Origin of the sequence: Enterococcus sp. AZ194, from assembly GCF_051713825.1 — a bacterium.
Taxonomy (GTDB): Bacteria; Bacillota; Bacilli; order Lactobacillales; family Enterococcaceae; genus Enterococcus_K.
In genome coordinates this window covers 3,544,115-3,601,785 of sequence record NZ_JBIOQR010000001.1, presented here as the reverse complement: position 1 = coordinate 3,601,785, position 57,671 = coordinate 3,544,115, and the positions used below count along the sequence as shown (strand labels likewise).

At 37.9% G+C, this 57,671-nt stretch carries 46 protein-coding genes (2 of these 46 running past the window's edge); 44 read left to right on the top strand and 2 right to left on the bottom strand.

The genetic code is table 11. The features are described from left to right. A protein-coding gene (locus tag IGI37_RS16755) for an FUSC family protein (RefSeq protein ID WP_438763214.1) crosses the window boundary here: on the bottom strand, positions 1-980 show its 5' portion. It extends 79 nt beyond the left edge of the window; only the first 980 of its 1,059 coding nucleotides appear in the window; it begins with the start codon at positions 978-980; its stop codon lies beyond the left edge, outside the window. A gap of 322 nt (positions 981-1,302) precedes the next feature. Between IGI37_RS16755 and infC the strand changes: the two genes are divergently transcribed. The 29 genes from infC (at position 1,303) to IGI37_RS16610 (ending at position 40,898) form a co-directional block, all read left to right on the top strand. Continuing rightward, positions 1,303-1,824 carry a translation initiation factor IF-3 gene (gene infC / locus IGI37_RS16750; protein WP_438763212.1) on the top strand — a complete coding sequence of 174 codons (522 nt, stop codon included), beginning with the start codon at positions 1,303-1,305 and terminating at the stop codon, positions 1,822-1,824. Between the two features lie 76 nt (positions 1,825-1,900). Continuing rightward, positions 1,901-2,101 carry a 50S ribosomal protein L35 gene (gene rpmI / locus IGI37_RS16745; protein ID WP_010769978.1) on the top strand — a complete coding sequence of 67 codons (201 nt, stop codon included), beginning with the start codon at positions 1,901-1,903 and terminating at the stop codon, positions 2,099-2,101. A gap of 61 nt (positions 2,102-2,162) precedes the next feature. Beyond that, positions 2,163-2,522, top strand: a complete 360-nt coding sequence (gene rplT, locus IGI37_RS16740) for a 50S ribosomal protein L20 (RefSeq protein ID WP_438763210.1) — start codon at positions 2,163-2,165, stop codon at positions 2,520-2,522. Positions 2,523-2,845: 323 nt separating this feature from the next. Next, positions 2,846-7,795, top strand: a complete 4,950-nt coding sequence (locus IGI37_RS16735) for a hypothetical protein (RefSeq protein WP_438763209.1) — start codon at positions 2,846-2,848, stop codon at positions 7,793-7,795. Between the two features lie 342 nt (positions 7,796-8,137). Then, positions 8,138-8,911 carry a WxL domain-containing protein gene (locus tag IGI37_RS16730; RefSeq protein WP_438763208.1) on the top strand — a complete coding sequence of 258 codons (774 nt, stop codon included), beginning with the start codon at positions 8,138-8,140 and terminating at the stop codon, positions 8,909-8,911. A 106-nt stretch (positions 8,912-9,017) separates the two neighbouring features. Further along, positions 9,018-10,337 (top strand): DUF916 and DUF3324 domain-containing protein, encoded by a 1,320-nt coding sequence (locus tag IGI37_RS16725; RefSeq protein WP_438763207.1) that lies wholly within the window; start codon positions 9,018-9,020, stop codon positions 10,335-10,337. A 427-nt stretch (positions 10,338-10,764) separates the two neighbouring features. Next, positions 10,765-11,349, top strand: coding sequence for a class A sortase (locus IGI37_RS16720; protein WP_438763675.1), 585 nt, complete (start codon positions 10,765-10,767; stop codon positions 11,347-11,349). A 768-nt stretch (positions 11,350-12,117) separates the two neighbouring features. Continuing rightward, positions 12,118-12,462 carry an LPXTG cell wall anchor domain-containing protein gene (locus tag IGI37_RS16715; protein WP_438763206.1) on the top strand — a complete coding sequence of 115 codons (345 nt, stop codon included), beginning with the start codon at positions 12,118-12,120 and terminating at the stop codon, positions 12,460-12,462. Beyond that, positions 12,443-13,240: a WxL domain-containing protein gene (locus tag IGI37_RS16710; protein ID WP_438763205.1), complete on the top strand. Its 798-nt coding sequence runs from the start codon at positions 12,443-12,445 to the stop codon at positions 13,238-13,240. Before IGI37_RS16715 ends, IGI37_RS16710 begins: the two co-directional genes overlap by 20 nt. Before the next feature lie 32 nt (positions 13,241-13,272). Further along, the gene (locus IGI37_RS16705) at positions 13,273-14,160 is read left to right on the top strand and encodes a WxL domain-containing protein (protein ID WP_438763204.1); all 888 of its coding nucleotides are present in this window, start codon (positions 13,273-13,275) and stop codon (positions 14,158-14,160) included. A 126-nt stretch (positions 14,161-14,286) separates the two neighbouring features. Further along, a complete protein-coding gene (locus IGI37_RS16700) occupies positions 14,287-15,456 on the top strand; it encodes a DUF916 and DUF3324 domain-containing protein (protein WP_438763203.1) in 1,170 nt (389 codons plus the stop codon). A gap of 38 nt (positions 15,457-15,494) precedes the next feature. Then, complete coding sequence (locus tag IGI37_RS16695; RefSeq protein WP_438763202.1) at positions 15,495-16,157, top strand: hypothetical protein; 663 nt, start codon at positions 15,495-15,497, stop codon at positions 16,155-16,157. 402 nt (positions 16,158-16,559) lie between these two features. Further along, the gene (gene lepB, locus IGI37_RS16690) at positions 16,560-17,498 is read left to right on the top strand and encodes a signal peptidase I (protein ID WP_438763201.1); all 939 of its coding nucleotides are present in this window, start codon (positions 16,560-16,562) and stop codon (positions 17,496-17,498) included. Positions 17,499-17,613: 115 nt separating this feature from the next. Further along, the gene (locus tag IGI37_RS16685; RefSeq protein WP_438763674.1) at positions 17,614-17,949 is read left to right on the top strand and encodes a DUF7006 family protein; all 336 of its coding nucleotides are present in this window, start codon (positions 17,614-17,616) and stop codon (positions 17,947-17,949) included. A gap of 611 nt (positions 17,950-18,560) precedes the next feature. Continuing rightward, the gene (locus tag IGI37_RS16680) at positions 18,561-19,652 is read left to right on the top strand and encodes a tyrosine-type recombinase/integrase (RefSeq protein ID WP_438763200.1); all 1,092 of its coding nucleotides are present in this window, start codon (positions 18,561-18,563) and stop codon (positions 19,650-19,652) included. Between the two features lie 515 nt (positions 19,653-20,167). Continuing rightward, on the top strand, positions 20,168-21,880 hold the full coding sequence (locus tag IGI37_RS16675; RefSeq protein WP_438763199.1) for a SpaH/EbpB family LPXTG-anchored major pilin: 1,713 nt from the start codon (positions 20,168-20,170) through the stop codon (positions 21,878-21,880). Positions 21,881-21,909: 29 nt separating this feature from the next. Next, entirely contained in the window at positions 21,910-26,790 is a 4,881-nt protein-coding gene (locus IGI37_RS16670; protein ID WP_438763197.1) for a SpaA isopeptide-forming pilin-related protein, read from the top strand. A 1-nt stretch (position 26,791) separates the two neighbouring features. After that, the gene (locus IGI37_RS16665) at positions 26,792-27,445 is read left to right on the top strand and encodes a pilin N-terminal domain-containing protein (RefSeq protein WP_438763196.1); all 654 of its coding nucleotides are present in this window, start codon (positions 26,792-26,794) and stop codon (positions 27,443-27,445) included. A gap of 193 nt (positions 27,446-27,638) precedes the next feature. Next, positions 27,639-29,390, top strand: coding sequence for a class C sortase (locus IGI37_RS16660; RefSeq protein WP_438763194.1), 1,752 nt, complete (start codon positions 27,639-27,641; stop codon positions 29,388-29,390). 256 nt (positions 29,391-29,646) lie between these two features. After that, the gene (gene lepB, locus IGI37_RS16655; protein ID WP_438763193.1) at positions 29,647-30,252 is read left to right on the top strand and encodes a signal peptidase I; all 606 of its coding nucleotides are present in this window, start codon (positions 29,647-29,649) and stop codon (positions 30,250-30,252) included. A 19-nt stretch (positions 30,253-30,271) separates the two neighbouring features. Then, the gene (locus IGI37_RS16650) at positions 30,272-31,006 is read left to right on the top strand and encodes a hypothetical protein (protein WP_438763192.1); all 735 of its coding nucleotides are present in this window, start codon (positions 30,272-30,274) and stop codon (positions 31,004-31,006) included. A gap of 52 nt (positions 31,007-31,058) precedes the next feature. Continuing rightward, positions 31,059-31,610 carry a TetR/AcrR family transcriptional regulator gene (locus IGI37_RS16645; protein WP_438763191.1) on the top strand — a complete coding sequence of 184 codons (552 nt, stop codon included), beginning with the start codon at positions 31,059-31,061 and terminating at the stop codon, positions 31,608-31,610. Continuing rightward, on the top strand, positions 31,607-33,637 hold the full coding sequence (locus IGI37_RS16640; protein WP_438763189.1) for an immunoglobulin-like domain-containing protein: 2,031 nt from the start codon (positions 31,607-31,609) through the stop codon (positions 33,635-33,637). Before IGI37_RS16645 ends, IGI37_RS16640 begins: the two co-directional genes overlap by 4 nt. Positions 33,638-34,302: 665 nt before the next feature. Beyond that, positions 34,303-35,577: a nucleotide sugar dehydrogenase gene (locus IGI37_RS16635; protein ID WP_438763187.1), complete on the top strand. Its 1,275-nt coding sequence runs from the start codon at positions 34,303-34,305 to the stop codon at positions 35,575-35,577. Positions 35,578-36,176: 599 nt separating this feature from the next. After that, complete coding sequence (locus tag IGI37_RS16630) at positions 36,177-37,121, top strand: ABC transporter permease (protein WP_438763186.1); 945 nt, start codon at positions 36,177-36,179, stop codon at positions 37,119-37,121. Positions 37,122-37,134: 13 nt separating this feature from the next. Beyond that, positions 37,135-38,055, top strand: a complete 921-nt coding sequence (locus IGI37_RS16625) for a carbohydrate ABC transporter permease (RefSeq protein ID WP_438763185.1) — start codon at positions 37,135-37,137, stop codon at positions 38,053-38,055. A gap of 11 nt (positions 38,056-38,066) precedes the next feature. After that, complete coding sequence (locus IGI37_RS16620) at positions 38,067-39,608, top strand: sugar ABC transporter substrate-binding protein (RefSeq protein ID WP_438763184.1); 1,542 nt, start codon at positions 38,067-38,069, stop codon at positions 39,606-39,608. Positions 39,609-39,627: 19 nt separating this feature from the next. Next, on the top strand, positions 39,628-40,242 hold the full coding sequence (locus IGI37_RS16615; protein WP_438763183.1) for a DUF624 domain-containing protein: 615 nt from the start codon (positions 39,628-39,630) through the stop codon (positions 40,240-40,242). A 20-nt stretch (positions 40,243-40,262) separates the two neighbouring features. Then, on the top strand, positions 40,263-40,898 hold the full coding sequence (locus IGI37_RS16610) for an SGNH/GDSL hydrolase family protein (protein WP_438763181.1): 636 nt from the start codon (positions 40,263-40,265) through the stop codon (positions 40,896-40,898). A 100-nt stretch (positions 40,899-40,998) separates the two neighbouring features. Here the strand turns inward: IGI37_RS16610 and IGI37_RS16605 are convergent, their stop codons facing one another. Beyond that, entirely contained in the window at positions 40,999-42,105 is a 1,107-nt protein-coding gene (locus IGI37_RS16605) for a GntR family transcriptional regulator (RefSeq protein WP_438763180.1), read from the bottom strand. 192 nt (positions 42,106-42,297) lie between these two features. Here IGI37_RS16605 and IGI37_RS16600 point away from each other — a divergent pair, with 192 nt between their 5' ends. The 15 genes from IGI37_RS16600 to cutC form a co-directional block, all read left to right on the top strand. Then, complete coding sequence (locus IGI37_RS16600) at positions 42,298-43,617, top strand: ABC transporter substrate-binding protein (RefSeq protein WP_438763179.1); 1,320 nt, start codon at positions 42,298-42,300, stop codon at positions 43,615-43,617. Next, positions 43,610-44,494, top strand: a complete 885-nt coding sequence (locus IGI37_RS16595; protein WP_438763178.1) for a carbohydrate ABC transporter permease — start codon at positions 43,610-43,612, stop codon at positions 44,492-44,494. Before IGI37_RS16600 ends, IGI37_RS16595 begins: the two co-directional genes overlap by 8 nt. Next, a complete protein-coding gene (locus IGI37_RS16590; protein ID WP_438763177.1) occupies positions 44,481-45,317 on the top strand; it encodes a carbohydrate ABC transporter permease in 837 nt (278 codons plus the stop codon). The genes IGI37_RS16595 and IGI37_RS16590 overlap by 14 nt, the downstream gene beginning before the upstream one ends. A gap of 41 nt (positions 45,318-45,358) precedes the next feature. Further along, entirely contained in the window at positions 45,359-48,451 is a 3,093-nt protein-coding gene (locus IGI37_RS16585; RefSeq protein ID WP_438763176.1) for an alpha-mannosidase, read from the top strand. A 12-nt stretch (positions 48,452-48,463) separates the two neighbouring features. Next, the gene (locus IGI37_RS16580) at positions 48,464-49,180 is read left to right on the top strand and encodes an alpha/beta hydrolase (RefSeq protein ID WP_438763175.1); all 717 of its coding nucleotides are present in this window, start codon (positions 48,464-48,466) and stop codon (positions 49,178-49,180) included. After that, on the top strand, positions 49,180-50,136 hold the full coding sequence (locus tag IGI37_RS16575; protein WP_438763174.1) for a DUF1861 family protein: 957 nt from the start codon (positions 49,180-49,182) through the stop codon (positions 50,134-50,136). The genes IGI37_RS16580 and IGI37_RS16575 overlap by 1 nt, the downstream gene beginning before the upstream one ends. Positions 50,137-50,207: 71 nt before the next feature. Further along, positions 50,208-51,857, top strand: a complete 1,650-nt coding sequence (locus tag IGI37_RS16570; protein ID WP_438763173.1) for a phospho-sugar mutase — start codon at positions 50,208-50,210, stop codon at positions 51,855-51,857. Positions 51,858-52,156: 299 nt separating this feature from the next. Continuing rightward, positions 52,157-53,023, top strand: a complete 867-nt coding sequence (locus IGI37_RS16565; protein WP_438763172.1) for a MerR family transcriptional regulator — start codon at positions 52,157-52,159, stop codon at positions 53,021-53,023. Positions 53,024-53,678: 655 nt separating this feature from the next. Beyond that, positions 53,679-53,954, top strand: coding sequence for a BMC domain-containing protein (locus tag IGI37_RS16560; protein WP_010769770.1), 276 nt, complete (start codon positions 53,679-53,681; stop codon positions 53,952-53,954). Positions 53,955-53,993: 39 nt separating this feature from the next. After that, positions 53,994-54,998 (top strand): DMT family transporter, encoded by a 1,005-nt coding sequence (locus IGI37_RS16555; RefSeq protein WP_438763171.1) that lies wholly within the window; start codon positions 53,994-53,996, stop codon positions 54,996-54,998. A 1-nt stretch (position 54,999) separates the two neighbouring features. Continuing rightward, positions 55,000-55,284, top strand: a complete 285-nt coding sequence (locus IGI37_RS16550) for a hypothetical protein (RefSeq protein ID WP_438763170.1) — start codon at positions 55,000-55,002, stop codon at positions 55,282-55,284. Between the two features lie 12 nt (positions 55,285-55,296). Next, entirely contained in the window at positions 55,297-55,593 is a 297-nt protein-coding gene (locus IGI37_RS16545; RefSeq protein ID WP_438763169.1) for a BMC domain-containing protein, read from the top strand. A gap of 17 nt (positions 55,594-55,610) precedes the next feature. Then, on the top strand, positions 55,611-55,934 hold the full coding sequence (locus tag IGI37_RS16540) for a BMC domain-containing protein (RefSeq protein ID WP_438763168.1): 324 nt from the start codon (positions 55,611-55,613) through the stop codon (positions 55,932-55,934). Beyond that, on the top strand, positions 55,935-57,380 hold the full coding sequence (locus IGI37_RS16535) for an aldehyde dehydrogenase family protein (RefSeq protein WP_438763167.1): 1,446 nt from the start codon (positions 55,935-55,937) through the stop codon (positions 57,378-57,380). Positions 57,381-57,404: 24 nt separating this feature from the next. Next, positions 57,405-57,671, top strand: partial view of a choline trimethylamine-lyase gene (gene cutC / locus IGI37_RS16530; protein ID WP_438763166.1) — the 5' end (the start) only. It continues 2,265 nt past the right edge of the window; 267 of the gene's 2,532 nt are visible here — the first part of the coding sequence; it begins with the start codon at positions 57,405-57,407; the stop codon falls past the right edge of the window.

The following is a 57,671-nucleotide window of genomic DNA, read 5'->3' as shown; positions in this document are numbered from 1 at the left end:
CAAGCAGAAAGCACACCCAAAAGACTACCTAAAACAATGCCTAGAAAACGATATTGAATCAGCGAAAAAATATATTGTTGGCGTGCTAAGGTAGAAAGCATGAGGGTCATCGGTGTTGTGAAAAAGTTAGCAACACCATAGTTACGACGGACAAAAAATTCGACAGTTAAATAGAGTAAGGTAATCACGATAATGGATTGAAGAGTTGATAATGGTAAATTTAAAAGAAAGGCAGCAATAAGTAGGCCAATGGTTGTTCCAAAAATTCGTTGGATATTACGATGCATCATAGCACGAAGATTATCGCCTTGCAGGATGGCAGCGCAGGAAATGACTAGCCAATAAGGATTCATAAGATGTAAGGATTGGCTAAGGTAAACGGCGAAGAATAAGATTCCTCCATAAAATAAGGCATCCACAATCGCAGCAGGATCTGTGTATAAACGTTCCTGAAGGGAAAGCTTGGGTACTGGAACGGGGGCTGTTTTTTCTGTTCGCTGAACGACACATGCTACAATAATAGATAGGAATACGCCAATGAAAAAGCAGAGGCTCATTTTAACGGTAGACTGTAAAGGAATATTTGTACTAGAGCCCATACCCGTTACTAAAACAATAAAAAAAACGCCTGGTTTGGCAATTTTTAGTAGACGGAAAAGGAGTCTGCCCAAAAAGGCGACGGCTCCTACAAGAATAGGTGCGGTCCAAGAAATATGCGTAGAGAGCATCCCTAGAAAATTTCCGATTAGCAAGCAGCTACCGACTATACTCATTCGGGTAACCAATTGTTTTGCGGGAATATTTTGATAATAAAGGAAAGTAAAAATACCTAACGAGCCAAAACTACCAATAGTTAAGTCATGTAAGGTATAGCCAATTAATAATATCGCCAGCATACAGACACCAGCTCCTAATAGTCGAAACGGATTGTCTTGTGGTTTATGAAAAGTAGTTAGTTCTTTAAGAAATGATTGATTCATTTTTTTACGCCTCCTAGAAATAACCTTAGCACAAATAGAAATGGAAAAACAATGGAAAGTTAATAGGATTTTCAGAAAATGACAAAATTTCTCGAAAATAGGTTGACTTGCAAGAGAAATGACAGTATACTGATAGAGTTGAGAAATAAAAGTAGAGGCCGCCGCTTCTCGCCTTAGTCGATTTTGTCACTGGGCTAGATAGTTTCACTTACAAGTACAGTTAAGTCGTGTAAGTTGAAAATGTGCGGGTTCAGATAAGGAACTCGTTTTTTTATTGCCTAAAAAGGGAAACTTTTCTTTCTCTCAATAAACCTGGAGGTGAATGACCATAGCAAAGGATATGATGGTTAACGACGGCATACGTGCACGCGAATTACGATTAATCGGTTCAGACGGCGAGCAATTAGGTGTGAAAACAAAAGCAGAGGCTCTTCAAATTGCAGAACAAGCTAATCTAGACCTTGTTTTAGTAGCACCAGGAGCAAAACCGCCCGTTGCGCGAATCATGGATCACGGAAAATTCCGTTTTGAACAACAGAAAAAAGAACGTGAAGCGCGTAAAAAGCAAAAAGTGATCAATGTGAAAGAAGTTCGTTTAAGTCCAACAATCGATATCAATGACTTTAACACCAAACTTCGTAATGCCCGCAAGTTCTTAGAAAAGGGAGACAAAGTGAAAGCTTCTATCCGTTTCAAAGGCCGTGCCATTACCCATAAAGAGATTGGTCAGAAAGTTCTTGATCGCTTAGCTGAAGAAACAGCTGACATTTCAACTGTCGAACAAAAAGCGAAAATGGACGGACGCAGCATGTTTCTAACGCTGGCACCGAAAACTGAAAAGTAAGTTTTTATTGACTCACTGATTGTTAGAATAGGCAGTCATAGTCGGATAATGAAAGATTTTGAGGAGGAAATAAGTCATGCCAAAACAAAAAACACACCGCGGATCAGCAAAACGTTTCAAACGTACTGGTAAAGGCGGATTGAAAAGATTCCGTGCGTTTACAAGTCACCGTTTCCACGGTAAAACTAAGAAACAACGCCGTCAATTGCGTAAAGCAAGTATGGTATCATCTGGCGATTACAAACGTATCCGTCAACAATTAGCAAAAATGAAATAAGCCATACAAAACGGCTTTACCAAATTAAAATTCAAAGAAGATTTATTAGGAGGAATTAAACATGGCACGTGTTAAAGGTGGAACAGTAACTCGTAAGCGTCGTAAAAAAGTGCTTAAATTAGCAAAAGGTTACTACGGTTCAAAACATACCCTATTTAAAACAGCAAAAGAACAAGTAATGAATTCATATAACTATGCATACCGCGATCGTCGTCAGAAAAAACGCGACTTCCGCAAATTATGGATTGCGCGTATCAACGCAGCAGCTCGTATGAATGGCTTAAGCTACTCAAAATTAATGCACGGTTTGAAATTGGCAGAAATTGATATTAACCGTAAAATGCTAGCTGACTTAGCTGTAAATGATGCTGCGGCATTCACAGCGCTAGCTGACCAAGCAAAAGCTGCATTAGCTAAATAATTTATTTGAACCTGAAAAGAGGACGAACATAACCCATAAAGTTATGCTCATCCTCTTTTTTATTTGGTAAGAAACGTTCATCGTTCATTTGTAAATAGAGTAGAAAAAACTTAAAAACCATTTTTTTAAAAGTTTTTGCTGTTAAAAATAAGTTCTGATTCAATCAGTTTTTTTCTCTTTTTCTCTAAAAAAATTCAAGAAAACAGGAAAAAATTTAAAAATACCGCTTGTTATAATACACCTGTTATAATATACTTATTCGAGTAGATGAGGTCGTAGGGGACGATTTTTATTTATACAACTGTCCAAAAGGAGGGGAATAAGTGAAAAAATTTACAACATTATCATTAAGCTTGGTTACAGTGCTAAGTCCGTTTTTGATGTCTGTACAAGCAGTAGCTGAAACGAATTCATCAGATGAAATTAGTAAGTCATCTGTAATGGAGACCGGAGAGGGCCTATCATCGAACCAATCATCTACACAGAATTATAACTCTTCGGAATCAAGCGCAACTACTAATGAAGATGAGGGGAAGTCTTCACAAGAAACTGTTCCAGAAAGTAAGAAAGAAAAGAAAAAATTCAAAGTTACTTTCAAAACAGACACGAAACATAATTTCTCATCAGACACTACGGAGATAGAAGTCGAGAAGGAGTCTGATAGTACACTTTCTGCTGAGGAGATTCCGGCAACCGAAAACTTAGACGGTTTTGTTGGCTGGAGAATCAATGGCGCTTTGTATACAACTGAGGTATTACGTACTTTAGAGATTACGAGTGACACAGAGATTCAAGCAGAGTTTGAAACAGTTAAGGCGACATCTACAAAAATTAAATCGAATACCTCGATTAAAGACATCATTGCTCCGGTACGAGATAAAACGCAAGTAATTATTGTACCGGACCCTACTTCAGGAAATGCCTATAAAGAATATGCGGCAAGTGAGGCAGGGATTAAATCTGCAATAAATGACCTTTATCAAAAAGGGTCAGGTGAAGATTATGTTTTGTACATAGGAAAAAATACAACCGTGTCTGCTGATACGGTGGCTAAGACAAAACCAGCGACTGTTACAGCAGCTAACGCAACATTTTATTCGTTGCAAGGAAAGGTTGGAACTTTAACAATTACGGGGAACTCAGAGGATCCAATCAATATTGCAACAGAAGTGCCGGTTAATAGCAGTACATTAACGGTAGGCGGTCTGTCAACAGCCATTCATTTTGGGACAAATATTCAATTCAGAAATATTAAATATTCTGGCAAAGAAATGTTTATGAATGGTAATAGCTTGACGCTGAATGGCGGGGCTTCTGGAAATGGATTATCAATATATGGGGGAACGGATGAAGGGAACGTTACAGGTAATCCAACTATTACTGTAGAAACGACAGGAACGGGGACCTGGAACTTCTACGGAGGAAATAAGACGGGTGGGACCTTAACAGGGAACACATCAGTTGTAATTAAGAATGTTACGAAAACAATTGATACCGTATCAGGTGGTGCAGAGTCTGGCACCATCAAAGGCAATACGTCTGTTCGAATTGAAAATGCAGGGGCAACCATTTCTAATATTTATGGGGGCGGTAAAGGAACGGCAAGCAAGCCTGCCAATGTAACAGGAGATGTGGTAACAGAAGTTGTCAGTACAGTAAAATCAGCACCCAATAATCTAAAAGTTTATTATGGAGGTGTTGTGTACGGGAATATTGATGGTTCTGTAACGAATAACATTCTAGGCTATGGTTCATGGTCAGGGACAACAAACTACTATTATGGAGGGTCAAAGGTCGGAAATATTGGCTCGTCGAAGACAACTCCAGGAATTACAACTACTATTGATACAAGTCAATTTACTTCTGGAAGGGCATATTTTGTAGGTGCAAATGAAACTTCAGGTGTTATTAAGGGGCGTATCAATAATGTAATAAAAGCGGGGGGGACCAATCAAGGCTCATTTAATAGAATCGATGGTGCAGCGGGTAACTCTATAAAGAAAGAACCTTTAGTCCCAGGTGGCTTAAATCCTTCTGTGGCAGATATGAAAAAGTATGACGCAATGACTAATGAAGAACGTAGAGCTTATGCAAGAGAAACAGCCTCATTTTCAGTATATGGAGATATTTCAACCAAAATACTTGAAGGGTCAGTTAGTTATGCTTTAGGGGATAACGTATCCTATACAAGAGCTGCTGGATTTGCTGGTTATATTGAGGGAAATACGTCTGTTGAAGTTGGTGTTGTGGGATCTGCTGACGGGGTTGGTGGAGAAGGATTTGTTTATGGCCAAAAGGGCGATACTTATCGAACAACCCCCCTATCCTATTCAAACTCGACACCAAAAGCGTCACGTCCAACGTATTTTCATAGCGGTGAAATAGGATTTTTCGATATTGTCGGTGGTGGCGGTAGTACAGACGTTATTCATGGAACTGAGATGTATATCTACGGTGATACTAGTGCTGTCTTAAATAATGTATTGGCTCGCTGGACTTATGGAGGAAGCTTTGCTGGGGTTATCGAAGGAAATACGTCGATGACTATGAATGGTGGAATGGTAGACACCTTAGAAGGTGGCGGTTATTCCATGAGAAGAATTTATGGAAATTCCCGTGCGACTATCAATAATGGACAAGTCGATTGGTTCTTAACTGGTGGCGGTTGGGACGATGAGAAAATCGTTGGGAATGCCGGTGTAACTGTCTATGATGGGGTTATAAATGCTTCTGTTGGTGGCTCGTATGGTCTAGGGATTGTATCCAAAAATATAGTTACTGGAGATACGAAAAATTATATCTATGGTGGCGATTTTTCTGGAACTAATAGTGCAACTTTTGCAGCAACGAAAGAAGCACTTGCCTCAGGTCCAACATTCCAAGATAGTATTTATGGAGCAATAATTGAAGGGAATACCGAATTGACCATCGACTTAAGGAATTATGATGGTGAATTTAGATTGCCAACGGGTACTAGTATCAGTGCTGGGGTCCCTTATGGTAATAATAGGAGTGAAGTAGGAAAAGATTCATCTAAAACGATAACGCTGAATATTTATACGAAACCGGGCTCAGATGCTTTAGATGGAGCATCAATCTACGGGGATGGTGCAGTAAATGCTAGTCAAACAAAAAGTGGCTCGATTACTATGAATATTCAAGCTTCTGGTTCTAAGATTGGGCATCTTTATGCGACGAACTACAAAAATGTCCTTAATAATCAGATTTTGCGGGATGTTAAGATGAATATCCAAGGATTGTCTAGTATCCAAGGTCTATCTGGTGGAAATCCTACAGATAATTTCACGGATAGTATTGTTGCTAATAGTAGTAATAAATCAATAATTACTGTCGGTGCAAATGTTGATGGCACGAACCAATACCAAAAAGAGGATATAAAAGTCAATGGTGTTGGTATTGTTAACTTTACGTCGTTGGACATTACTAATGGGATGATGTTAACAGCTGAGAATGGAAATATTAAAAATGGTTCGGGTGCTACTGCTGCAAACCATGCAACTACCTACAACACTTTTGGTGATACTCACTTGTCTAAAGGTGCTGGATTAGGGATTTCCACTTCAACAGGGATGTTCTCACTTGGGAAATTAACTGTTGAAGATGAAGGAACGATTGAATCAGTCCCTGGTGCAGGGAAAATCAATATTACTGATTTTGAAACACCAGATGAGTCGAAAGACCGTTTGACATGGGTATCTTCAGCACCGAAGGCCAGTGCTATGGTCTCAAGTACAGGAACGTGGTTTGGCAAAGCGAATGCTTTCCAAGTGTTGACAGTCAATCCAACCATTAAAAATGCTACAAAAATCAAACCGGCGAACTTTACTGGCCGAGACAAAGAGACAGGAAAAACCTACATTGGTGATAATGATGTGACCAAATCAGGTAGTGGTTATGGAATTGCGATTCCAGGTTCGTTCATCGATTACGAAGTAGAAATGCCAGGAATTGCAGATGGTGATGGAACTATTTCACATGATGTGACACAAGTCAAGCCGAATAATCAGCCTTTAACTTTAGATGCATGGGGCACTGAAGTTGCGAATACACAGGTTAAAAAAGGTCGATTAGTCGTTCCTTTAGGGACTAAAGTGTTACCTACGTTAACCTTTACGCCAGAAACAGTAATGACTGGGTCTTGGCTATATTCGGCGAACATTACTTCCACAAAAATTAGGTCAACCGATATTAAAATCGATGAGAAACCAAATTCTGACCCGGGTAAGTGGACTTCGAGTGATGGCGAATACAGCTATTCAATTAAAGTTAAGTATTCTAACAAGGCAGAAGTTTCAGGTAAGCACGTTTTTGTGAGAGAATCTGAAGCGAAAACAATCACCAAAGACAGTATCTATGCGTATCTCTCAGCTGCAGGACGTCCGTCCTTAAAAGACAATATCACCGACAAATTAATTTCGGAGATTCAACAGCCTTTAGGACTGAATGATGTCTCAAGAGAACACAAAGTGACGTATACTTCTGGTAAAACAGCAGTAAATCAAGTGAGTGAAACTTATAATCTGGTCGTTGTTCGCGATGAATCAGAGATTTCTAAGGATCGTAGTACGGCACTTTATGCTAAATCAACACGCTTTAAATTAGAAGAAGCGAATGCATTAGCTGATGATGTGGAGCTAAACACACATACATGGGCCCGTGTTTTGTTTGCTGACGGGAAGGCTTCTGTTAAACCAACGATTGATGCCGCAGCCTTTGATGCAATCAAATATGTGACAGCTCCAGAGCTATCTAAAAACGTACCAACAAGGTATAGCTATGTTAATGAAGCAGGAACCATTGATCTAGTAAAAATAGTCAATGTCCTAATTTCAGGTGAGTTAAAACTTGTTGAAACGCCAGATGTGCTGAACTTTGGAAATCAAAGAGTTACAAATACAGAAAAAACCTATTGGCCGACCATTACAGGAAATCTGGCGGTGGAGGATACACGTGGTGGGGATAAAGGCAGCTGGTATATGACGGTAGCCGAAACAAAACCACTGACTTCTGCGACAATCGTTCTAGATAAAACAATGTACTTCGAAAATGGGCCAACGGATTATCTGATAGGTAAGGATGCAGTCGTAGTGGAAGCAACAACCTTACAAGAAGATGGAACCTATGTTATTTCGAATCAATGGGGAGAATCGAAAAACCAAGGAATCAAACTAAAAGTTCCAGTGGGCAAACAACGTTTAGGCTCTTATGAGGGAACGTTAACCTGGACATTAGTAACGGGGCCTGGTAACTAGGATTTAAATAAGACGTGCCGAAAAGAATGGTGGGTAGTTAGACACGTTCTTTTCGGAAACGACTGTTTGCAAATTGCTAGTGTAAAAAGACGATGGGGATAGAGTCATGGTGTTACTTCGTTCAAAAATACATAGAGCTAGTCAACTCAGGATATTCTGGGACATTACTGCCAGATAGGCCGAAACGATCAGTGAACAAATCGGGGACCAAGCAAGTGGATACCAAGGAAGTAACTCTTAATAGCTGGGATGAGCATTTTGCCCGTCTTTAAACACTAAGCATAGCGATTATTAATCGGGAACAAAAAAATTATACATAGATATGTTAAGGAGAGAAAAAACGTGAAAAAAACAACAGTATTAACAGCAGGGATCATTTTATTTGGTAGCTTACTAGGCGCATCAAGTGCCTTTGCAGGTGAAAAAGGTGATAGATTAGACTCTACAGCAAAAATTACCTTCCAAGCAGGAACGAGTGGTGAAAATCCATTGGATCCAAAATTACCAAATCCAGAAAGACCGATTATCCCAGTAAATCCAATAAATCCAGAAAAACCAGTTACTCCCGGAACTGATGGACCTTTATCCATTGATTATGTGTCTGACTTCCAATTTAATGTACAACAAATTTCAACAAAAGATCAAACCTATAATGCAGCACCGCAAGCGTATACCACTTTTGATGGCGAAAGTACAACGGGACCTAACTTTGTCCAAGTAACAGATACACGTGGAACACAAACGGGTTGGCAATTACGCGTAACACAGAATGCTCAATTTAAAACAGCAGAAAATGAAGAATTAGTTGGCGCTAAGTTAAACTTTGCGAACGGCCATGCGATTTCTAACCAACAAAATGATCTTGATGAAACACAAAAAGCAGCGATTACACCGACTGTACTTGCTGAAACAACTGATAAAGACTTAACTCCTGGAGTTGAGACAGTGATTATGACTGCTGAAGCTGGTAAAGGGGCAGGTACATGGTTATATGATATGGGGACTGAAGCAACAGCTGCCGAATCTGTAAAATTATCTGTACCGGGTAAATCATCGAAATTACTGAAGGCTTACACGTCTACATTAACTTGGACTTTATCAAATACACCTAAATAAAAAAACATGGATTTAGAAAGTAGGCTAGGACAACTTTGTTCTAGCCTAATTTTCTCAATCACTAGGAATAGAAATACGCGCTGCTTGGCAAAGGAGAAATAAACCAATGAAGCAATTAAAAAAATGGATGTGGGTTCTGTCAGTAGTCATAGGCATTTTGTGTGCAGCAGAAACAGCGACAGCCGCACAATTAAATTTTGCTGTGACCCCAGTGATACCAGAAAACCAAATCGATAAGGAAAAGACTTATTTCGAATTAAAGATGAAGCCTGAACAAGTTCAAACTCTTGATGTGGAGCTACGTAATGATACGGAAAAAGAAGTTAAGGTTAGCGTCCAAGTAGCCAGTGCAACAACCAATATTAATGGCTTGGTGGAGTATAGTCCCAATGGAATCAAACCTGACAAATCATTGAAGTATAACTTGAAGGATCTTGTTCAAGTAGACGAAGAAGTGACGATAAAAGCAAAGAGTAAGGTGAATGTTCCCTTTAAGGTTAGTATGCCTAAAGAGTCTTTTGATGGCATCTTAGCAGGTGGGATTACGTTCAAAGAAATACTATCTGAAAAAGATGTGGCAAAAGAAGATGAAGCTGGTATGGCGGTTAAAAACGAATATGCCTTTGCAGTGGGACTTGTGCTGCAAGAAACGGATGTCGCAGTGGAACCTGACCTGAAAATTCTAGAAGCCAGTGCATCACAAGTGAATGCTCGAAATGTGATTAACGTTGGTTTCCAAAATCCTAATTCAACTTATTTGAATCAATTACGTATGAGCCACGAGGTGACAAAACAAGGAGAAAGTGACGTTTTATACAAGTCATCTGCTCCTAGAATGCAGATGGCACCTAATTCAAATTTTGAATACCCAATCTCATTGGATGGGGAACGATTACAAGCAGGCAAGTACCAAGTGAAAACGGTAGCCTATGCTGGGTTAACGGACAAGGGGAAGTACGAATTCCTTGATGAAGAAGGCAATACCGTGCGTTACTTGTACAAGTGGGAATTTGAAAAAGACTTTGAGATTACTGCAGAAGTAGCCAAAAAGCTCAATGCTAAAGATGTCACAGTTGAAGAAGAAGAGTTTCCATGGCTGTATGTCATAATCGGTGTGCTTGTCTTACTCATTGCGCTGCTGTTACTAATTATATTCTTAAAAAGAAAGAAACAAGATGATGGGGCAAATACAAGAAGAAAAACGAATACAAAAAAAGAAGCAAACGCAGGTGCCAAAAAAACGAGAACGCAACAAAAAACAAACACCCAGCAAAAAGCAGAAATCCGAGCTAGCGCAAGAACCAAAACGAAATCCAAGACTAGACAACGTTCGGCAAGCCAGCAAAAAGAAACAAACAAACCGAACCCAAGCAGCCAACAAAAAACGAAGACCAAACAACCCCCAAGAAGTAGAACTAAAAAATAAGCGAAAAGAAAGTAATAGACTAGAGGTTGGAAAAAAACAAAAAAGTAAGGAATTAGCCGTAAGACCAAACCAGAAACGGAAAAAAAATAGTTCAAAGGTATCAAGTGTAAAGCGAAAATCAAATGAAAATCTAGAGCGAAGCCGAGGGAAACATCAGCAACCTGTCAAAAGACTCAAACAAAGTTGGGGGAATCGGATAAAAAAACTTCTACTCGAGATTTCAATTGATTTGTTACTGGTTATTGGGATTGGTGTGATTTTTTTTCCGTGGTTAGCAGAGAGCTTCGTTTACAGGCAGATTCAACGGACTGAAGTGGTTCAGAAAACGACTTTATCTGTAGACCCTCCTAAAGAAGAGTTTATCGAGCCCCCAAATCTCTCATTTGTATTAAACAAAAATCTGAAGTCAAAAAAAGAAGCGTACGGCATGATTTGGATTCCTTCCATTGGACTAGAACAACCGATAGTCATAGGACTAACCAATGAAACATTACTGTATGGTGGAGTTGCCATGTATCCCCAACGACAATTAGCAACGGATAATTTTGTTTTGTTTGGCCAGCATGTTGGATTAAGTGACTTATTGTTTGGTCGATTAACAGATATGAAAGTCAACGATCAACTCGTTGTGAAGTATTTAGAGGAAGAAATCGCCTACGGGGTAAGTGATATGACTGTGGTCGACGAGACAGAGAATGCAGTGTATGAAATGACGGAGACTGCCCAACTTACTTTAATAACTTATCCAGTCTCTCAGCAAGCAAAACAACGGTTAGTCATTCGAGCACATCCGCTCGAAGAACGACTACAAGATGAAGTTGTGCGTAGGATACTGAAAAGTGATGTCGAATCAGAGCAACGAAGAAATCAGACGCCAGAGAGAATTCAGCAAAAAATCTATAAATTTCCGCAGCTGGCACTCATGCTCTCGCTTGTATTAATAGGCAGTATCCGTATTCTATTTTTTATTATGGGTAGACATAAAGATTCGTGTGTAAGGAATTCACCATAATGGAAGAGCGACAAACATAACAGGGAATGATTGTTAAAATAAAATATCCAGTTTTTTTATTTGGAATATTGACATCGTATTTAAAATAACGTATGCTATAATAAATGGTGTTATTTTGTGGTGAGATGCTGTGAAATCAGCTGTTTTTTGATTTTTTAACTTATAAGAAAAGTTCATACCTATTATTTTTTTGAGTTGTTCTAGCGAAGCAATCAATAGTCTAGGTAATCTAAGTTGAAGCTGGTGCCTGTTTACATAGTTCGCCTCTGGGTAAAGTTAGCCAGTCAATTGAAAGAATACTATGTTTTTCTAAATAACTAATAATAAAAATGCTGCCTAGAATTTATGAGGGAAATAAAAGCCACACATAAGAAGTAAGGTTGACCAAAAAATTGACCAAAAAAGACCCTTTTATAAGGAGCTATATGAAGCATCTCATTGATGGGTTTGTCTCACAGCAGACAAAACACGAGGGTGTTCATTCTGCTTTGTTGAAAATATAACAACCGTTATAACGCGGGTTGAACTTTTTGTAGTCATTCATGGATAGAAGGGTTGATTCTTGTCCAATCAATTTTATAACGGAATACAAAATGAGTCATCATTGGTAAGAGTGGTTCAATGGACGAGGTTGAGTAGCCATCCTTGCTGAAAAAGTCGAAGACACCGATAAATACACTGCAACAGGGGAGTGAAAAGGTAATGGACCTAGGACTTCTAAACGCAAATGGGATTTTTATCAGGTGCCATAAGAAGGAGTGCCGAATAATGAAAAAATTAATTAGGGCTATGTTAGTTACCATGCTCTGCTCTTTTGCTCTGCTCATGTTTACAAACACTAATCATGCAGAGGAAAAGGACGGAGGAGCAGCCAAAAGTCAAGGGAATATTACTTTTGTAGAAGGGGATAAAAAACCAGGAGTGGTCAAGCCTACACCAATTGATAAAAAACCAACGCCAACTCCTTCAGGAAAAAACTTCCCGAAAACAGGGGAGTTAGTTACGAAAAGTCTCTGGATTAGTGGTGTTGTTCTCCTATTTATAGGAGCGTATTTTATCATCTTTAAACGAAAAAGTCAGGAGGCGAAAAAGAATGAAGAAACAATTTCTTAAATCGCTCTTACTTTCAACTGTTATTCTAACAGTTGGAGGCCCTATAGTCTTGGTAGAATCAGTGGAGGAAGCTGGTCCGGTAGTCAATAAAGGTACGATTGATTTTGAGGGAGAATATCCTTGGGAAACAAAAGATCCTGAAAATCCAGGGAAGACAGTTGACCCTGGGGAAAGCGAAAAAGCAGGGAAATCATTGCGAATCGAATATGTTCCGTCTTTTGACTTTAACCAACAGGTCATTTCTTCAAAAGATATGTTGTACCCAGTAAAAGCACAACTGTTCCATGATGATACACCTGCTCGTGCCAACTATGTACAAGTCAGTGATTATCGCGGGACGGGTAAAGGGTGGACGTTGCAGCTTGCTCAAGATTATCAATTTCGTAATCCAGAGGACCAAAATACCATCTTAAATGGTGCGGTGATTTCTCTAAATCATTCTTGGGCAAATTCAGCGGAAACTGGGACTGGCGCACCAACTGTTCAGAAAGATGTGATTGAGATGAATCCAGGAACAACCTATAACCTTGCGGAAGCAAAACCAGGGTCAGGTGAGGGCACATGGTTCATTTCATTTGGGGCTTCTGAAACGAACGATTTTTCAAAAAAGAATACACTTGAAAAAATGTTGGTTGATGGAAAAGCTGTGACGGATCCCGTCTATAAACAGGATGTATACGTGAACAACGCTGTTTCCCTATTAGTACCTGGGAAAACAGAAAAAAGAGCAGTACCCTACCAAACGGTGTTAACTTGGACCTTGTCCGAGCTACCATAAATATTTTTTATACATAATAGGAGGAAACAAGAATGAAAAAAAGAACTTTATGTTCAGCTGCACTTTTAGCTTTAGTAAGCACTGCAGTGTTAGCACCAGTATCTGCAGCAGCAGAAGCTGTTGCAGGACCTGTTGCAGGACCAGTAAACGCAGAGGGAACAGGATCTATTACTTATGAGCAAGGGAATGACCAACCACCTGTAACACCACCAGGAGAAGATGGTCCAAATATTATTGGTCCTGAGAAACCTGGAACTTGGAGCCCATTAATGGTTATTGGTGCTTCAAGTCTAGACTTCGAGACTCAAAAAATTGGTCAATTTACAGAAGCGCAAGAATATTATGCTGCACCTTTTACTACTAATGAAGAACTTGAATCAGGTGAAGTTGGACCAGCAATCACAATGGAAAACTTTGTGAAGTTCCGTGATATTCGTGGGGTTAAAAGCCATGACTTTACTTTATCAGCACAGTTAACAAAACAATTTACAGCATATAATAAAGAGACTAAAACATATGATGAAGAATTAGTTCTTAAAGGAGCTAAACTAGATTACTCTAATGCAACACTAGTAACTACTCAAGCTAACCAAGAAAACTTACCAGTTGTTGGTTCAGAAAATACTACATTAAAATCTAGCTTTACGTTAGCTCCTAATGCTGACACTGGTGTTGCTAACCCATTAGAAGTTGGTAACTCAACTCCTGTATTGACTAACAGAGGAGATCAAGGGTTTGGCGTATTTGATATCAAATTTGGTGAATTAGAACCAGCTGCAGGCGAAGAGTCTAAAGATGCTGCTAGATCAATTAAGTTAACTGTTCCAAATTCAAACAAATTAACAGAAAGCACTTACCAAGCTGTAATTACTTGGACTATTTCTGAAGTATTTACTCCAGGTATGAATGCAGATGCATAATAAATAAAAGCAAAAGAACATTTTTTGGTACAGGAGAAATCCTGTACCTATTTATTCACTAGAGAATGAGAGACAAAAACAGGCAGCTTTTGTGTCTTATCCTCCGAAACGAAACGAGGAAAATGGATGAAGAAAAAAGTATTTACTATGTTGATAATGATAGCTAGTTTATTTTTATTACCAACTAGTGCACTTGCAGAAGGCGATGAGGAAACAACTGATACGGGTTCTAACCCAACAGGCTTTGAGTATCGAGTAATCCATCCAGATAATCAAATTGGTGAGAGTGGTTATTTAGATTTGATGATGACTCCAGGACAAAAGCAAACAGTTGAAATTAAAATTAAAAATACGAATGACAATCCGTTAACCTTAACTGTTGAGTTAAATGGAACGAAAACAAACTCAATCGGTGTGATTGAATGGGGACCAAGTGCAGGAGAGAAAGATCCTTCCTTAAAGTATGCATTCGAAGATATTGTCAAAGCGCCAGCTGAAATTACAGTTGAGGCAAGAACTGAAAAGAGTATTCCAATCGAAATTACGATGCCAAAAGATTCCTATGATGGAGTTATTGCTGGTGGTATTCGGATGATGGTAAAAGATGAGGGAACGACTGATCCAAACGCGACAATTGTGAATCGTTATGCAAGTCTAGTAGGGGTGTTATTGAAAGAGACCGAAACGATTGTTAAACCTGAACTAAAGCTAAATAAAGTTTATGGTGGGTTAAGTAATTATCGAGGCTCAGTATTTATCAACTATTCGAATATTAATGCTGTTTTTATTGGTGGCATGAGTATTGAGGCAGAAATCTTCAGAAAAGGCTCTGATGAAGTTTTGTATGATAAGAAACAAAGTGGTATGGCGATGGCACCAAATTCTCAAATGACGTTTCCAATTAGTATGGAAGGTGATGAGATGAAGGCGGGGGATTACCGTGCACATATCTTAATCCAAGCAGGTAAAGAGAAGTGGGAGTGGACTGAAGAATTCACAATTACTAAAGAAGAAGCCGATAAATTTAACCAAGCCGATGTTGGCGTAATTCAAGAACGCGGAATTGATTGGCCATTGATTGCAACAATCGTTGGGGGTGTTGCTGTTATAGGAATTGGTTTGTTTGTAGGTCTTCGTGTAATGAATAAAAAGAAACAGGCCAAAGCCTTAGCTGAACGCAAACAAAAAATGGGCGTAAAAAATTCCACTAAAAAGAGTAAAAAATCAAGCGCAAGTTCTACTGAAAAATCAGAAACAAAAAAAACAACGAACCGTAAAAAATCACCAAAAGAATAAAGCGTTAAAGTACACAACAAGAAAATGAGGAGAAACCTATGAGTATTATCGATTGGCTGTTTATTGCCTGTATTAGTATCTCCATTTTAAGTGGTGTGTTTGGGGTGGTTATGTTTATTCAATCGTTTCGAACAAGCAGTCAGTTAAAACAGCTAAAAGAAATGACACCACCTAAACTCAAAAAAAAGAAGCGTTTATGGATGAGAAAAATCAAGCTATTGACGTTAACTGTAAAAAAACAACGAAAAAGAACGCTTCTTTCATTTTTGATAGGGATTATTCTCGTTGCTGGAGGCTTCTATGGACGGAACTATCAAGCCACAACCATCTCCAAAGAGGATTCCGCAGCTTATGTGACGGGCAACTTTTTGACAACAGAGATGCAAGGGCAACTTGCATTGATTACTGAGGATCCAGGACGTGCTAGAACCAATATCACTGAGCTTTCTGGTCGAATGGCAAGCTTTGGAATTAAGCGCGCGGATGGTCGACTTAATATAGAAGGTCAACGAATACTTAATCGTTATTATAAACAAATGAAAGAATTTGGGCTTAATATTGCTGGTCAGATGGAACAGGTCTTAACAGAAGAAGAAGTGCGTACAAACTATGAGAATGATTTAGCAACGATTATCGAGACGCAAAAGAAAGTAGCTGAATTCTATGAACTGAAAGAAGACACTTCGTCTCCCAAAAAATAAGTACGTAGAGTGGGAACCTAGAATTGAGCAATCACATATATAAGAAACTGCATACAACAACATTGAACAAAACAGAAATTAAGTTAAAGAATCAACCCTATAAGCGCTAGTCGTATGAGTTTTTTAGCAGTCTCTGGTATATCATTCATAGTTATAAAGGTATATGTGTAGTATGCTGCCTACCTTAAACAATGAAATAGGCCGATGTTGTCTAAATAAAGTGGAAGTTAAGTTAAAATTTCTCAAAAAAGTAATGGAAATTCTTTGCCTATCTTCTTAGATATCTGTTACATCGATTGTCATGATAAGACTTATGTCAAAAAGGTTGGGACAGAGCTTTATAAGTTATGTTCCAACCTCTTTTGTGGGTATAAATTCAATCTGTCGGCTGAAAGAAGGGTGATGACAATAGACAAGAAACGTACAGAAAATGTAGAAAAAGAGTCTAAGGTCAGCTTGTCAAAGAAGCCAAATAAAAAGAAAATAGATCAACAAGGCACACAATCAGACGAGCCAACGAGTGAGTTGCAAAAAAATCGACTACATAATGCTAAATCAAAAAAATCAGAAATGATTCAAGCAACAAAAAGTAAAAAGAAATCAAAAGATCGAAAAAAACGCCGCTCAAGCTTTGATGCACTAGAGAAAAAATACTCGCGGGCTGAAATAGTAAAGAATCCAAACGAAGACTCAGTAAATAAGGAGAAAAAGAGCCAAAACAAAAGTCAACACACTCTGAAAAAGAAACGGAACAAGCCGGAACTACCAAAAAAAGTAGCTGTATCCAAGAAAAAGAAGCAGGCTTATTTACAGGAGAAAAGTAGGGAACGAGTCCGAAAAAAGCGAGCGCGTCTTATTTTTGAGAGTGCACTATTGACGGTTGGTCTTATGGTTCTTCTATTTGCTCTATTCAAACTACGCATTCATAAGATTTCTGGAGCGTCGATGGAGCCGGTACTTAATGACAAGGAGCTAGTACTGATTGAAAGAACCAAAGATATTCAACGAGGGGAACTGTTGGTTTTTAAGCGTAAGGGAGAGACTGCACCTGAAATTAAACGAGTTATTGGATTGTCAGGGGATGCAATCTGGATCAGTGGCCAGACGTTATATCTAAATCCTTATGTAAACAAAGCAACGACTGTTGAATTAACAAAAGACAAGCTACCTAGTGGCACATTTTCAATTGAACTTATAATGGAAGACTTAGCAGAAGTTCAAGACGTCAATCGAATTCCAGCTGGTAGTTATTTTGTATTGGGTGATAATTCAGACAAGTCAGTGGATAGTCGAACATTCGGCTTTGTCACAAAAGAGATGATTCTTGGAAAAGTCTTTTAAGGTGAATAAATAAAAAATTACGTTAGTTCATTTGCTGTTAAAAAGTCTCCTTTAATGGAATCTATAGAAGACAAATAATTAAACAAGGAAAGAGTAGGAGGAATGAAGAGTGAATATGCATCACTCAGATTATGTAGGCCACTTCAAGACGATTTGCGAAGATGCTCATTTTCAAGAAAAATATCCTAAAATTTCGAAAAGAATGAAGGAGATTTGCACTTCTATCCAAACGATCATTCGTGAAATTGCTGAGCAAAATGCTTTTTGGAGCATTGGTAAATTGCAAGGTTATGATGCGCAGCTTCAAATTATTCTTGAGTTAAAAGATGAATTAGCTGAGGAAAAGGTATTAGAAATCGCTGATGATGGTTATGGGACCTTTGCCAAAGAACAGTTTGGTTATAAATTAAATGAGAAAGCGCCGGTGTCACTCTATATGCTTGCGCAATAGTTAAAAAGCAGTAGTTTACATATCTATAAAAGTTAGTATAGCTATAGAAAAAAATACAACTAGCAAACAAATCCGTTTGCTGGTTGTATTTTTTTGTTTTGATAGGTAATCGTTGGTAAAGATAATTTGTTGCATTCTAATAAAATTTCCTTGAAATTATAGAATTAAATCTGTTTCTTCCTTATTGAGTTCATAATTTTGAAAGTTTATTTGTTATGTAAGTCACGCTGTATATTTGGCTAACCATAGAGAAAATTAGCTCTTTAACTTTTTTTTTCAACAAAAAAAAAGTTATCCATAGTTATTTAAAAAAAGATATACTACAAATTGGCTACATATTAAAAGAAAAAATTTCTTAGAAGAGACTATTCCAAGAAATTTAGAAGAATATATAGAAAATAACAAATATTTTTTTATGAAATAAAAAAAAGAAGCAATCTATCTAAAAGATATACTACGTTATTTTAAAAAAACTGTCAATAACATTGTTTATTTTTATGTTAATTAATAAAAAAGGGATTTTTTTTCAAAAAAGTTTGATTTCTTCTTAGTTTTTTTAGCCGTCAAATAAGCCGTCAAATAGTTAAAAATGAAAGGAAGACAGAAGTATTATGGCACGTAAAGGGGAAAACATTTATAAAAGAAAAGATGGACGTTGGGAGGGGCGATATATAAAAGGAAGACATCTGAATGGAAGTGCACGCTTTGGTTATGTCTATGATCGAACCTTTCGGGGGGTACGCCAAAAATTACAGGAAAAAAAGTATCAGTATCGATTTATTGTGACTGCATCAGATGTTTATAAAGGAACAGTTGCTGAATGGATTAATGAATGGTTAGAAGGATCGATTCAGCGAACAGTGAAACGTTCTACATTTGCTAGCTATCGTTATAAATTAACTCGCTATGTTTGTCCCTATTTTGAAGCAGTGTCTCTTTGTCAATTGAGCCCAGAAATTGTTCAAGACTTTGTTGACTCTCTAGAAAAAAAGGGGCTAAGTGGAACGACAATTCGGATGATCATTCAAATTTTAAAACGTTCTTTACGAGGGGCTCTTCAACGAAATTATCTAAGGATAAATCCTATTCAAAATATAGTCTATCCCACAAAAGCACCCAAAAAAATTTTTGCTTTATCAGAAGAAGAACAAGTTCTTCTTGAAGAAAAAGCGAGGCAACATCCTAAAGGGCTACCCATACTCTTGTCATTACACACGGGGTTAAGAATTGGTGAGATTAGTGCGTTAAAGTGGTCCGATATTGATTTAACAAAAGGAGAAATTACCGTTTCTAGAACCCTTCAACGAATCTCACTTCCTTCAAAAAATCGCAACAGCACAATTATGGAGGGGAGTGCTAAAAGTCTGTCCGCTCATCGAGTGATTCCTTTGAATGATCGAATTTGGGGAATATTAAAAGAAAAAAAACAGACGGCAAATAGCCCTTATGTGGTAGGTAGTCAAAACCGTTTCTTCGAGCCGCGAACCATTACTCATCAATTTAAACAGATTTTAGCCCAAATTCAGATAAAAGAGATTCATTTTCATCAGCTACGTCATACCTTTGCCACACGACTTTTAGAGAAAGGTGCAGATATTGCTTCGGTCAGTGCGTTACTAGGGCATCAATCAGCAAAAATGACTTTGGATATATATATAGGTTCGCTTATGACTCAGCGAAAAAAATGGGTGAATCGATTATGAGAAAAAAAGCATAAAAATGAAAGCGTGTTCTTTTTTTATCTGTTTTTTTTTAAGGTGATTCTCTTTGTTTTATTAGCCGTCAGATAAGCCGTCAGTAGCTTATATATAAGCGATTTTAGTGGGTTGTTGGTCTCTTCTTGGAATAGTCTCTTCTATGAGAAAATTGATATTTTTTTGCGAGTATAAAGCTGTCATTAACAATATATTATATCGTGTTTTCGCTAGAAAATCTATGGAACGAGACGAGGGGAGTCTCAAGTGTAGAGAAGCAATCATCAAGTAATTGTGTAGGGGGTGTACATGTTTTAGGGATGGTTAATGAGGACAACTAATAGGACGAATGGTCAATGCCTGTTAAGAAATAAACAACTGGGGAGTTTATTTCGTAAAGTGGGTACATAAATGATAGGGTCCATATAATAAGAGGAAGTAAAAGCATGTCTTTTCATTTATCAAAAGGAAAAGCTAGCAATGAATGTAAAGATAAAAAAGAACATAAGGAGTTTTTATCAAAAATGAAATTTACTAAAAAGAATATTTTGGCACAAGCAACAGTGGCAGCAACACTATTTACAGCAGTAGGAACATTACCATTTGGGCAAGCGGTGGTTACGCAAGCTGAGGAAGTGGGCCAAGTCACTAGCGCAAATCCAACAGCGGATACAACATCAAAGCGTTCCATCTCTATTTGGAAATATCAAGTGAGAGATGCTTCTGAATTAGGTGAACGAGGCGAAGGAAGCTATGAAACAGTTGATAAAGATGTGATTCCAGGAATCAAATTTAAAGTACAACGTGTTTTAGCTGTAGGCGATGTCTCTCTAACGAATCCTAGAGAACAAAAGCTTGAGACAGAGTATACAATTGATTCAGAATACGCAGAACAAATCATTACTACTGATGTTAACGGAAAAGCTTATCTTGACTTAGGAATTGGCCGAACAAATGATGGCATATACTTAGTGACGGAATTAACAGACGATCGAACAGATTTGACAGCGACGGCAGGGAAAAGAGTAGAAACACCAGCAGATCCTTTCTTTGTGCATGTTCCACAAACGAGTCGTACAGATCTTAGTTCATTGATTTATGACGTTCAAGTACAGCCAAAAAATATCTTGGAAAGTTTAGTCAATCCAGATAAAACTATCAATAATTTAAAAGGGGATTCGGTTCATGCTGGACAAGAATTTCAATGGGAATTAGCAGCTAAGGTCCCTGCCGGGTTGTGGCAAATCGCAGCACAAGATGGCACGATTGATGTCTATGATGCACAAGGAAATATTGTGCGCACATCTGATATGGTGAAAGGTGAGCCGATTGTTATCCGTGATGCTACAGGTCTATTGCAGCCAAACTTCTCAATGACTGATCAACTAGATAATCAACTAATTTATAAAAAAGATAGCGCTAAGGTTCAAGTGAAGGCAGGAGAAACAGGAACTTGGACAGATTTAGAGTCAACAGACTACACTGTAAGCTTTGATGAGGCAACGAATACACTAAAAACAACCTTGACTGAAGCGGGGTTAGTAAAAGTCGGCACAGCATCAAATGGCTTTACTGATATTCGTACAGTATTAACAACGACGGTAAAAGAAAACTGGAATGGTATTTTAGATAATAACTTTACCATCAACTATCAAATTCCAGGTCAAAAACCAAAAACCGTGACACCGCCAGAAGAAAACAAACCAAAATACTACACAGGTGGATTTGATATTGAGAAAACAGCGGAAGATACAAAGGCTGTTTTAGCAGATGCAGAATTTATGATTGCTTTCACACTAGAGGATGCAGAAGCCGAAAAATTCATTGCAAGTGATGGAAAAGCTTATGACAAAGGCGCGACATTACCAGATGGTGTTCATTTCTTAGTAGCAAAATCAGATGCCAACGGACGTGCGGAATTTGATGGCTTAGCTCTTGACTGGAAAGATGCGAATGCAGATGGACTTGTTCAAGAAGACGAAGTCAGCCGTAAATACTGGGTAGTCGAAACAAAAGCACCAGAAGGATATGAATTACTAAAAGCACCCGTTAGTGTAACGGTTAATTTAACCACAGAAAAAAATGATTCAGTTGAATTGGACATCGTTGATAAACCAAAAACAGACCTACCATTTACTGGGGGGCAAGGAACAACGTTGTTAGTTGCGATTGCTTTAGGAGCAATTACAATTGGTACAGTTGCGATTTCAGTTGATAAAAAACGTCGTCAAGCATAATTCAAATGGGATGAAAGGATGGATAGACGATGCCAAATAAATTACCAATGAAGCAGATAGTCACCGTTCTTCTTCCAGCACTTTTACTTTTAGGGATTGTTTTAACAATCCCTAAAGGGCAGATATTGAAGGCTGATGATTCTGAACAACCCTTTGCTAACGTGGAATTAAATGGAAAAACGGTAACAATGTCAGATATCTTTGTGCAAGAGGAAACAGTTAAAGTTGAGTTGACAGGGAAAGAGACAATGTTAGTCCAACTTCCTACTAGTCTTGACTATGAACTTGTTCAATTTGATGAAGCAGGTCAAATCTTGCCAAAAATAGAAAAGAGCCAAGAAGAATTTAATCGATTGATTACACAACAACGTGCAGTAGAGGATGAAGACCAGACGACTTTAGAAAGCACCCGTTTATCTGAAGCTTTTGACTCCTCTGAGACTAGTACTTCTTTGGCACGTGACCTAGAGGAACCGATCGTATATTTTGTGACAACAGAGGATGGAAAGAAAAACACCTACTTGCAGCTAGTCAAAGAGCGGTCTTTACACCTTCAATTTAGGCATAAAACAGAGAAAACGATAGCCATTCACTTATCAAGTGTGGAAGAACCAGGCATAAAACAAAATTTGTTTTCATTTGAAACGAATCGTTCAACTAGGAGCACTACCTCAAATGTAACAGATTTATCCGAAATATCTGAAGAAGCCAATTCTTCAATGGCAAAAGAATCAGAATCGGATGGGTCTGCGCAAACAAAGGAGAGTGAAACTCTTTCCACAAATACGGCAGAAGAAAAAGTAGCTGATAACACAAAAGAGACACCCGTATCTGTATATGAGAATGCTCTAGAGGTCGAAACACTTCCTACGAATAAAACATTGGAAGAGTTAGAGAAGGCAAATTATGAAGGAAATGATTCGCTGAAAAAACCACTGTATTTAGGAAAGGACGAGTTGCCTAGTCTCAGCTCAAAAGAGACGAAGAATACAGGTGTAACGAGTCCAGTGATTGTCAGCAACGCCAAGCTTTCTATTCGAACAGGTACAGATAAGTTTGATGATGATAATGAAGAAGGACACGATATGGATGAGAAGAACGATATCGTCCGATCATTTGATCGAGTGAATTACTCGGTTTCCTTTTCGATTCAGAACACAGATCAAACAACTCAATATACCAAAATTCGGTATCGTGTGATTAGCGAATTGAGTAATGCCGTAACTATAGAGAACGAGGTTCCTTCTGTGAATGCAGAAATTGGGAATGGCAGTTACCTAGAGACAGATCAAAAAGACGGGTCTCAGTTGTCTAGTGGCGTCATGGAATCGATCATTGAAGATACTGGACAAGTACATGTTCCTGTAGTGGTTAATGTTTATGGTGCAAAAAATCAGTTCGAATTTACACCAACCTTTAAAATTGAGCTAGTTGATGCGGTGAACAAGTCTACCGGAGAAACAGAAACGTTTAATGAACAGTATACAGAGGTTGACTTTAACTCCTTAGAAGGGAAAAAAGTTAAGGTATCTGCAAGACGTTCAGTAGGAATTAAATTGGTGCAAGGGGAACAAACCGATTTCCAAATCTACAAGGCTGGCGCGGGAAATACCGATAAAGTCTATGATGTCGGTGTAGTTGCTTCCTTAGCACCAATTCCTGGTAGAGAAAATGGCGATTTGCGTGGCTCTACGTATCCTAATGGACCGATAACCTTTACTATTAATCAACAGGTTAACGCCTTTAAAAACGGGGATAAGTATGACATAGCCACATCAGAGTACCCTTCAATTAATACGCGATTTTATTCAATCACGAATACGGATAGAGAATCTGCGAATTGGTCATCAATAGGTGGTGGGAATGAGTTTAAAGATACCTTTAATCCCAGTAGATTAAAAAGCCCGTTAGCTGCGCCGAATGGTGTGACAAAAAAAATCTATACTTCTCAGCCAACTACTGACTTAACAAAGATTGGTGTGTATGATTCTGGAAAAATTTCACTTACAAATGGAAGCTACAAAGATACGGTCACTTTGTCAAATTATCAAGGAATCAGAAACCCCTACACATATACAACAGCTGGAGCCAACTATGCAAGTGAAGCGTTCGCGAGTGCTGAATTAATTGTCAATTGGTATGATAAGGCGTTATCCGATTTATCTGCGAATAAGAAATGGGACTATTATCAAGCCAATCTGTCAGTCAATAAAGTTAGTTACGATGGCTATGAAGATAATAACGAAACAGAAATAACGTTTACCGGATTTGGTACGAAACCAGGTTCATGGACAAGTGGCCCTAATTTCGTCCATTTAGAAGGATATGAACCCGAAGGCAACAAACTTTCACATTCGACAAATTTAGATATAGGAAATACGGGTTGGGCGAATAATGTAGGTCAACCACAAATGTTCCAAGGGCAACAAATTTATGCAGGAGGCTGGAATATAAGTTCTAAGGTTAATCCCGAGACACAGGTTCAAATTCTTGAATGGAATACGAAAGGTTTCCAATACGATACGAGTCGTCCGGCCTATTCCCAAAAAGGCATATTAGACAAAGAAAATGTCAAATTGGAATATGGAATTAGGAAAACGGGAGCTAGCAGTCCTGGGCTAAGGGTTCATGCGGTGAAAGAGACCAATGCAAAATATACGTGGTATAGTACATCAGAGGCAGCCATGGCCAAAGGGAAAATTGCCGCTGTGAGGTTTACCTATCAAGCTAAAGGGAAGAATCAGAGCCTATGGAATGGTGTGCCAGTCACAGTTATTGGCTCTCCTGGTAGCAAGGATAGTGATGGAAATAACTACATTTTATTAAGCAGTGCAGGGGCCTTTGATGCGAAAGGAAATAGTATAGTTGCTTCTCCTCATGCCGGAACATATTTAGACTATATCCCCACCGTTTGGAATGCAGATGGAACGGTGAAGACTTCTCATCGTGTTTCTAGTGGAAATCCGCTAAATACAGGAACAACAGCTTTCATCAAACCGTTTGGAATCCAAACAGTAACAGAGGTTGAAGAGACGTTGTATAAGTCTACAGATATTATTAATATCAAAGTGAGAGGAATTACAACAGGAAATTCGAGCTCTTCTTATTCGGGTTCATTAACTACGACGTTACCAAAAGGGATTTTGTATAAGGATGGAACTTCAAAGGATAGTACAGGAAACCCATTAGCTGATCCAAAATGTACTTTAGATGATAAGGGCATAACTACCTTGACCTGGACAATGACAAATTTTAAACTGGCAACCGGTCTTGAGGTGAATTTCCAAGCAACCTCTGATTTTTCGCAGCTGATGTTTAAAAGTAGTGGTGAGACAGAAAACCTTGTTGTAAGAACAGTTGGTGAGATGTGGCTTACTAGTAACTCGGCAACTAGAGATACTAGTCTAGTGGAAATCAGAACATCAAGCGATACATTTATAGAGACGTTAGTTCAACAAGTTATTGTGAATAAAACAACGGATAAACCGCTGATAGAGGTTGGAGAAACAGAGGCAACAAAAACAATTGATAATTCAATCACGTACAAAGTGAAAGTGACAAATGGATCAATTGATGCCCTTCCAGATGTTCGATTACTCGATGTCTTACCTTATAATAATGATTCTCGTGGAACAAAATTTACGGGAAGTTATACAGTGGAAACAATCACTGTAAATGATAGTAACGCGAAAATTATGTTCAATAATCTCTCTATTTCTGAAAAGACAAATCCGAATGATATAAAAGATTGGTCTATTTACAACCCAGAGACAACACCGAAAGAAACCTTTAAGAATGCAAAAGCTGTTTTGGTCTCAACGGAGTCTCTAGCAGTGGGAAAAACTCTGGAATTGACGATAAAAATCAGACCGATCAATCAAAAAGCGGGAGAGGTACTTGTTAATGATGCAGGGATGAACTCCATTTTGAATATGCCGGTCCGTTCTCAAGCCGTTTGGACGCGAGTGTATGGTCGGGAACTTTCTGGGGTTGCTTGGTACGATGACAATCACGATGGGCTGATTGGACAGTTGAAAAACGGATTACCAGAAGCCTATGCCAAAGAAATTCCAGTGAAGCTCTACCGAAGTAGTTTAGTAACCACTGACTATAAAAATCAGTTGGTGACAGAAAGCCTTATTGGCGAACCGTTTGTGGACTCCCAAGGAAATTCATTAGTAAAAACTAATACAAAGGGGCAATATAAGTTCTCTAATCTTCCTGAAGGGGACTATATTGCAGAATTTGTTGTAGGAGATATGGTGGTCCAAAAGAAAGTTCAAGTAACAAAAAAAGAAGTAGGAGATGACCCTACGAAGAATTCCAAGGCAGATCCAACTACTTATAAAACGGACACGTACACACAACCATTACTTAAGGATCTTTCTAGTCAAATGATACAAGCCGATTCAATTTATCATGTACCAAATCTTAATATTGGGTTAATTCGTGCTTCTCAAATTCGTCTTTTTAAATATGAGTCAGGAAGTGCAATTGATGCCAATCAAGATGGGAAATTGAGCGACGCAGAAAAAGCCTCGGGAACGGCTTTAGCTGGTGCAGAATTTGATATTTATCGAGGCAATCAAGAGGAAAAAATTGGGTCTGGGAAGACAGATTCTAGTGGACTATTGGTTTTTGATTTTCTTTTTTCAGGAGAATACACTCTTGTAGAAACAAAAGCTCCGGTAGGATACGAACTTGTAAAACATCCGATTTCTTTCACTATTTCTGAAGGAAATGAAGTCATAACCCTTTATCAAGAAGATGACAAGACAATGATTTTACCATACACAGGTGGTAATCGGATGTTACAACTTTTCTTGATTGGTTCCGGTAGTCTAATGATTTGTGGCTTACTAGGACTTGCTTGGGTGTATCGACATCCGAAAAAGAAAGGAGCGTCTTAACATGAAACGACGAATTATTTTGTTACTGGCTCTCCTTTGGGTTGGGTTGAATACATTTGTTCCCACTGTTCAAGCATCAGAAGCTACTGGTTATGGAATCACCATTCAAAAGTATAAACTTGATTCGGCCACTGATGTGATTAATTTTCCAAAGGATGGATCAAAAGCGGACACCTTGGTCGATAAAAAAGGCAAGGCATTAACGACTTTACCTGGAATTACGTACGAAGTGGTACGGGTGACACCGATGACTGCTGGTTCAGGTTTTCAAGTGGTAGAAGGTCGAGAGGCGTTTTCTACTACTGTGGTGACAGACGATACAGGGCTTGCACGTGTAACTGGGCTTGTTCAGGGAATGTATCGAGTGACCGAAAAACCTAAGGATGGGGTCTTAAAAGAAGTCATGGAGCCAGTTATTTTGGAATTACCTCTTCCGCAGCCAAATGGCAAAGCGGCACTTTCTGAAGTCTATCTATATCCTAAGTCTAGTGTGGTATCTGCCACAGGGACAAAATCGACGACTTCTTCAAAGAAAACAGTGACAAGACTACCGCAAACAAGCGGAAATATTGGCAATACACATCCATTTGTTTGGATGTGCACCGTTATTTTGGTCATGGGACTTGTTGGGGTACTTTCGATGAGAAAGACGTAAGAAAGAGACTGGGACGGAAGCGATTGACTCCGAGAACCTGTAAACTGTCAACTCGAGCATATCTTATATGTAGAAGTTGTTAAGAGCGGAATCTCTGCACCCACCATTTATTCGGATGCTAAGAGTCAGAGATATCACTTAAAAAAGTTATGTCTCTGGCTCTTTCTTCATCTAAGGAAGGAAGGAGAACCAAATGGTCGATCAATCCAAAATGGAGAAAAAAAAGCCGACAGTTTTGATGCTTTTTGCTTGCTTCATGATTCTTGTAGGGACACTTATTTTGATGTATCCAATTGTTGGGAATTATTTGGCGAATCGAGAACGAAGTGAAGCTGTTGCACGATATGATGAATCAATGAAAAAGCTATCAGAAGAAGAAAAAGAAGCGCAACTTCAATTAGCCAAACAATACAATGACTATATATACAAAAAGCAACAAGGCAAGCAGTCAGATCCGATTGTTTATACAGCAATTGCTAATGAGGGAACTGTCATGGGGACCTTAGACATTCCTGCATTAGATATTACCGCGCTGCCATTTTATCACGGAACATCGTACCAGACCTTGGATAAAGGACTGGGGCATTTTGAACCTTCCTCCATTCCTATCGGTGGGAAGAATACACGTTCAGTGATTACTGGACACAGTGGAGTTCAAAATCAGGTTCTGTTTACCGATATTAAAAACCTTAGTGAGGGCGATTTGTTTTTTGTGAACATCCTTGGCAAACGCCTCGCATATGAAATTGACTCTTTCGAAGAAGTTCTGCCTAGTGAAGTAGAAAAAGTGAAAGTCATTTCCGGAAAAGATACGGTCACCCTATTAACGTGTACACCACCAGGAATTAATACCTACCGTTTACTTGTTACAGGGCATCGAATTCCTTATGAAGAAGCGTTGACTAGAAAAATTGTTAAACGGAATGTCTGGAGCTATCAAACAATTGTCCTTCTTACTTTAGGAATGAATGTTTTCTTTTGTTTAGTTCTACTTTTAAGTTATCGGAGACAAAAAAAGCGAGTGCAATCAAATGACCCCGTCGTTTCTGCTAAAGGGAAAAGGAGTTTGAAACGCTTGCTTGTAGTGACAAAAACACTGTTTGTATTATTATTTCTCACGATGATGACTGTTTTAGGTATTGCTATCTATGGTTATCTTCATATGCAAGAAGAGACTAGAATCGCCCCCATTAATATTGGGGTTGAAGAAGAGCTGAGTGCCTTCAACTTAGACAAGATTCAAAAAGCAAACTATGAAGAAAAACAAATTGCAAGTGTCAATGTAGCCAATTATGCAGAAGCAAAAAATGCTTTTCAGCAAACCACTAATACTTGGGGAATTGGTAAATTAGTGATTCCAAAGGTTGCGATTGATTTGCCTATATTGGCTGGCTTAGCGAATGAAAACCTATTATCTGGGGTTGCTACGTATCGTGTGGATCAACAATTAGGTAAAGGGAATTATGTATTGTTGGCGCATAATATCTTTGATAAAGATGTGCTATTGCATCGGATTCAACAGCTGACAACAGGAGATACGGTATATACGACGGATTTTAAAGATGTCTATGTTTACCGGGTGACAGTCAATAAAGTCATAAAAGATACAGAGGTTGAATACGTTGAAAAAGAACAAAACGGTCGTCAAGCTTTAGTGACTTTACTGCGATGTGAGGGAGATATTGGCACAATCTATCGACGGGTGGTCCAAGGGGAGCTTAGTAGTGTTCAACCATTAAAAACGGCAGAGGATTCACTTGTCAAAGAGTTAGGGTTGACTCATCAAAAGATGAAGAAACAATTACTTGTTGAAGATCCAATCACTTCCTTCGAAAAAACAAGTATGCATTTAGCTGCAAAGATTATTTCTGAGCCGATGCAGACAATCGTCCCATTATTTCTTCTGTTTTTAATGCCAATCTTGTGTTTGAATATGGTTCATTAAGATGAGAGAAACACAGACGCGAGGAAAAAACAATAAGAAGACGAATAAGAAAAACAACGAGAAGACGAATAAAAAAAGAAACCAAATACAAGCGAGCCAAAAAGGAAAACACGCGTCACTAAAAAAGAAGGATCAAAAACGAACTCTGAAGAAGCAGAGAGACATCACTCTGGAGGAGAAAAAAAAGAAACAGAGGAGCAAAAAAACTGGTGTAAACGAGCAAATAAAGAAAAAATCTATCAATCAAGTAAGACAAATGAAAGAAAATAAACAAGAAGAGAGGATGTCTCGACCCCAGCATAAAAAAAAGCGGCGGCGTAAGCAACATACTGTGCAGCCTAAAAAAAGGGGCCCAAAAAAAAGGCGACAAAAAAAACGTGTCGTCTATGTTTGGTGGAGTATTGGACTCTTAGCTAGTTTATTCGGATTTTTTCTGTGGGTATTTTATGTTTCCTATACGGTTCATCCAGTAGTTGGTACTTCTATGGATCCGGCAGTAAAAGATGGTGCAACCGTACTATTAGCCAAAGAAGAACCCTTTATTCGTTATGATGTAATTGGATTCTCTGTGAAAGGAGAAGACAATCATTTTGTAAAACGGATTATTGGTTTACCAGGTGATCCTATTTTTGTGGCAGGGAATCGATTGGTTATTGATTTAGAGGGAGAAGGAGCCTTTACGACGACGTATAGTGTCACGCTGACAGAGACTCTGGCCAAAGCCTGGCAAGACCAAACACGGATTCCTAATGATTGTTATTTTGTGTTAGGCGATCATCTTCAAGTATCAAAAGATAGTCGAAGCTTTGGCTGGGTTAAACGTTCCTCTATTAAAGGACGTGTGCAATGGATACAAAATTAAGTATGAAAAGAGGTGTTTTATGAAATGGCTGAATTGGTCAATAGGACTCACGCTAGTAGGAATGCTTTTACTTATTTTACGGAGGTGGCAGAGACAGTTTCAACTGAATCATTATAAAAATAAGCAACAACCTGCGTTTCAAAAGAAATTTTTAGCCGTTCAGCGACGGGAGACAGTTAAGCATGTCCGCGTATTATTGATAAGTAGTCTAGTTATTCTTTTGACTCTTGGTATATTAGTTGGTCAGATAATACAACTAGAAGCTTACTGGTATCAGCTAAAGGTTGAACAGAGGCGGATAAAAGAGGAAATGATAAAAATGAAGACACAGCAAGCGTATTTTTTTGAAGAACAATCAGTAAAAGCGTATCCACAAGAAGGTCTTGGCTTAAAAGGAGACGCGTGGCAACGAGTGGTTTCGAGCAATGAATCACGTAAGGTACAGGGGCAGTTGGAGCAACAGATTTCGCAGAAGCTTTCCCCCTATTTTGGAGGGCTCTTAGCGGTTATTCGTGTGGATGTTAAAGAAAAAGGTGCGATACTTTCTCTTCAAATAGAAACAAATTCTGAAGAGGAAGTGGAAAAAAATATCACAAGTCTACTGAGGGAACTTTGGGAAATTCCTACAATAGCAGAGGTTGAAATTCAATTGAGCTTTCCAGAAGGCACAAAAAAAGAAATGAGCGTCCGACGATTGATTCGAGAAGAGGGAGCATCGAACTGGACAGCTTTCACAGAAACAAAAAAATCTTAAAAAAAGATCAAGCAGTGAGCATAAATAAACCAAAGAAAGGGGGATAGAACGTATGAATAAACAACGATTTACCTCAGAAATTATTTTAAAAGAAGCGTATCAGTTAGCTGTACAGGAGGGAATTAGTCAAGTGACTGTTCGCAAATTAGCTCATCGAGTGGGGATGTCTACACAGCCAATTTATTACACGTTCAAAAATATTGAGCAAATACGTGAAATAGCTATCGAACAAATATTTATACAAATAAAGGCACATTATTTTAAAGAATCTTCTTCTTTAGGAGGATATATCAATGATTTAGGTACTTTTTTTTATGAAGAGTCTGCGCTATATCTTTCGTTAATTACTGATCGTTTGACGTATACACCTACGCAACAATTTTTATATCAAACTTTTTGTCAAAGTGTGAAAGAGCTTGAACTGACAAACGAAAAAAAGCAGCTGATGTGTGGGCACATTGTAGGCGTGTTTACTTCCTATTTCATTTTAGAAAATGTGAACAGAAAGTCAGAAAGAGAGAGTTGGTTAAACTCTATGCAGCAACAAGTGAGACAGATGTATTTAAGCGAAGAAGAAAACAAAAAGGAGAATGGACTTAAATGAAAAGCAAAAAACTTGCAGTGGTGTCATTGCTTACGTTAATAGCACCAACATTATTGAACACACAAACAGTTATTGCGGAATCAATAACAAATACAGTGGAGGAACAGCCAGCAACAGAATCAGTTTTAGCTGAAACGGTTCATTCTGAAGAAGCGTATGCTGAAAAGCTTTCAGTGGAAGAGGTTGCTGAAAAAGAACAGGCAACAAAAGAAGCAACCAAAGAAACCGTGAAAGAAACGACAACTAGCGAGTCTAGCCAGCCAGAAACAGCTTCTCAAACAGAAGAGACAAACGCAACGACTGAACGAGAAGCGGCACCAGCTGTACAAGAATCTGAAGAACCATCAGCGAGTGAAGCACCAGTGAACGAAGCACCAGTGAACGAAGCACCAACTAACGAAGCAACTCCAGAAGTAGCACAACCAGAAGCAGCTACTTCTCAACCGGCACCACCAGAAGTAGGAATTGTCCTTCCAGATGAACCAGCGGCGGCAAACCAACCTCGTTTTTCTGGTTTAGCAGCGAAAACAATCAAGTTAGGTGGCCCGTTCAATCCGCTGGCAGGAGTTCACGCAACGGATGATAAGGATGGAGACCTTACAAGCAAAATTACTCAAACAAATAACGTGAATGTGAATAAAGTAGGTAGCTATAAAATTACATATTCAGTCACAAATTCGGCTGGAATCACCGCAACAAAAACAGTGGATGTTTATGTATACGATGAGAAAGCAAATGGCAAAGCCTTAAAGATTTCTGTAAAGGATGTAACGGTCACGGATTCAGAAGACGTGCGTGCAAAAATTCTTGCTGGAGTGAAAGTGACAAAAAGTGACGGTACTGTAGCGGATCCTTCAACATATGATATTGCAACGATTGGTTCTGCAGGTGGCGGGGTTGTTGGAAATTATACAGTGACAATTGTTGTTCAAGATAAAACCACAGGCATTGTGACAGAAGCGACAGTGAAAGTGACAGTTATCGCAGGTGTAACTATCAAAGCAACGGATAAAACGATTTATGTGGGACAAGCAGTTGATCCGTTAAGCTTAGTTACTGCGGTCGATCAAGCGACAGGTCAAGCATTAGGTAGTTATGATGTGACTAAAGATACAGGAATTTTCTATACGGGAGCGGTTGATACGGCAACACCAGGTGTCTATACAGTGAACTATATTGCGAAAAATTCGACAGGTTCAGTGGCAACAGCGACAGCTAACGTAACGGTAGTGGAAGCAAGTGAGCCAACGATTGTGGCCTCAAATCAAACAGTTGTAGCGGGAACAAAACTAACGGATGCAACTATTTTAGGTTGGGCGAAAGCCAATGACGTTGTAGATGGTGAAAACTTAGCGGTGAAAGAGTACACAGTAGCCGAAGGGAAAATTGATACAAAAGCAGTTGGTTCGACCTACACCATCACCTATTCTTACACAAATTCTGCTGGTAAAACGGGAACAAAAGTGATTACATTAACCATTTCCAAGTATCCAGCACCAACGCTTAAAGTGCCAGCTGAAAAAGTGATGTATGTGGGTGATGTCTTAACTGAAGAGATGATTTTAAGTTGGGCAAAAGCAGAGAATGCAACGTACGTTGGATTTGTTGTTTCAAGTGGAAAAATTCTCGTAAATAAACTGGATAATACATTGGTTGAACCAGGTGTTCACACCATTGAATACTTAGCCGCAAATGAAGGGCGGCAAGAAGTAAAAATGACAATGACGTTGACAGTCTTGGAAAAACCAGTGGATGAGGAAAAGCCAGGAAAAGAAGCGGAGAAAGATTCAGAAAAAGAACAGAAAGATTCAGAAGAAACAACTGAAACGGACAAGGATCCAAAAGCAACAAATAATAAAAAGACAACAAACAATAAAAAAGCAACTGTTACACAAACAAAAGCCATCAAAAAATCGACAAAACAATTACCTAAAACAGGGACACAAAATGATGGACAACTTCTTTCTGTAGTAGGAGTGTTCGCTGTATTAGCGGCATTCTTCCTGAAAAGACGGAAGCAAAACTGATTTTTTATAACAGCAAGATAATCTAGGTGAGCTATGTTAAACGGGCAAAAAATTCTATGATGTATGTGGATGACGGACTCTATTTGAGAAACTCAAATTACTTTGTGGATTGCTAGTTTGAACTAGAGTGAAAAACTAATTAGCTATTATTGGTTATTTTCACCCTACTCATATTGAACCGACTGCCAAAATTAGACTAAAAGTCTAACTTTTAGCGGTCGGTATTTTTTATAATTGAAATAGAAATTTACTATCGATCAATCCAACTATTTTAAGTCATTTGATAGGATAATTTTTTTTGTTAGTATAGAATACAAGCAGGTGATTGTAGTTATGATAGAATAGATTTTGGGTTCGCTAGTTGTTTTAGGTTTACTAGCTAATTGATGGAGAAGAAGGAGGCAAGCCTTTTTCCGAAAGGGCTATTTTTTTATCTCTGTCTTTAATCAAAAAAATATAATTATTTTTTAAAAAAGGAGTATTTATTTTAAATAACGCTATTTCTTTAATTCGTTATGAGGTATGATTAAATAGCGTCCAAATAATAACTTAAGTTCATTTTATTTGTTAATAAAAGTAGCATTTAATTATTTGAAAAATAACGAATGTTTGTTATTATTTTATAAATGGTCGTTTGAAAACATAGAGTAGAAAGGTCGGGATTTATGAAAAATCAGCATCAAAATTTAGAAAAGAAGATTATCCAAAAAGAGGCGAAAGTAGGAATTATTGGTTTGGGATATGTCGGGTTACCTAATGCCATTTATTATGCGTCTCAGGGGTATCAAGTATGTGGGTTTGAGATTAATGCTGTACGAGTGAACGCATTGAGACGAGGATCCAGCTACATAGAAGACATTTCAGATGAAGAAGTTCAACAGTTTATCGCAAGTCACAAGGTAGTCGATACATTTACTTACATAGCTGAACAGGATGTTGTGATTATTGATGTTCCAACACCCATAAACGAAGATCGACAACCAGATTTGTCGTATATAAAACGTGCGGTAGATTCGATACTTCCGTACATTCATCCAGGGCAACTAATTATTTTAGAAAGTACGAGTTATCCTGGGACGACACAAGATTATGTCGTTTCACCTTTGAAAGAATTGGGCTTTACTATCGGTGAAGATATTTTTGTAGCGTTTGCTCCTGAACGTGTGGATCCAGGTAACACAATGTTTGAAGTACGAAATACACCAAAGTTAGTTGGTGGAATGACTACAAAATGTACCCAACTTGCACAAGCTGTGATTGGTGCTCAGGCAATTCCTGTAAGCTCTATGGAAGTAGCGGAAATGGCAAAGGTCTATGAGAATACGTTCCGGTTTATAAATATTAATTTAGCTAATGAACTTCGCTCAATTTGTGTGGCGATGGGGATTGACCCTTACGAAGTATTGGATGCTGCTAATACAAAGCCATTTGGGTTTATGAAATTCACTCCTTCAGTGAAAATCGGTGGACATTGTATTGGCGTCGATCCTTATTACTTAAAATGGCAAGCAAATCAGAGAAATGTCGAGGTTCCTTTAATTGATGCCGCCAGCTTAGTGGAACGAAAATCTCTGAATCAATTAATTCAAGAAGCAATCATTTTACTAAGTAAGAGACCGGTTCCGTTAATGAAAGCAAGAGTTGCTATCTTGGGTGTAGCTTATAAAAAGAATGTAGCAGATACACGTATGAGTGCGGCTGTTGATGTGACTAAGAAGCTGGAGGAGTATCAGCTGAAAGTTGATTTATATGATCCTCATGCTGAAAAATTAATGATTGATAATGAAGCACGTACTGTGATATCTCCAACTGTTCAAGAAGTGAAAGACTATGATTTAGTCATTTTACTAACAGATCATGACGGAATTAACTACGGAAAAATTAGCGAAGAGAATCACTTTTTTATAGATACAAAAGGTGTTTTATCACCTAAACTATAGATGAAAAGAGATCGGACAGAAGCGTTTAACTCCGAGAATTAAGACCTTCAACTCTAGCATGTCCTATGTGTAGAGGTTGTTGAGGGGTGGACGCAGCCTTTCAATTCTTAAGATGTTTCACCTTTAGAATTGATGAGATTGTGGAGTTCTATACCCATCATTTATACAAATAGAGCGTGAGCCATGACTTAAAAAGTTATGGCTCACGCTCTATTTGTATATCTGTTTCTTAAAGGAGAGTCTAAAAAATTCCTTCAAATTAGTTGTGAATTATTTTCTACAAGAGGGATATCTCCATATTTTTTGTTAGTAAACTCATTAAATTGGCCTATACAAATCGGATTTTCTTAAAATAATAAATTATATTTTTACAGAATAAAAAATCGTTAAATGAGACCGTTTCTAATCATGGGATATCTTAGATTATGATTTATTATTTTAAAATCTAATTATATATTAAAATATAATTAGATATAAGTTGTTTTGTAGGAAGATGACAACGAGTATCCTATAATTACTTTTGAAAACGGATACAAATTTATCGATGGAAAGGAAAGGTGGCTGTAGTGTGGGAGCTTTTAAAGAAAGGGAGATGAAGAATGGAACAACGTGTAGAAAAAAGCACTGAGGAAAGAATAAAGATTAATAAACGCAGTAAGCTGGTAAAGTCTTTCCCATTATATTTATTGCTATTACCCTCTTTATTGATTTTAGCACTTTTTGTTTACAAACCTATGTATGGATTAATTATTGCGTTTAAAGATTATTCTCCAGCACTTGGTGTATTTGGTAGCCCATGGGTTGGCTTCAAACATTTTGATCAATTTTTTCATTCGTATCAATTTATACGAACGTTAAAAAATACATTAATGATCAGTCTCTACAGTATCTTTGCAGGATTTCCTTTACCAGTGATTTTGGCATTGTTAACGCACCAGATACGAACGGGTAAATTTAAGAAAACATTCCAAGTCATTACTTACCTTCCACATTTTATTTCAACAATGATTATTTGTGGGATGTTAATTATGTTCTTATCACCAAGAACAGGACTAATCGCTATTGTGTTTAAACAAGTTGGTATTGAGGTGCCCAATATTCTAGCGATGCCGAATATGTTTAGTAGCGTAGTTGTATGGTCTGATATTTGGCAACATTTAGGTTGGGACAGTATCATTTATCTTGCTGCATTAGCTGGAATTGATCCGACATTATATGAGGCAGCTACAATGGATGGTGCTTCAAAATTTAAGAGAATGTTGTATATCGATTTACCCTTGTTAATGCCAACTGCAATCACCTTGTTGATTTTAAGAACGGGCGGCGTTCTGAGTGTTGGTTTTGAGAAAGTATTTCTACTACAAAACCAAATGAATCTACAAGTCAGTGAAATCATTTCTACCTATGTTTATAAGATGGGGATGTTGAATTCACAGTACAGCTTATCAACAGCTGTGGGACTGTTTAACTCAGTTGTTAACTTTATCATTTTGATATTGGTAAATAAGATTGCAAAACGTATGACAAACACAGGATTGTTTTAGAAAGAGGTGTATTATGGAGATTTCGAAATCAAAAAGCCATTTAAAACGAATGCCTTTAAGCGAAAGAGTATTCGACATTGGTATTAAGTGTTTATTCGCTTTAATTATCATCGGTATCTTATACCCTCTTTGGTTTATCATTATCGCTTCATTTAGTAACCCGCAAGCCGTTGCTAACGGAGAGGTATTGTTAATTCCTAAAAAAATTAATCTTGAAGGGTATAAGGCGCTATTTTCTGCTGGACTAATTTGGAGAAGTTATCTGAACACGATTATTTATACTTCTGTGGGCACATTATTTCAATTAGTGGTCAATTTGCCAGCGGGTTACGCATTATCCCGTAAAGAATTGGTCGGCAAAAAATGGGTGGTTGCTTTCTTTACGATTCCGATGTTTATTGGAGGGGGATTGATTCCTACTTATTTGAATATTAAAAGTCTTGGGCTGTTGGATAATCCGTTAGTATTGATTATTCCAGGTGCCGTTTCTACTTACAATATTTTTGTTATTCGAAGCTTCTTTAAAGAAAATATCCCAGAAACCTTATGGGAAGCAGCTCAGATGGATGGTTGTTCAACAATTCGTTACTTTATTAAAATTGTTTTGCCACTCTCAAAGGCGATTATCGCAGTTATTGGATTATGGGTTGCAGTTGGAATTTGGAATTCTTGGTTCGATGCAATGATCTATATCAAAAATCAGGACCTGCATCCTTTACAGATGATTTTACGAAGGTTGTTGATCATTAATGAGGGGATTGGCTCAGGTGCAGCATCTGCAGCGGGAAATGCATCCAATGAAATGATGAGGCAACGCTCGGAAATGATGAAGTACGCTGCGATGATTGTTTCTACGCTACCGATTATGTGCGTCTACCCATTTCTACAGAAATACTTTAATCAAGGAGCTTTGATTGGCTCTGTCAAAGAATAGGAGAAAAAAATATGAAAATGAAGAAGTTAGTAATGAGTGCGTTTATTGCCACAGCAGTCACATCGCTTGCTGGGTGCGGAGGAGGTACAAAAGAGAAAGCAACAAAGGATAAGAATGAATTTACGGTTGTCAATATTCGGTATCCTGAAAGTACAGATGTCTATTTGAAAAAAGGCTCGGTTGCTGATGCTACAAAAGAAGCTGGAGTCAAAATTAATTGGGATACGTATACCACATTGGAATGGCCTGATAAAAAAGGCGTTGTATTAGGTGGTGGCGACTTACCGGATGCTTTTTGGGGGAATACCGCTTTACAAGATGCGGATATTGCTAATAATGAAGCTTCATTTATTCCTTTAGAAGATTACATCAATGAAAAAACGATGCCAAACATGACTAAAATTTTTAAAGAAGATCCTAAAATGAGAGCTATTGTAACGAATGCGGATGGTCATATTTATTCATTGCCTTCAAGAATGACCGGTCGAGCAAAAGTTGGGAATCAATTAGTGATTAATCAAAAGTGGCTTAAAAATCTAGGTTTAGATATGCCCGAAACGGTTGAAGAATTGGAAAATGTATTATTAGCATTTGCAAAAGAAGATGCAGACGGTGATGGAGATAAGACGAATGAAGTCCCATACACAGGTTTAGGGTTTCGAATGTTGTTACCATGGGGAATTGAGGTAAGCTCAAGTCCAATTACTTGGATGAACTATGATGGAAAAGAGTTGTATTATCAACCGACAACAGATTTATATAAACAAACAATCCAGCATATGCATAAATTGTTTAAAGAAAAAGCTATCGACCAGGAATTCTTTACCCAAGACTGGACCTCGTTGATGAATAAAATCACTGAAGTCTCTGTTGTTGGAGTCGCTGACAGTTATAATCCATTAGGAATGGGTAAGGAGCGTGGTGAATATGTACCATTACCAGCCTTGACCGGACTCGATGGGAAAAAACATGTGCTGATGGATCAAGATCCGTATTCGCGTAATCAATTTGTTGTGACAAAAAACTGTGAGAATCCAGAAAAGTTACTCCAGTGGGTTGATAAAATGTACACCGAAGATGCAAGCGTACAAACGTATTTTGGTCCTTTTGGAATGTGTACAGAAAAAAATGATGATGGGACGTACACCTTATTGACGAATGATGAAGGGAAGTTGCAGGATGATTATGCATTAAATAACTCGATGCGTGACTGGGCCCCTCAGTACGGGAGTGAAGCACTCGATAAACGAATTAAAATGTTAGATGACCAAGGAGATGGTTATAAACACAAAATCTCAGCACCATTGGAATCTTATTTAGGAGAACAGTACCCAATGCTGAACTATAAAGCTGATGAGCAACGTGAATTGAGTACGATACAGGCAGACATCGATTCATTTGTGACTTCTAAACAAGCCGAATGGGTAACCAATGGAGGAGTTGAAAAAGAGTGGAACGATTATATTAGTCAGTTAAAACAAATGGGCTTGGATCGTTTCTTAGAAATTCAAAACAATGCATTAAAACGTTACAATGAGGAGCTTAAAAATTAACAGACAGAGACGTGATTGAATGAGAAAACTATTAAATGTCGACAATCCAGTAGTAAGAAAACTAGGAATTTTTCTCGATTTTTTTCTTCTAAACATTGTCGTTCTTTTCACTTCGTTGCCGATAGTGACAATTTTTGGGAATGGAATATCGTTGTATTACGTGATGAATAGGTACGATGCGACACTTAATCAGCCAATAATTAGAATCTATTTAAAGCAAGTAAAACAAAATTTTTGGACAGGAATTAAATTATTTTTCATTTTTATGCCACTAGGGTGTTTAGTCTTGCTTAGTTTTAGCTTTAGTTTCTCTTTGACTGGTTTTATTGCACTGTATTCTAAAGTCGCTGCATTAGTTGGGCTTTTGATTTTAAATGTGCTAGCAAGTTCAGCTTTATTTTACTTCTCAAGGTATGAAGCGGGCTTTGGTGTTTCACTCAAAAGCTCAGCAGTCATTGCTTCAAGAAGCTTTAGTGTGATATTGAGTGGGTTTCTTGCAATGATAGTGGAAATATTTTTATTACACCCAAGTGGCCTGCTAACGCTACTCTATATAGTAACCTTTGGCGGAATCTGTGGCGTTACTTATTTAAATTATAAACTGTTGTTCCCAGCGTTTAAAAAGTATGAGTGATAGTAATGGAGGAAAAAGAAATGAAGATTTTATTTAATGGCGATAGTATTACAGATGCATGTAGACGTGAAGATCCGGATTTTGGATTAGGATATGGTTACCCATTGTTCTTGACAGCGTTACTGAATGAGTATTACAACAATCAGAAAATTGAAGTAATAAATCGGGGGATTAGTGGAGATCAGATTGCGGGGATGAATTCACGTTGGCAGGAAGATTGTTTAGACTATCAACCAGATTTGGTTTCAATTTTGATTGGTATTAATGATGTTGGGTTTAATGAAGAAGCGGAAAGCTTTGGAACACTCGAGGAGACGGCACGTTATGAGACAATCTATCGAGAGGTCTTAGACAAGACTAAGGCTGCAGGCATCGAGAAAATTGTGTTGATGGAACCATTTGTAATGCCTAATGAAGTGGATCGTAGTCATTGGCGCAAAGACTTGGATCCAAAAATTCAAGTGGTTAGAAAACTAGCTGCTGAGTACAACACTGTACTGGTTAGTTTAGATGGTCTATTGAATCAACTTTGTTTGGCTAATGGCGCTGAGAAATATACCCGTGATGGTGTTCATTTGGTACCGTTAGGAAACAAGGTAGTTGCTGAAGCATGGATGCAGGCAGTAACTGAACGCTTTGGTAAAGAGTTTAAATAAGTTTTAATAGAAAGAGTCCCTTCTGTGCCCACCGTTTATTTAGATAATAGGAGCCCGGGGCATAACTTCAAAAAAAGTTATGTCTCGGGCTTTTCTACTATTATTCAGAAATATCTTTTACAGAATCGCCTTGTGCAAGGACGCCTATAGTAACAAACTTCTCAATTTTCGAGTTATCTTGAATTTTGCTATGGAGCATCCGAATACTTTCTTGGCCAACTTCATATTGATTTTGTTCAATATGAGTAACGATAAAGGGCTGTTTTAAGAAGTTACTTATAGGATGATCGTAACAAACTAGTGAAATATCATTAGGAATGTTCAAGTTTAGTTGGCGACAGGCTTCGCCTACCAAAAGAGCAGTCTCGTACTCGGTAGATAATATGGCTGTTAACTCCGGATATTTTTGAAGAAATTCTTTGATACGTCTGATGTCTACTCTCTTTTCTGTCTCAGTATTTTTTGAGTCAGAGGTAATGAAGTGTTGAATATATTCAGAATTTAAGGCGAGCCCGTTGACTGCATGGGAATTGATAAAACCCTTTTCTCGTTCTTGAACGGTTGAAATACGTGTACTAGAGCTAAGAAAGCCAATATTTCGATGACCGTTTGAGAACAGATAGTTTGTCAATGTTCGTGCTGTTTGTTCATTGTTTACCGTAACAGAATTTACTGGCAATCCATCGAGAACACGGTCAATCACAACAAACGGAAAATTGTTTGAAATCATTTTTAATAAGTTAGGTGATAAGAATTCAGAAGAAGTGGGCAAAAGAATAATTCCTTCGACACCTGCTTCAATGAGGTCTCTAATCAGTTCATCTTCTCTTTGAGTATCGCCATTACTTTTTTTTATGATTATTTCATAGTTGTTGGGGTTATTGTCAAGAATACCGTTTAGGATTTCTTCTCCAAAACTAGAGTCGAATCTAGTGAGAACAACGCCCACTAATGATTTATTTGTTGGGCTATCAACAATTTCTTTTTTTACGTGATTATTAATGATAATGGAGCCTTCTTTGGGTTTTCGAGAAATATAGCCACTTTCTTTTAACTCAGTAAGAGCTCGCTTAATAGTGATAGCGCTGACCCCATAATAATCAATTAAATTTTTTTCTGATGGCAGTGTTGTACCTAAGGAGTAATCTCCAGAAATAATTTTATTTTCGATGTCATCGTAGACTTTTTCGTATAATTTTTTTTTCATAAACTATCTCCAGTGTCATATTTTTTATAAATCAATAGTACACTATTTGATTATCAAATTCAATAATTATATTTATATATTTAATTACATAAAAATATAATTAAAAAACTAGAGGAATGTTTTAACTCGTGTGGCACCATGCTACACTAACACTTGTAAACGAATACATGATTTTACGAGGAGGAATAGGATATGAAAAAACAAATGATTTTATGCACAGTTGCATTCTCCGCGCTAATGCTGAGTTTGGCTGGATGTGGAAGTGGGAATGATAGTAAGGCCTCAGATGGAAAAACAAAAGTAACCTTTTGGGCAGCTCCCAATCCCCCAAATCTAAAGTATTGGCAATCGATGGCTGAGAAGTATGAGAAAGAAAATAAAGATGTCGACGTAGAAGTTACTCAAATGAAAGAATCACCTACTTCAGAAGCAACCCTTCAATCCGCGATTGCTTCTCAAACAGCACCAACATTATCTGAAAATATTACAAGAAGTTTTGGTGCTCAGTTGCAAGAAAGTAAAGCGTTAGTTGATTTTACTAAAGTTGATGGGTACGACGAATTGGTTGAAAAACGGAATATGTCTGAGACTATCAAGAGTTGGGAATTCAGTGATGGCGGCCAATATGTCTTACCATTAAGCTCAAGTCCTATTATGATTGCTTGGCGGAAAGATATTTTAGACGAGTTAGGATTTACCGAGGCACCAAAAACTTATTCCGATGTTTATGAAGTTGGAAAAAAATTGAAGGAGAAATATCCTGATAAATTTATTTTTGCCAACGATGGTTTCGCAGATCCTACAGCTTGGTTACGTTGGTTGGACTTCTTCCCGTTTTATGAAGCGGCAAGTAAAGGTGCTGGTTTTGTGGAAGGGAAAAAATATGTTGCTGATGAAGGAGCAACAAAAGATGTCTTAAGTTTTGCGAATAAACTAAAAGAAGACAAATTGGTAATTACTGAACAATTAAAAGATGCTTTTGAGACAGGTAAAGCAGTCGCTACTTTCTTTAGCCCTGCCAATTTACCTGGTTGGAATGAACGTTTCCCAGAATTGAAATATGGCGAAACCTACTATGTTACTGCACCAACTGTACCGGATAACATGAAGGATGAACGCGATATTTATACATTTGGGAACACAAAAGGCGTGGTTATGTATGCACAAGCTACGAAGGAAGAACAAATAGCAGGAATGGATTTCTTGAAGTTTGTCTACGGATCTGCCGACAATGATATGGAATTATTGAAAACAACGAGTTCTTTACCAAGTCGTGATGATGCTTTAACGAATGAGGCCTTTACGAATTTTTACAAAGAAAACCCTGTGTTTGAACCATTCGCAGAAATTACACCTTTTGGGGCACCCCCAATGGACAGCGCTAAATTTAATGAAATTCAAACAAAAATTGGTGAAGAGGCCTGGATTCCAGCTATTCAAGGGAAAAAAGAGGCGGATAAAGGTTGGACAGATTTGACTAAATCTGTTGAGGAGATTTTAGGTAATGAATAGCAATAGACAAAAAAATAGACTGGGCTTGATTTTGACTAGTCCGTACCTAATATTTACGACGACATTTTTTATTATTCCATTAGGGTGGTCGTTATGGTTAGGCTTTACCAATTGGAACCTTATTTCGCCAGATTTTTCATTTGTAGGGTTGAGTAATTTTCTACAAGCACTGAAAAGTAAAAATATTTTTGCCTCATTTGTCTCTACGTATAAATTTTTGATTGTGCTAGTCCCACTGTCGTTTGTGATGTCTTTAATGATTGCGGTAATTGTTAATAAGTTGCCACGTTTTAAAGGGATTTATCTAGTGTTGTTTTTCTTACCTTATTTGTCTAGTGGGGTTGTCTCTTCATTAATTGTCAAAGGGATACTCTCTTATGATTCCCCCATTAATCATTTTTTTAGAGATAGACTAGGTTTAGAGATTAACTGGTTAGGGAACCCTGTAACAGTCATATTCGTGATATCTTTTATGATTGCTTGGAAAATGTCAGGGTATTATGCATTGATTTTGGTATCTGGATTGAACAGTATTGATCCTGCTGTGTATGAAGCGGCAGAAATCGATGGCGCGTCGAAAATGAAACAGTTTTTTAGTCTTACGATGCCGCTAATGTATCCGGCGTTGTATACCGTTTTAACGTTAGCTGTTGGTCTATCTTTTGGTATTTTTATAGAAGCCTACCAATTGACTGGTGGAGGACCGGATTTGGCAACGAATACTTGGCAGTTAGAGATTTATAATCAAGCGTTTGTCAATTTGAATTCTGGCTATGCATCAGCAATTGCGATTATTGCTTCAGTTGTCACATTTGCAACTATTGGTGTAGTTAAATTTTTAATGCAGAAATGGGGAGAGAAAAATGGCTGGAGTTAAACAGATAAAGACTGGTTTGATAATCAGATATACATTGGCTACATTGATTTTATTCATCATGATCTTCCCCTTTGTTTATATGGTTTTACAATCCTTTGCACCTTGGGATCAGGTTGATCGAGTGTTGATACCTACTCAATTTACTTTCAGATCTTGGCAGTGGTTGTTTGGTAATGAGGTTACTTCAGGGGATGCCCCCTGGCTACAAGCTTTTTTTAATACAGTATTTGTTTCGACGGTTTCAACAGTCTTACAAATTTTGTTTGCCGTAATGGTTTCATACGCATTAGCGAAAATCCCGTTTATTGGGAAGGTTCAGATAAATAATTTCATTTTATTTCAAATGTTTTTTCCAGGGATTATTTTGTTAGTGCCACAATTTTTAATGACAACTAAAGTTGGTTTGATAGATACCTATGTCGGAATGATTTTACCTGGACTGATGAATTTATGGGCAGTCTTTATGTTTACTAATTTTTTTAAAGCAATTCCTGATACGTTGATTGAAGCGGCTAAGTTAGATGGTGCAAAAGAGAAGGACATCTTATTTCGGATTGTTTTACCGATGTCCAAATCGATTACGACGGTGATTTTTTTATTCTTATTTACAGCTCGATGGACAGATCTGTTATGGGATATGTTAATGACTAAGAGCCATGGAACTTTGACTCTAAACGTACTGTTATCACAAATGTTTGGCCCTTATGAAAGCTATCCTGGACCGATGTATGCAGGCTCTGTGTTGTTAACATTTCCGCTAATCATAATCTTCCTACTATGTTCCGGCCGGTTCAAAGAAGGCATGGATTTCGCATTGAAATAAAAATGACTAAATATTTTACTCTGAAGGAGAAGAGAGAACTTATGTTTTTTACAAATCAAAAGTTAGAAAAACGATTAGAAGAGATTCGTTTTCATATGTTTCGTAATCGTATGCCCATTGAGGGTTGGATGATGAAAGAGGATGAAACGAAGCAGATTAAATATCCACCAGCAGTAGATAAGACCTGGCAAGTAATAAAAGCCGGAGATCAATGGCAAGGTCGTGACTCTTATTATTGGTTCCAAGCAGATTTTCAAGTACCCAATTTTAGTGAGGAAGATCGATTTGCAATGATTTTTGATTTTGGGAAAACGTCTTTGGCAAACTTAGGAGGTTTTGAATCACTCTTATTTATTGATGGCGTTCCCTATCAAGGGGTGGATACTTTCCATAAAGAAACTTTTCTAGAGTTTAAAGAGTATAGCGGAAAGAAAATTACTTTGTCATTTAAAGCATGGTCTGGACTGGAAGCTGGAGGTCCTGAACGAGTGCAACAACACGTATTTAAATATGCAGATTATGCACTACTAGATGAAGCCACTAAGGATTTATATTATTTAGGTCATAACTTACTGGGCACAATCCTTGCATTAGGGGAAGATGCACCTGAGACGGCTATTTACAAACGTATATTGAACAGTGCCCTAAACAAGGTTGATTTAAGTTATCCAGGATCAGAAGAGTTCTATATTTCTACTCATCTGGCATGTACGTATTTAACTAATGAGGTATCAAAATTACCAAAAAATTCACCAGTTAAAGTAGATGTGGTGGGGCATACTCATATTGATGTGGCTTGGTTATGGCGCTTAAAACACACGCGAGAAAAAGCGGCGCGTTCTTTTTCAACGGTCCTTCGTTTAATGGACGAATACCCTGAATACATTTTCTTACAAACGCAACCTCAGATTTATGAATATATCAAAGAAGATTATCCAGACATCTATAAAAAAATTCAGGAACGAGTGGCTGAAGGACGCTGGGAAATTGATGGGGCTATGTGGTTGGAGGCTGACTGTAATATTCCATCTGGTGAAGCTTTGGTTCGCCAAATTATGTTAGGGAAAAAATTCATTTCAGAAGAATTTAATCAACAATCAAAATATCTTTGGTTACCCGATGTATTTGGCTACTCTTGGGCTTTGCCACAAATTCTAAAAAAATCTGGTATTACGACATTTATGACAACCAAGATTAGTTGGAATCAATACAATCAAATGCCTCATGATACGTTTAAATGGCGTGGAATTGATGGAACGGAGATTTTGACGCATTTTATTACGACACCAGAACCGGGTCGTTTAGGTGATCCATCTTTTTATACTCGTTATACCTATAACGGATTTTTACAACCGAACATTATAAAAGGTATTTATGACAATTATCATGATAAAGAGTTGAATCAAGAACTCCTCTTGGCTTATGGATATGGAGATGGTGGCGGTGGAGTGAATCGAGTGATGTTAGAAAACCGCCGACAAATGGATAAAATCGCTGGTTTACCAGAAGTGAAAACTTCTCGTGCAGATACGTATTTTGAGAAATTGCATGAAACAGTCGAACATTCTGAGGATTATGTTCATTTGTGGGATGGCGAATTGTATTTGGAATATCACCGCGGTACTTACACATCGCAAGCGAAAAACAAAAAATATAATCGTCGTCTTGAGTTGTTATTACGTAATGCAGAAATTATTAATACGGCAAAAATGTTGGTAGGAAAAGCCTATCCGGCAAAAGAATTGACGACTAACTGGAAAGTGTTGGCACGTAATCAATTTCACGATATCATTCCAGGCTCTTCCATTAAAGAAGTTTATGAAGACTCTGACAAGGAGTATGAAGAATCATTGAGAGCGGTCAAACAATTGATTTCAGAGGAGGTTGCGGTTGACCATCACTTTATCGTGACGAACACCTCTTCATGGGAACGTAATGAATGGGTAGCGTTACCTACAGAGTTTGCGGGATACGAAATCACTGATGAAAAAGGGCATCAAGTGCAGATAACACGTGCGCAAGATAAAAACTATCTCTATGCTGAAAACGTCGCTGCACTTTCTGATAAGACCTATATTCTTAAAGAAGCAAAAGAGTCGACTTCTAGTGAAACAGCAATAAATATCACTAGCGTTGAAACGGATTTTTATACGATTACTTGGAAAGAAACCGGTGAAATTACTTCTATATTTGACAAAATTGTTCAAAGAGAGGTTGTCGATCAATCAGCTAGTGGAAATCAGTTTTTATTATTTGAAGATAAACCACTTGAATTTGATTCTTGGGACATTGATATCTTTTATAATCAAAAATCTAAACAGCTAAAAGCCCAAAATATGAAAGTTCTGACTGCTAACGAACACCTTGTTGAAGTTCAGTTTGACTATCAGTTTGGTGAGTCTACATTGACTCAAGTAATGAGACTCTTCAAAAACTCTCGTCGAATTGATTTTGTTACGAAAGTATATTGGCAAGAACGCCAGCAATTACTTAAAGTAGCTTTTCCTGTAAATGTACGGGCAACTGAAGCAACATATGATATCCAATACGGAAATGTCAAACGGCCGACTCATTGGAATACTAGCTGGGACATGGCAAAATTTGAAACAGTTGGTCATCAATGGGCAGATATTTCTGAATCAAACTATGGGGTTAGCTTGTTGAATGATTGTAAGTATGGATACGACGTCAAAGATAATGTCATGCGTTTGACGCTGCTCAAAGGGGCTATTTTCCCAAATCCAGAAGCAGATATGGGTGAGCATGAATTTACCTATAGCATCTTTCCACATGAAGGAACGGTCATCGAATCAGGGGCAATTCAAGAGGCTTGGCAATTGAATGATCCGATGCTGTTAGGAACAAGTCTTATTTTAGGAGAAAATTTTATTCAGTTAGTGGGATCTGAAACGATTGCGATTGATGCGATTAAACAAGCGGAAAATCAAAAAGGAATCATTGTTCGTTTGCACGAATATAGTGGGGGACGACAAGAGATTAGTTTGAAGCCACAGTTTGAGTATACAAGTGTAAAAGAAACAAACTTGATGGAAGAAATCGAGTCAGAAATAGTCGATTTGGACCACTTACAAATTAAACCATTCGAAGTAAAAACTTTTTACTTTGAAATCTGATGAGGGTATTTTATGGAAGAGATAGTTATTAATCAAACAAAAAATGTGAAAATTAGAATCTTTTCGAAAGTGACTCATCCCAATAAAGTCGGGATTATCATTTTACCTGGTGGAGGATATGAATTTTGTAGCGAACGGGAAAGTGATCCCGTTGCTATAAAATTCAATGAAATGGGATTTCCTGCAGTGGTTATTCACTATTCAGTGGGACCATTTAAATCAGTTGAAGGTGCAATTAAGGATATTAATTCCACGATTGATTTGATTGAGCAACACCCTGAATGGGGGATGGATAAAGAGCGATTGGTATTAGTTGGGTTCTCTGCTGGAGGACATTTAGCAGCAGCGTATGCAAACATGCAACCGAAAGTATCTGTTCTTTCTGAAATCTTAGTTTATCCCTGTATTTTAGACTCGATGAATAAATTGTTAGGTAGTAACACGCCTTCCTTAGATCAATTAGTGACTGAAACGACACCGAAATCTTTTGTTGTCGGGACATTTTCGGATGAGTTAGTACCTGTAGAAAATGCGTTAGCGTATATGAAAGCTTTAGATCAAAACAAGATCCCCTTTGAAGGACACATCTTTCAAGAGGGACATCACGGACTATCCTTAGGTATTGCCGAAACTTCTTTCGGTGAAGAAAAACAAATTGATTCACACTATGCTCATTGGTTTGATTTGAGTATCGAATGGCTAAATAAGAATCTGGAGGATTTTAAATAATGGATGTAAAGAAAGCAAAGATAGATTTTGAACGCTCATTTCAAGTGATTGAAAATGCGACACAAGTGTTTTATGGTGTTGATGGTTATGATGTTTATAATTGTTCGCAGCCGTTTGAATGGAATGGTAAGTGTTATATATTTGGCCGAGTAGAACGAAGAGAAGAGTGGATGCGTTCTTGGGTTCGATTATTTGAAAAATCTGGTAATGATGAATGGACACTGGTTGAGGACTCTATGATTTATCAATTGGAAGATCCTTATATTGCTATCATCAAGAATGAGATTGTTTTTGGTGGGACGCATGTTCGCGTTCAAAAGAATGAATTGGAGACCTTTTATGGTTATTTCTATAGAGGTACGAATATTGATGATTTGTACTATTTCACAACGGGACCAGACTACATGAAAGATATTCGATTAGTCGAATTAGAAGATGGTCGCATTGGCGTGTTTTCACGTCCGCGTGGAGAAGATATCTTAGAAAAATATGGCAGTGAATCGATGGTAGGGTTCACCATCATTGACACATTAGATGAGCTGACAGCTGAAAGAATTGAACAAGCAGATTATTTGGAAGGGCTGTTTAAAGATGGGGAATGGGGCGGATGCAATCAGGCCTTTCTATTAGAAGACGGGATGATTGGTGTCTTGGGTCATATTTCTTATTTAGATGAAGAACAGGAACAATCCGTTTATGCCAATATGTCATTTGTTTTAGACCCCAAAACATTGGCTATTTATGATTATAAAATAATTGCCACTCGAGCTAGCTTTCCCGCTGGACCTAGCAAAAAAGACAATTTGAAAGACTGTGCTTTTACTTCTGGAATGAGTATGCGTGAAGATGGAAAAGCAGACTTTTTCAGTGGAATTGGAGATACTCAAGAGGGACGCTCAGTGATTGAATATCCATTTGCTGAACATGGCCGTATCGTACAAGAAAAAGACAATTAATAAACAGGGGGAGGTTGGAAAATAACTTTATAAGTTATGATCCCAACCTCTTTTTTGAAAGGAGAAAAGAGATGTATAGTAAAGAAATAATCAACTGGCTAAGCTGCGATTTATTAGATGATTCGATGAAAAGAGAGATACACAAAGCAAATGATAAGGAATTAAGCGAGATGTTTGAAGGCACGATAGGGTTTGGTACTGGAGGGATGCGAGGAATCATTGGACCAGGAGAGAGTCGGATTAATCAAGTGACTATATCGCGTTCGGCCTATGGGTTTGGTTGCTATTTAAAAGAAAAATTTTTGTCTGAGGAGATTACCGTAGTTATCGGTTATGATAATCGTCATTATTCAGCAGAATTTGCGAAAGTGTCAGCAGAGATTTTATCTGCACAAGGAATTAAAGTGGCGTTATTTAAAAGGCTAACGGCAACGCCCATTGTGTCCTATGCAATTAGAGAGTTAAAAGCACAAGGGGGCATTATGATTACTGCTTCTCATAATCCGCCACAGTACAATGGGTTTAAAATTTATGATGAAACGGGCTGCCAATTTTTACCTAATGAAGTGGAACAGGTGATAACAGAAATTAACGCGGTCCAAAAGGCGTTCTTATTTACTTGCGATTCGAAATTAGTGACTTATTTAGATGACACAATTGAAGAACAATATTGTCATGCTTTTGATAAATATGTTAACAAAGAACCAAAAGAAATTCGTATCGGCTATTCTGGACAGCATGGGACAGGTAGTATTCCAGTGAAAAAATTATTTGAACACTATGACTTTTCACAGGTTTCTTATGTGAAAAGTCAGGAGTCTAGTGATCCAGACTTTTCGAATACTAAGAGCCCTAATCCGGAAAATCCTGTAGCTTTTGAAGCGTTAATAAAATTAGGAATTGAAAAAGATTTAGAAATCCTTTTAACGACAGATCCAGATGCAGACCGAATGGGTGCGTATTATCTAAGTCATACGGGAGAATATGTCCGATTGAATGGAAATCAGATTGGTGCAATTTTTTCCCGCTATTTATCTGAAAAGGAGTCTAAAATTGCTCAGAAATATCTAGTAAAAACGATTGTCACCTCTGATTTAGGTGCTAAAATAGCTGAAGCTAGTGGGGCCCGTACAGTTGATGTGTTAACAGGGTTTAAATACATTGGGGATGTAATTAACCAGGAGGGAAGTGAAACATTTTTACTCGGATATGAAGAGAGTTTTGGTTATCTATTTAATCCAATTACTCGAGACAAGGATGGGTTACAAGCGGTGATATTACTTTGCGAAATCGCCAATCAATTAAAACAAAAAGGAATGACACTTGGCGATTATTTATCAGATATTTATCAAAAATTTGGGCTATATCTGGAAGAACTTATTTCAATCGAACTAGAAGGAGATACTCATGGAGAAAAATTAGAGAAGTTATTTTCTACATTTGAACAGTCCTTTTCTGAAAAAGCCACAGTCATAGAAAATTATGAAACCTCTCAAATTCATAACGTAGTAAATGATAGCTTTGAAGAAATCAAGTTGCCCAAAGAACGAGTGATTAAGTTTCGTTATAAGAATGGTTCGTGGATTTGCATTAGGCCTTCTGGAACGGAACCAAAGATGAAAATTTATCTGGGTGCTACAGGCACTATGCATGCTGAAGTTGAAAAGATATTACAGCAACTAAAACAAAAAGTTTTAACTGTTCAAAAGAAAGTAGGTTGAGTAAGAGATGGCTACTAGTAGAATTGATACACGTACTGGAATGCTAAGTATGGCAGAATTTTCTAATGGCATTTTTAATTGATTTGTACAGATGTCTGGGAAATGTTGTCTCAATTGAGGAGTGATAAATAAAAGTTTTTAGTAAGTAATTGGCACAATTAACCAGTTGCGAATAATCGACGAGGGATCTGTTGATTCTAGGAGAGCGATCTTTCCAGACAATCCTCCGACTTTCTCTTGACAAGCGTGCGTTTATTTTTGATAATATAGGTGGTTGTGTCTAATGGAGAGATGTTTGAATGGAGAAAACAAATGAGTGTTTAGATGCTGGTCAAATGTACTCTATTGGCGAGGTTGCGAAAATGTGCAATGTTTCCCGCAAAACATTACGCTATTATGAGCAACTCGGATTGTTGAAGCCGGATCATGTATGTTTTGAAAACGGTTACCGATATTATACTGAACAAACGATGAATAGTATTCCTGTGATTAAGTATTATAAGCAGATGGGCTTTAAATTACAGGAGATGAAGCTTGCCCAAAATACAGACAATTATTTTTATCAAGAACAAGAAAATATCTTTTTGACAAAATTAGAAGAGTTGAAACAAGAAGAAAGAAGAATTCGAAACAGTTATGGCGCAATCGCAGAGTGGTTAGGGATGATCAGAGAAGGAAACATAGCAGCTTCTAATCAGTTACAAGAGATTAACGTTAAGTATTTTGATGAAGAAACCTATGTCTACATGGAGCAAGAATTTAAGCGAAACTACATGGATGCAGTGATTAATATTCCGTGGGTCAATTATTTGGAATCTCAGCAATGTGAAATTATGGGCCCGGTTATCCTAGGCTTTGAAGGCTGTGAGGATGAGGCTGAATATCGTAGCTCAAGAGTAAAAATCATGCAAAAGCCAGTGGGACGAGTGGAGGGAAATATTCCAACCAAAACAATCGGTGGGCAGTTTTTCCTTTCGTGCTATCACATTGGGGACCTAGAAACGATTGATAAACAGTATAGCAAAATGCGTGCTTGGGCAAAAGAACATCATTATCAGTGTGATAACGAGGTTTACGAACGACATGTTGTAGATTATTGGTCAACAATGAACGTCGATAGTTTTGTTGTAGAACTGTTGATACCAGCAAAAAAAATCAAAAATTAATTGCTGTATAGTAGTACAGCAAGAGCTTGAATAAAAAAGAGCTCGATAACAAAAAATAAGTCGAAATTTATAAAAATGACCTCTCGTCTTTTTGTAAATTTTGGCTTATTTTTTTATAATGGCTCACTTAAATTGTTAGATGAACTTTTTTTATTAAATGATTTTTAGAAAGGATAATCAATAAAAACCCACTTATTTTGTGAATCAATTTGAAAAGGTTATCCCTAGGGGGAAGTCACTTTTTTTGTCTCCTTAATTAGATTGAATGGCTATTATATCAAGGTTTTTAGAGATTCACTTTTCTTTTTCTAAAAGAGCTTCCTAAAATGGAAAGTGAAAAAATGAGCAATTCAAGCAAATTTCTTGACTTTTCTAGTGAAGGATTTTTTTACTTGTGTACTAAATAAAAAAAAGTTTTTACAGTGAGAAGTAAAATAAGAATAATTATCAAAAGTTGATTTATCAGGGATTATAAAATAAAACCTGTTTCTTATTCTCAATTAGCTTGAATTATTGAGAATAAGAAACTGTTATACCCGCTTTGTTTTCTGTACTATAACAAAAAAACTCGTTGACTGTACCCTTAGGGGGAGCAAATATGATAGTCCTATAAAAATAAAGCGTTTTAATAAAATGCGAAAGGAAGAATAAAATTATGAAACATGATGCATTAGGAATGGTAGAAACAAGAGGATTAATCGGATCAATCGAGGCAGCAGACGCAATGGTTAAAGCGGCAAACGTATCGTTAGTTGGTAAAGAACTTGTGGGCGGTGGAATCGTAACTGTTTTGGTTAGAGGTGATGTTGGTGCGGTTAAAGCGGCAACAGATGCAGGAGCTGCAGCGGCAGAACGTGTAGGTGAATTATTATCTGTTCATGTAATTCCTAGACCACATGCAGAAGTAGAATCAATTTTACCAAATAAATAATTTTACTTAAATTTTCGATGATGAAAGGAAAATGAAAAAATGGATAGTGGGAAAAGTGTTTCATATGTCAGTGCAGACACAAAAATGAAAGAAGCAAGTAAAGGCTTTCGAGTAAAAGGAATTACGAATGGACTTGTTTCAGGGATTACTTATGGTATCTACTCAACATTGGTGGTGGTTGCAAGTGGTTATAATCCATTAATTAGTGCGACAGGGATTCTGGCAGCACCATTTGTTTGTTCTGGACTAAATGATTTTTTTGCTGGAATTTTTCTATTATTTTATAACGCGAAACAAGGGAAATTAAAAGAACTTCGTCGAATGCTAGCAACAAAACCAGGGAAAATGCTTGTCATTGGATTTTTATTAGGTGGACCTGTAGCTAATGGTGCTTACCTGGTTGGTTTGGCGATGGCTGGGGCCTATGCAATTCCAATCTCGGCAACATGTGGGTTGTTTGGTGCTTTGTTCTCTTGGATTTTCTTAAAACAAAAACCGACGCCACGAATTATCTTTGGGATGATTGTTGTTGTAGCCGGAGCAATTACTATCAACATGGTGAAACCAGAAGGCGCACCAAACTTTACATTAGGAATCATTTGTGCGTTTATTGCAGCAATTTCTTGGGGCTTAGAGGGTGTCTTTTCAAGCTTTGGCGGGGCCATGATTGATACAGATGTTGCTGTAAATCTTCGCCAATTAATTTCAGGCTTGTTCGTTATTGTGATTATTTTACCAATTATCGGTGGCTTGAACTTGTTTGTTGGCACATTGGCAGCAGTCACACCTGTTTTATGGTTGTTATTATCTGGTTTAAGCGCCGGCGTATCCTTCTTAACTTGGTACAAGGCTAACGCAATGGTCGGCACGGCTGTAGGGATGTCATTGAATGTAACATATGCTTTTTGGGGCGTAATTTTCAGTGTGATTTTCTTAGGTCAAGCAATGACACCAACAATGGTGATTGGTTCAGTGGTCATAGTGATTGGCGCGATACTAGTAACGATGAACCCACTAGATCTATTCAGAAAGGGGGAAGCTTAACATGCTTTTACCTAGTCGAACAGCTGTATTGAATGAATTATATGGCGAAAAAGAGCTGAATGTAAATCAAATTATGACCAGATTAGAACCTATTTACGGACAAGAAAGACAGTTTAATAAAAAATTATATGTCGAACATGTCATGGCACTAGAGGCGAATGGATTAGTCGAGCTTACTAGTTATGAGGTAGATGAGAAAGATGAATTGGTTTGTTTTTATCGTATGACACAAGAAGGTCAGTCAACTGTTGAAAAGTATGTTGATAAGAAATATCGAAAAGCATAAGGGGGAAATCACTTGAAGTATCGTGGTGAAGAAGCTTTAGGATTAGTAGAAACAATTGGATTAGTACCAGCAATAAAGGCAGCAGATGAGATGTTAAAAGCAGCAAATGTGGAATTAATTTCCTATGAAAACATTGGCTCTACCTTAGTTACAATCATGATTAAAGGCGATGTTGCAGCGGTAGAAGCTTCTGTAGCAGCAGGGGCTAAAGTAGCCAGCGAGATTGGCAAGTTAACCGCACAAAACGTTATGCCTAGACCTATTTCGTATGTTGGAGACATTGTCTGCGTTCATGCTGTAGAGGATTAAATGAGGGAGGAAATCGAGTGAAAACATATGAAGCAATCGGTGCGATTGAAACATTTGGATTAATTTTTGTGTTAGAAGCTTGCGATGCAATGTGTAAAGCAGCTGACGTAGAATTGGTCGGGTATGAGAATGTAGCATCAGGCTATATTTCCGTTATCGTCCAAGGGGATGTAGCAGCCTGTCATTCAGCTGTGGAAGCTGGAATTGCTGCGGTAGAAAAAATGAACGCAGAGGTGTATAGCTCAGTCGTGATTGCCAGTCCGCATGCCGATTTAAATAAAATTATTGAACGCTATCAGTTAGTCAACCTTTTACCTGAAGAGGAGGGAGATGCATCATAAATGCATGATGTAGACAAAGATTTATTATCTATTCAAGAAGCGCGGATTGTTTTAGAAACGGCAAAAGACGCGCAGTATTTGATGAAAGAGTATGAACAAGATTTTTTTCATAACCTTATCCGAGTGATGATTCGCGAAATACGACCGTTGATTGGCGCATATGTTTCTTGTGAGATACAAGAAACAGGCAAGGGGTGCCAAAAAGAGAAAGAAGCCTTTGTTCTACGATTTTTGGAAGCAATGGAGGCCGAGGTTGGAGATAGAACCTATATCGGTGCCACAGCAAAAGATTCTGCGGGGAAGATTTTGCATGTAGGCGTTCCGTTAGGGGTCATTCCAGTTCTCTTACCTTCAGAAAATGTGGTGATTAACACCCTTTATAGTTTGTTTGCGGGACTTCAATCAGCCAATGCGATGATTGCTATTCCTCATGTGAAAGCGACAAAAACGGCGACACAAGTCATCAAAAAAATTCAACAGATTGGCCTTTCTAATGGGCTACCTAGAGGCAGTATCAGCTGCATTGATTATTTAACAGAATGTGGCACAAAAGAGATTGTCAATAGTCCAATAGCCGCTATGATTTTGGTTTTAGGGCAAAAAAAATATACCGACACAACCATTCCTAAACGACCGATGATCTATGGTGGCTCTGGTGCGACACCTGTCTTTATTGAACGTTCTGCTAACACACAAGCAGCGGTAAAAATGATTGTTGAAAGTCGAGCGTATGATTGCGGGTTGTTACCTGCTTCAGAACAGTATCTGATTGTTGAAAGCACGGTTGCAGAGGAAGTCAAAAAAGAATTGATTCAAAATGGTGCCTATTTCTTATCAAAAGAAGAAGAGACAAAGCTTGTGTCCTTACTACAGCCAAAGAATGATGGTATTCATGAGAGCTGTGTTGGAAAAAGTGCCGTATGGTTAGCTAAAAATGCCGGGATTTCTTTACCGCCAAGTACACGGATTTTAGTTTCTGAACAAAGTTATTTACATGATCAAGACCCATTTGTGAATGAAATGAGTTGTCCAATCTTAGCTTTCTATAGAGAACCTGATTGGCAACATGCTTGTGAGAAAGCCATCCATTTATTACAAGAGAAGAATGATGGTCATACGTTAGCGATTCATTCTAATGAACAAATGATTATTAATGAGTTTGCTTTGAAAAAACCAGTTGCACGAATGGTAGTCAATGCCGCAGCTAGTTTTTCTAGTATGGGACTTGGCTCGACCTTGCCACTATCTCCTATTTTAGGGGGCTTTACCAGAGGTCTAGGAATTAGTGCAGAGAATATTACACCAGCGAGCCTGACCTACACGCGTGAAATTAGCTATGCGTCTAATGGCTATTTTAAAGAGGAATCGACACGAGATAACATACATGATATACAGGTTCAAACACAATTACTTGAAAAAGTATTGAAAAAAATGTTGGAAAAATAATTTGTAGAAATGTGAGGGAACAAGATGGATATTAAAGAGTTCTCAGCAAAATTAGCTGAAGCAACCAAAGAATTAAGTGCAGAAGAACGTAATGCATTAATGAAGATGTTTGCCACTGTTGCAGATCACACAGAGTCGCCTTCTGAAAGCTATTCAGTAGGAGATGCAACGAGCGTTCCAAATGGCATTACTCCTCGATTGAGTGCGTTGAAGGAAAACTATTTACAGCAGGTTCCGACAATTACGACACATCGTGCGCGTGTGATTACTGAGCTTGCAAAAGAAAATCCA

Excerpts from the sequence above, each read along its gene's own strand:
- IGI37_RS16650 (WP_438763192.1), top strand. The coding sequence starts at position 30,272 with ATGAAATGGCTGAATTGGTCAATAGGACTCACGCTAGTAGGAATGCTT.
- infC (WP_438763212.1), top strand. The coding sequence starts at position 1,303 with ATGACCATAGCAAAGGATATGATGGTTAACGACGGCATACGTGCACGC.
- lepB (WP_438763201.1), top strand. The coding sequence starts at position 16,560 with ATGACAATAGACAAGAAACGTACAGAAAATGTAGAAAAAGAGTCTAAG.
- IGI37_RS16550 (WP_438763170.1), top strand. The coding sequence starts at position 55,000 with ATGCTTTTACCTAGTCGAACAGCTGTATTGAATGAATTATATGGCGAA.
- IGI37_RS16700 (WP_438763203.1), top strand. The coding sequence starts at position 14,287 with ATGAAGAAAAAAGTATTTACTATGTTGATAATGATAGCTAGTTTATTT.
- IGI37_RS16570 (WP_438763173.1), top strand. The coding sequence starts at position 50,208 with ATGTATAGTAAAGAAATAATCAACTGGCTAAGCTGCGATTTATTAGAT.
- IGI37_RS16610 (WP_438763181.1), top strand. The coding sequence starts at position 40,263 with ATGAAGATTTTATTTAATGGCGATAGTATTACAGATGCATGTAGACGT.
- IGI37_RS16705 (WP_438763204.1), top strand. The coding sequence starts at position 13,273 with ATGAAAAAAAGAACTTTATGTTCAGCTGCACTTTTAGCTTTAGTAAGC.
- IGI37_RS16640 (WP_438763189.1), top strand. The coding sequence starts at position 31,607 with ATGAAAAGCAAAAAACTTGCAGTGGTGTCATTGCTTACGTTAATAGCA.
- IGI37_RS16665 (WP_438763196.1), top strand. The coding sequence starts at position 26,792 with ATGAAACGACGAATTATTTTGTTACTGGCTCTCCTTTGGGTTGGGTTG.
- IGI37_RS16670 (WP_438763197.1), top strand. The coding sequence starts at position 21,910 with ATGCCAAATAAATTACCAATGAAGCAGATAGTCACCGTTCTTCTTCCA.
- IGI37_RS16620 (WP_438763184.1), top strand. The coding sequence starts at position 38,067 with ATGAAAATGAAGAAGTTAGTAATGAGTGCGTTTATTGCCACAGCAGTC.
- IGI37_RS16590 (WP_438763177.1), top strand. The coding sequence starts at position 44,481 with ATGGCTGGAGTTAAACAGATAAAGACTGGTTTGATAATCAGATATACA.
- IGI37_RS16535 (WP_438763167.1), top strand. The coding sequence starts at position 55,935 with ATGCATGATGTAGACAAAGATTTATTATCTATTCAAGAAGCGCGGATT.
- IGI37_RS16715 (WP_438763206.1), top strand. The coding sequence starts at position 12,118 with ATGAAAAAATTAATTAGGGCTATGTTAGTTACCATGCTCTGCTCTTTT.
- lepB (WP_438763193.1), top strand. The coding sequence starts at position 29,647 with ATGAAAGAAAATAAACAAGAAGAGAGGATGTCTCGACCCCAGCATAAA.
- IGI37_RS16615 (WP_438763183.1), top strand. The coding sequence starts at position 39,628 with ATGAGAAAACTATTAAATGTCGACAATCCAGTAGTAAGAAAACTAGGA.
- IGI37_RS16725 (WP_438763207.1), top strand. The coding sequence starts at position 9,018 with ATGAAGCAATTAAAAAAATGGATGTGGGTTCTGTCAGTAGTCATAGGC.
- rplT (WP_438763210.1), top strand. The coding sequence starts at position 2,163 with ATGGCACGTGTTAAAGGTGGAACAGTAACTCGTAAGCGTCGTAAAAAA.
- IGI37_RS16635 (WP_438763187.1), top strand. The coding sequence starts at position 34,303 with ATGAAAAATCAGCATCAAAATTTAGAAAAGAAGATTATCCAAAAAGAG.
- IGI37_RS16595 (WP_438763178.1), top strand. The coding sequence starts at position 43,610 with ATGAATAGCAATAGACAAAAAAATAGACTGGGCTTGATTTTGACTAGT.
- IGI37_RS16630 (WP_438763186.1), top strand. The coding sequence starts at position 36,177 with ATGGAACAACGTGTAGAAAAAAGCACTGAGGAAAGAATAAAGATTAAT.
- IGI37_RS16645 (WP_438763191.1), top strand. The coding sequence starts at position 31,059 with ATGAATAAACAACGATTTACCTCAGAAATTATTTTAAAAGAAGCGTAT.
- IGI37_RS16710 (WP_438763205.1), top strand. The coding sequence starts at position 12,443 with ATGAAGAAACAATTTCTTAAATCGCTCTTACTTTCAACTGTTATTCTA.
- IGI37_RS16685 (WP_438763674.1), top strand. The coding sequence starts at position 17,614 with ATGCATCACTCAGATTATGTAGGCCACTTCAAGACGATTTGCGAAGAT.
- IGI37_RS16680 (WP_438763200.1), top strand. The coding sequence starts at position 18,561 with ATGGCACGTAAAGGGGAAAACATTTATAAAAGAAAAGATGGACGTTGG.
- IGI37_RS16625 (WP_438763185.1), top strand. The coding sequence starts at position 37,135 with ATGGAGATTTCGAAATCAAAAAGCCATTTAAAACGAATGCCTTTAAGC.
- IGI37_RS16575 (WP_438763174.1), top strand. The coding sequence starts at position 49,180 with ATGGATGTAAAGAAAGCAAAGATAGATTTTGAACGCTCATTTCAAGTG.
- IGI37_RS16555 (WP_438763171.1), top strand. The coding sequence starts at position 53,994 with ATGGATAGTGGGAAAAGTGTTTCATATGTCAGTGCAGACACAAAAATG.
- IGI37_RS16695 (WP_438763202.1), top strand. The coding sequence starts at position 15,495 with ATGAGTATTATCGATTGGCTGTTTATTGCCTGTATTAGTATCTCCATT.
- IGI37_RS16565 (WP_438763172.1), top strand. The coding sequence starts at position 52,157 with ATGGAGAAAACAAATGAGTGTTTAGATGCTGGTCAAATGTACTCTATT.
- IGI37_RS16605 (WP_438763180.1), bottom strand. The coding sequence starts at position 42,105 with ATGAAAAAAAAATTATACGAAAAAGTCTACGATGACATCGAAAATAAA.
- IGI37_RS16560 (WP_010769770.1), top strand. The coding sequence starts at position 53,679 with ATGAAACATGATGCATTAGGAATGGTAGAAACAAGAGGATTAATCGGA.
- IGI37_RS16675 (WP_438763199.1), top strand. The coding sequence starts at position 20,168 with ATGAAATTTACTAAAAAGAATATTTTGGCACAAGCAACAGTGGCAGCA.
- IGI37_RS16660 (WP_438763194.1), top strand. The coding sequence starts at position 27,639 with ATGGTCGATCAATCCAAAATGGAGAAAAAAAAGCCGACAGTTTTGATG.
- IGI37_RS16600 (WP_438763179.1), top strand. The coding sequence starts at position 42,298 with ATGAAAAAACAAATGATTTTATGCACAGTTGCATTCTCCGCGCTAATG.
- rpmI (WP_010769978.1), top strand. The coding sequence starts at position 1,901 with ATGCCAAAACAAAAAACACACCGCGGATCAGCAAAACGTTTCAAACGT.
- IGI37_RS16580 (WP_438763175.1), top strand. The coding sequence starts at position 48,464 with ATGGAAGAGATAGTTATTAATCAAACAAAAAATGTGAAAATTAGAATC.
- IGI37_RS16585 (WP_438763176.1), top strand. The coding sequence starts at position 45,359 with ATGTTTTTTACAAATCAAAAGTTAGAAAAACGATTAGAAGAGATTCGT.
- IGI37_RS16720 (WP_438763675.1), top strand. The coding sequence starts at position 10,765 with ATGATTTGGATTCCTTCCATTGGACTAGAACAACCGATAGTCATAGGA.